The 54,891-nt window shown below is 63.1% G+C and carries 50 protein-coding genes and 1 pseudogene; 24 read left to right on the top strand and 27 right to left on the bottom strand.

Going from position 1 to position 54,891, the window contains the following annotated elements; genetic code table 11:
* Positions 1 to 31: 31 nt before the first annotated feature.
* From LPW39_RS19380 to LPW39_RS19370, 3 genes are all read right to left on the bottom strand, one after another.
* Positions 32 to 769, bottom strand: coding sequence for a S66 peptidase family protein (locus LPW39_RS19380; RefSeq protein ID WP_230778851.1), 738 nt, complete (start codon positions 767 to 769; stop codon positions 32 to 34).
* 231 nt (positions 770 to 1,000) lie between these two features.
* Complete coding sequence (gene dkgB / locus LPW39_RS19375) at positions 1,001 to 1,804, bottom strand: 2,5-didehydrogluconate reductase DkgB (RefSeq protein ID WP_230778848.1); 804 nt, start codon at positions 1,802 to 1,804, stop codon at positions 1,001 to 1,003.
* A gap of 265 nt (positions 1,805 to 2,069) precedes the next feature.
* A complete protein-coding gene (locus tag LPW39_RS19370; protein ID WP_230778845.1) occupies positions 2,070 to 3,251 on the bottom strand; it encodes an MFS transporter in 1,182 nt (393 codons plus the stop codon).
* 75 nt (positions 3,252 to 3,326) lie between these two features.
* Between LPW39_RS19370 and LPW39_RS19365 the strand changes: the two genes are divergently transcribed.
* Positions 3,327 to 4,226 carry a LysR family transcriptional regulator gene (locus tag LPW39_RS19365; protein ID WP_230778843.1) on the top strand — a complete coding sequence of 300 codons (900 nt, stop codon included), beginning with the start codon at positions 3,327 to 3,329 and terminating at the stop codon, positions 4,224 to 4,226.
* Positions 4,227 to 4,304: 78 nt separating this feature from the next.
* Here the strand turns inward: LPW39_RS19365 and LPW39_RS19360 are convergent, their stop codons facing one another.
* Both LPW39_RS19360 and LPW39_RS19355 read right to left on the bottom strand, forming a co-directional pair.
* Positions 4,305 to 6,269, bottom strand: coding sequence for an AI-2E family transporter (locus LPW39_RS19360; RefSeq protein WP_230778841.1), 1,965 nt, complete (start codon positions 6,267 to 6,269; stop codon positions 4,305 to 4,307).
* Positions 6,270 to 6,431: 162 nt separating this feature from the next.
* Positions 6,432 to 8,822, bottom strand: coding sequence for a Tex family protein (locus LPW39_RS19355; protein ID WP_230778838.1), 2,391 nt, complete (start codon positions 8,820 to 8,822; stop codon positions 6,432 to 6,434).
* Between the two features lie 216 nt (positions 8,823 to 9,038).
* Here LPW39_RS19355 and LPW39_RS19350 point away from each other — a divergent pair, with 216 nt between their 5' ends.
* The gene (locus tag LPW39_RS19350) at positions 9,039 to 10,193 is read left to right on the top strand and encodes a DUF72 domain-containing protein (RefSeq protein ID WP_230778836.1); all 1,155 of its coding nucleotides are present in this window, start codon (positions 9,039 to 9,041) and stop codon (positions 10,191 to 10,193) included.
* 159 nt (positions 10,194 to 10,352) lie between these two features.
* Positions 10,353 to 10,832, top strand: coding sequence for a hypothetical protein (locus tag LPW39_RS19345; protein ID WP_230778834.1), 480 nt, complete (start codon positions 10,353 to 10,355; stop codon positions 10,830 to 10,832).
* A 54-nt stretch (positions 10,833 to 10,886) separates the two neighbouring features.
* Here LPW39_RS19345 and LPW39_RS19340 read toward each other — a convergent pair whose 3' ends face one another.
* Complete coding sequence (locus LPW39_RS19340) at positions 10,887 to 11,897, bottom strand: bile acid:sodium symporter family protein (RefSeq protein WP_133858857.1); 1,011 nt, start codon at positions 11,895 to 11,897, stop codon at positions 10,887 to 10,889.
* 87 nt (positions 11,898 to 11,984) lie between these two features.
* On the opposite strand from LPW39_RS19340, the gene LPW39_RS19335 reads away from it, so the two are divergent.
* The 4 genes from LPW39_RS19335 (at position 11,985) to LPW39_RS19320 (ending at position 14,853) form a co-directional block, all read left to right on the top strand.
* The gene (locus tag LPW39_RS19335; protein WP_230778832.1) at positions 11,985 to 12,905 is read left to right on the top strand and encodes a LysR family transcriptional regulator; all 921 of its coding nucleotides are present in this window, start codon (positions 11,985 to 11,987) and stop codon (positions 12,903 to 12,905) included.
* A gap of 108 nt (positions 12,906 to 13,013) precedes the next feature.
* The gene (locus tag LPW39_RS19330) at positions 13,014 to 13,550 is read left to right on the top strand and encodes a superoxide dismutase family protein (RefSeq protein WP_230778830.1); all 537 of its coding nucleotides are present in this window, start codon (positions 13,014 to 13,016) and stop codon (positions 13,548 to 13,550) included.
* Between the two features lie 86 nt (positions 13,551 to 13,636).
* Positions 13,637 to 14,308: a pyridoxamine 5'-phosphate oxidase gene (pdxH, locus tag LPW39_RS19325; RefSeq protein WP_230778828.1), complete on the top strand. Its 672-nt coding sequence runs from the start codon at positions 13,637 to 13,639 to the stop codon at positions 14,306 to 14,308.
* Between the two features lie 5 nt (positions 14,309 to 14,313).
* On the top strand, positions 14,314 to 14,853 hold the full coding sequence (locus LPW39_RS19320) for a GNAT family N-acetyltransferase (RefSeq protein WP_230778825.1): 540 nt from the start codon (positions 14,314 to 14,316) through the stop codon (positions 14,851 to 14,853).
* 34 nt (positions 14,854 to 14,887) lie between these two features.
* Here the strand turns inward: LPW39_RS19320 and LPW39_RS19315 are convergent, their stop codons facing one another.
* The 4 genes from LPW39_RS19315 to LPW39_RS19300 all read right to left on the bottom strand — a co-directional run bounded on the left by LPW39_RS19315 (position 14,888) and on the right by LPW39_RS19300 (position 22,008).
* Complete coding sequence (locus LPW39_RS19315) at positions 14,888 to 16,024, bottom strand: NAD(P)/FAD-dependent oxidoreductase (protein ID WP_269075892.1); 1,137 nt, start codon at positions 16,022 to 16,024, stop codon at positions 14,888 to 14,890.
* A 67-nt stretch (positions 16,025 to 16,091) separates the two neighbouring features.
* Entirely contained in the window at positions 16,092 to 17,612 is a 1,521-nt protein-coding gene (locus tag LPW39_RS19310; RefSeq protein WP_230778865.1) for an efflux transporter outer membrane subunit, read from the bottom strand.
* 20 nt (positions 17,613 to 17,632) lie between these two features.
* Positions 17,633 to 20,803: an efflux RND transporter permease subunit gene (locus LPW39_RS19305; RefSeq protein WP_230778822.1), complete on the bottom strand. Its 3,171-nt coding sequence runs from the start codon at positions 20,801 to 20,803 to the stop codon at positions 17,633 to 17,635.
* Positions 20,804 to 20,829: 26 nt separating this feature from the next.
* Positions 20,830 to 22,008 carry an efflux RND transporter periplasmic adaptor subunit gene (locus tag LPW39_RS19300; protein WP_456236976.1) on the bottom strand — a complete coding sequence of 393 codons (1,179 nt, stop codon included), beginning with the start codon at positions 22,006 to 22,008 and terminating at the stop codon, positions 20,830 to 20,832.
* A gap of 359 nt (positions 22,009 to 22,367) precedes the next feature.
* Between LPW39_RS19300 and LPW39_RS19295 the strand changes: the two genes are divergently transcribed.
* The 3 genes from LPW39_RS19295 to LPW39_RS19285 all read left to right on the top strand — a co-directional run bounded on the left by LPW39_RS19295 (position 22,368) and on the right by LPW39_RS19285 (position 25,143).
* Positions 22,368 to 22,772: a sirohydrochlorin chelatase gene (locus LPW39_RS19295; protein ID WP_230778820.1), complete on the top strand. Its 405-nt coding sequence runs from the start codon at positions 22,368 to 22,370 to the stop codon at positions 22,770 to 22,772.
* A 175-nt stretch (positions 22,773 to 22,947) separates the two neighbouring features.
* Entirely contained in the window at positions 22,948 to 23,889 is a 942-nt protein-coding gene (locus tag LPW39_RS19290) for a CysB family HTH-type transcriptional regulator (protein ID WP_230778817.1), read from the top strand.
* Between the two features lie 90 nt (positions 23,890 to 23,979).
* Complete coding sequence (locus LPW39_RS19285) at positions 23,980 to 25,143, top strand: pyridoxal phosphate-dependent aminotransferase (RefSeq protein ID WP_230778815.1); 1,164 nt, start codon at positions 23,980 to 23,982, stop codon at positions 25,141 to 25,143.
* Positions 25,144 to 25,234: 91 nt separating this feature from the next.
* On the opposite strand, the gene rng is transcribed toward LPW39_RS19285, so the two are convergent.
* From rng to LPW39_RS19250, 7 genes are all read right to left on the bottom strand, one after another.
* Positions 25,235 to 26,722 (bottom strand): ribonuclease G, encoded by a 1,488-nt coding sequence (gene rng, locus LPW39_RS19280; protein WP_230778813.1) that lies wholly within the window; start codon positions 26,720 to 26,722, stop codon positions 25,235 to 25,237.
* A 21-nt stretch (positions 26,723 to 26,743) separates the two neighbouring features.
* A complete protein-coding gene (locus LPW39_RS19275) occupies positions 26,744 to 27,358 on the bottom strand; it encodes a Maf family protein (protein ID WP_230778811.1) in 615 nt (204 codons plus the stop codon).
* Positions 27,359 to 27,511: 153 nt separating this feature from the next.
* Positions 27,512 to 27,979: a 23S rRNA (pseudouridine(1915)-N(3))-methyltransferase RlmH gene (gene rlmH / locus LPW39_RS19270; RefSeq protein ID WP_116925617.1), complete on the bottom strand. Its 468-nt coding sequence runs from the start codon at positions 27,977 to 27,979 to the stop codon at positions 27,512 to 27,514.
* Between the two features lie 72 nt (positions 27,980 to 28,051).
* Positions 28,052 to 28,741, bottom strand: coding sequence for a ribosome silencing factor (rsfS, locus tag LPW39_RS19265; protein WP_230778809.1), 690 nt, complete (start codon positions 28,739 to 28,741; stop codon positions 28,052 to 28,054).
* Positions 28,742 to 29,009: 268 nt separating this feature from the next.
* Positions 29,010 to 29,969: an oxygen-dependent coproporphyrinogen oxidase gene (gene hemF, locus LPW39_RS19260; RefSeq protein WP_230778807.1), complete on the bottom strand. Its 960-nt coding sequence runs from the start codon at positions 29,967 to 29,969 to the stop codon at positions 29,010 to 29,012.
* Positions 29,970 to 29,999: 30 nt separating this feature from the next.
* Positions 30,000 to 31,277 carry a phosphoribosylamine--glycine ligase gene (purD, locus tag LPW39_RS19255; RefSeq protein WP_116925614.1) on the bottom strand — a complete coding sequence of 426 codons (1,278 nt, stop codon included), beginning with the start codon at positions 31,275 to 31,277 and terminating at the stop codon, positions 30,000 to 30,002.
* Positions 31,274 to 31,993 (bottom strand): YebC/PmpR family DNA-binding transcriptional regulator, encoded by a 720-nt coding sequence (locus tag LPW39_RS19250; RefSeq protein ID WP_133858840.1) that lies wholly within the window; start codon positions 31,991 to 31,993, stop codon positions 31,274 to 31,276. Before LPW39_RS19250 ends, purD begins: the two co-directional genes overlap by 4 nt.
* A 78-nt stretch (positions 31,994 to 32,071) precedes the next feature.
* Here LPW39_RS19250 and LPW39_RS19245 point away from each other — a divergent pair, with 78 nt between their 5' ends.
* Positions 32,072 to 33,598, top strand: a complete 1,527-nt coding sequence (locus tag LPW39_RS19245) for a helicase HerA-like C-terminal domain-containing protein (RefSeq protein WP_230778806.1) — start codon at positions 32,072 to 32,074, stop codon at positions 33,596 to 33,598.
* A 68-nt stretch (positions 33,599 to 33,666) separates the two neighbouring features.
* On the opposite strand, the gene LPW39_RS19240 is transcribed toward LPW39_RS19245, so the two are convergent.
* Together LPW39_RS19240 and LPW39_RS19235 are read right to left on the bottom strand one after the other, a co-directional pair.
* Positions 33,667 to 34,443: an amino acid ABC transporter permease gene (locus tag LPW39_RS19240; RefSeq protein WP_230778805.1), complete on the bottom strand. Its 777-nt coding sequence runs from the start codon at positions 34,441 to 34,443 to the stop codon at positions 33,667 to 33,669.
* A 65-nt stretch (positions 34,444 to 34,508) separates the two neighbouring features.
* Entirely contained in the window at positions 34,509 to 35,273 is a 765-nt protein-coding gene (locus LPW39_RS19235; RefSeq protein ID WP_230778804.1) for a basic amino acid ABC transporter substrate-binding protein, read from the bottom strand.
* A 248-nt stretch (positions 35,274 to 35,521) separates the two neighbouring features.
* On the opposite strand from LPW39_RS19235, the gene LPW39_RS19230 reads away from it, so the two are divergent.
* From LPW39_RS19230 to LPW39_RS19220, 3 genes are all read left to right on the top strand, one after another.
* On the top strand, positions 35,522 to 36,505 hold the full coding sequence (locus tag LPW39_RS19230) for a threo-3-hydroxy-L-aspartate ammonia-lyase (protein WP_230778803.1): 984 nt from the start codon (positions 35,522 to 35,524) through the stop codon (positions 36,503 to 36,505).
* Positions 36,506 to 36,618: 113 nt separating this feature from the next.
* The gene (gene upp / locus LPW39_RS19225; protein WP_230778802.1) at positions 36,619 to 37,251 is read left to right on the top strand and encodes a uracil phosphoribosyltransferase; all 633 of its coding nucleotides are present in this window, start codon (positions 36,619 to 36,621) and stop codon (positions 37,249 to 37,251) included.
* A 149-nt stretch (positions 37,252 to 37,400) separates the two neighbouring features.
* Entirely contained in the window at positions 37,401 to 37,832 is a 432-nt protein-coding gene (locus LPW39_RS19220; protein WP_230778801.1) for a hypothetical protein, read from the top strand.
* A gap of 14 nt (positions 37,833 to 37,846) precedes the next feature.
* Here the strand turns inward: LPW39_RS19220 and LPW39_RS19215 are convergent, their stop codons facing one another.
* On the bottom strand, positions 37,847 to 38,473 hold the full coding sequence (locus tag LPW39_RS19215; protein ID WP_230778800.1) for a retropepsin-like aspartic protease family protein: 627 nt from the start codon (positions 38,471 to 38,473) through the stop codon (positions 37,847 to 37,849).
* Between the two features lie 219 nt (positions 38,474 to 38,692).
* On the opposite strand from LPW39_RS19215, the gene LPW39_RS19210 reads away from it, so the two are divergent.
* Positions 38,693 to 39,685: a Bug family tripartite tricarboxylate transporter substrate binding protein gene (locus LPW39_RS19210; RefSeq protein WP_230778799.1), complete on the top strand. Its 993-nt coding sequence runs from the start codon at positions 38,693 to 38,695 to the stop codon at positions 39,683 to 39,685.
* Between the two features lie 61 nt (positions 39,686 to 39,746).
* Here LPW39_RS19210 and LPW39_RS19205 read toward each other — a convergent pair whose 3' ends face one another.
* On the bottom strand, positions 39,747 to 40,754 hold the full coding sequence (locus LPW39_RS19205; RefSeq protein WP_230778798.1) for a D-2-hydroxyacid dehydrogenase family protein: 1,008 nt from the start codon (positions 40,752 to 40,754) through the stop codon (positions 39,747 to 39,749).
* Positions 40,755 to 41,236: 482 nt separating this feature from the next.
* Here LPW39_RS19205 and LPW39_RS19200 point away from each other — a divergent pair, with 482 nt between their 5' ends.
* Complete coding sequence (locus tag LPW39_RS19200; protein WP_230778797.1) at positions 41,237 to 41,854, top strand: gamma-glutamylcyclotransferase; 618 nt, start codon at positions 41,237 to 41,239, stop codon at positions 41,852 to 41,854.
* A 746-nt stretch (positions 41,855 to 42,600) separates the two neighbouring features.
* Here the strand turns inward: LPW39_RS19200 and thiD are convergent.
* Positions 42,601 to 43,455 (bottom strand): bifunctional hydroxymethylpyrimidine kinase/phosphomethylpyrimidine kinase, encoded by an 855-nt coding sequence (gene thiD / locus LPW39_RS19195; RefSeq protein WP_230778796.1) that lies wholly within the window; start codon positions 43,453 to 43,455, stop codon positions 42,601 to 42,603.
* A 289-nt stretch (positions 43,456 to 43,744) separates the two neighbouring features.
* Between thiD and LPW39_RS19190 the strand changes: the two genes are divergently transcribed.
* From LPW39_RS19190 to LPW39_RS19175, 4 genes are all read left to right on the top strand, one after another.
* Entirely contained in the window at positions 43,745 to 44,857 is a 1,113-nt protein-coding gene (locus LPW39_RS19190; protein ID WP_230778794.1) for an FAD-dependent oxidoreductase, read from the top strand.
* 37 nt (positions 44,858 to 44,894) lie between these two features.
* On the top strand, positions 44,895 to 45,092 hold the full coding sequence (thiS, locus tag LPW39_RS19185; RefSeq protein ID WP_133857360.1) for a sulfur carrier protein ThiS: 198 nt from the start codon (positions 44,895 to 44,897) through the stop codon (positions 45,090 to 45,092).
* Between the two features lie 72 nt (positions 45,093 to 45,164).
* Positions 45,165 to 45,974 (top strand): thiazole synthase, encoded by an 810-nt coding sequence (locus LPW39_RS19180; RefSeq protein ID WP_230778793.1) that lies wholly within the window; start codon positions 45,165 to 45,167, stop codon positions 45,972 to 45,974.
* A gap of 11 nt (positions 45,975 to 45,985) precedes the next feature.
* A complete protein-coding gene (locus LPW39_RS19175) occupies positions 45,986 to 46,900 on the top strand; it encodes a thiamine phosphate synthase (RefSeq protein ID WP_230778791.1) in 915 nt (304 codons plus the stop codon).
* A 12-nt stretch (positions 46,901 to 46,912) separates the two neighbouring features.
* On the opposite strand, the gene LPW39_RS19170 is transcribed toward LPW39_RS19175, so the two are convergent.
* The 3 genes from LPW39_RS19170 to dusA form a co-directional block, all read right to left on the bottom strand.
* The gene (locus LPW39_RS19170) at positions 46,913 to 47,350 is read right to left on the bottom strand and encodes a YfbM family protein (RefSeq protein WP_230778789.1); all 438 of its coding nucleotides are present in this window, start codon (positions 47,348 to 47,350) and stop codon (positions 46,913 to 46,915) included.
* A complete protein-coding gene (locus tag LPW39_RS19165; protein WP_230778788.1) occupies positions 47,347 to 48,939 on the bottom strand; it encodes a TM2 domain-containing protein in 1,593 nt (530 codons plus the stop codon). The genes LPW39_RS19170 and LPW39_RS19165 overlap by 4 nt, the downstream gene beginning before the upstream one ends.
* 300 nt (positions 48,940 to 49,239) lie before the next feature.
* Positions 49,240 to 50,259 (bottom strand): tRNA dihydrouridine(20/20a) synthase DusA, encoded by a 1,020-nt coding sequence (gene dusA / locus LPW39_RS19160; RefSeq protein ID WP_230778787.1) that lies wholly within the window; start codon positions 50,257 to 50,259, stop codon positions 49,240 to 49,242.
* 193 nt (positions 50,260 to 50,452) lie between these two features.
* On the opposite strand from dusA, the gene LPW39_RS19155 reads away from it, so the two are divergent.
* On the top strand, positions 50,453 to 51,058 hold the full coding sequence (locus tag LPW39_RS19155) for a DUF1287 domain-containing protein (RefSeq protein ID WP_230778786.1): 606 nt from the start codon (positions 50,453 to 50,455) through the stop codon (positions 51,056 to 51,058).
* 7 nt (positions 51,059 to 51,065) lie between these two features.
* Here LPW39_RS19155 and LPW39_RS19150 read toward each other — a convergent pair whose 3' ends face one another.
* Positions 51,066 to 51,881, bottom strand: a complete 816-nt coding sequence (locus tag LPW39_RS19150; protein ID WP_230778855.1) for an MlaE family ABC transporter permease — start codon at positions 51,879 to 51,881, stop codon at positions 51,066 to 51,068.
* 92 nt (positions 51,882 to 51,973) lie between these two features.
* Positions 51,974 to 52,531: a peroxiredoxin gene (locus LPW39_RS19145; protein ID WP_208301055.1), complete on the bottom strand. Its 558-nt coding sequence runs from the start codon at positions 52,529 to 52,531 to the stop codon at positions 51,974 to 51,976.
* A gap of 241 nt (positions 52,532 to 52,772) precedes the next feature.
* Here LPW39_RS19145 and LPW39_RS19140 point away from each other — a divergent pair, with 241 nt between their 5' ends.
* The 3 genes and pseudogenes from LPW39_RS19140 to LPW39_RS19130 all read left to right on the top strand — a co-directional run.
* Positions 52,773 to 53,759: a Bug family tripartite tricarboxylate transporter substrate binding protein gene (locus tag LPW39_RS19140; protein WP_230778785.1), complete on the top strand. Its 987-nt coding sequence runs from the start codon at positions 52,773 to 52,775 to the stop codon at positions 53,757 to 53,759.
* A gap of 85 nt (positions 53,760 to 53,844) precedes the next feature.
* Positions 53,845 to 54,384 carry a helix-turn-helix domain-containing protein gene (locus tag LPW39_RS19135; protein WP_230778784.1) on the top strand — a complete coding sequence of 180 codons (540 nt, stop codon included), beginning with the start codon at positions 53,845 to 53,847 and terminating at the stop codon, positions 54,382 to 54,384.
* Between the two features lie 8 nt (positions 54,385 to 54,392).
* Positions 54,393 to 54,857: pseudogene (locus LPW39_RS19130) on the top strand (IS3 family transposase); the annotation flags it as partial.
* Positions 54,858 to 54,891 lie beyond the last annotated feature (34 nt).

Below are 54,891 nucleotides of genomic sequence, written 5' to 3'. Positions count from 1 at the left end.
TCGTCCTTGGCATATTCGCCTCCTAAACGCATCATGTCATTCGATGTGTCCGGAAAACCGGGGGAAGCCCACCCCGCGCTGGACAATTTGTGAAATTTCCCAGCACAACGGCCTGAGCGCCATCCAACACGCCACATAGTCGAAGTTGTGCCAAGGATCTCTCTATCCGGTAAAACGGCTCGCCCACATCCTCCAGCAAAACAATGGCTCCAGCCATTGACGGTAACCAGGACGTACCCGCGAGAGAACTCAAGGTTGCCAGATTCCCGCCGAGGGTCGGCCCCGTCACGTTGACGCGCTCTAAGCTCCCGCCAGGTATGAGCCCGGAAAAATGAAGAGCTGCGCTGCCTTTGCTCAGTAATGTGAGTACATCCTCAGCATGCTGGCTTATTGCATCGCCTGCTACTATTTCCTCGAACACCGGACCATGGATGGCACGACCGCCAAGCTTCCACGCCTGCAGCAAAAGCGAGCAATTATCCGAGTACCCAATAATAGGTTTAAGCGCAAGCCAGTCCGCCACATGGGGCAGCAGGTGCATGCATCCGGTACCTCCTCGCGCAAACCAAACTGCATCTACCGCTTTATCGGTCATAGCACTTTTCAGGTCTTCGAGACGAAGTTCATCGCGTCCGGCCAAATAACGGTGCCTTTGAAAGGTATGGGCTCCAAAAGTGATTACATGGCCGGAAGCCTCCAGTACTTCCGCTGCGGCAGTAATTCTTTCTTCTTTGACCGCCGCTCCTGGCGCTACGACCTGAATTCGCATGAGAGCCCCCTCCTTCCTAGCCGAACATAGCAGCAGGTAGCTTACTCAGACCAGAGGTTTCCAACACGTAAAAATTGTCGAACGACATCTGGAGATCCCACCCGCTTAACCTAAGCAAATGCATATCGAAGCGTTGAGGTGTTTTACGCGTGCATGCTATGGCTCACCCTGCTCCACTGCAAAAAAGGCCTGCACAACGGCAGGCCTTCGCTAAATACCCCTGTCAGGGTCTCAATCCCACACAGGCGCCAGTCCCTCGGGATTGACCTCACGGCCGTTTCGCTCCAGCTGGGCAATGCGGGCCATGTCCTCGGCATCCAGCACCAGTTGCTGGGCCAGCAGGTTGCTGGCCAGGTTCTCGCGCTTGGTGGAAGATGGAATGACGGCGTAGCCCAGTTGCAGCGCCCATGCCAGCGCGACCTGGGCGACGGTAGCCTGGTGCTTGCTGGCGATCTCTGCCAATACCGGGTCCTTCAGCACCTTGCCGTAGGCCAGGGTCATGTACGAAGTCACGGCAATGCCCTGCTCCTGGAGAAAGGCCGTCAGCTTGGGGCTTTGCAGGTAGGGGCTGAGTTCGATCTGGTTGGTGGCGATCTCCCCTGCTCCAACGGCGGCGATGGCCTGGCGGGTCAGATCGATGTTGAAGTTGGAAATACCGATCTGGCGGGTGAGGCCCTGGGCCTTGGCATCCGCCAGCGCCGTCATGAATTCTTGCAACGCCACGCCGTTGCCGGGTGCGGGCCAGTGGATCAAGGTCAGGTCCACATAGTCGCTGCGCAGCTTTTTGAGACTGTCCTTGAGGCTGGGAACCAGCTTGGCCTGGCTGTAGTTGTCGGTCCAGATCTTGGTGGTGACAAACAAATCTTCACGTGCTACGCCACTCTCAGCGATGGCCTGGCCCACCTCGGCTTCATTGCCATAGATTTGCGCGGTGTCGACCGCGCGGTAGCCCAGCTCCAGCGCATTGCGCACCGAGTCGACCACGACCTGCCCTTGCAGACGGAAAGTACCAACACCAAAGCGAGGAATAGACATGAATAACTCCTTGAGAAAAATACGGACAGAAATGTGCGGCGGCCCTGCAGTGGTTGGCAGCCCAACCAGGTCCTCATCGCATTGGTAGACAGTTTGCGCTTTTCATCCTTGCAGATAAAGCCCTGGATCAACAATATTCTTTTGAAGAAATATCAACTATCAAGCCCTCCCCTGCTCCGTGCGCGGCTTCACCCAGCCAAAAAGCAAAAAGCTCCTCGCGCAGCTGGTGGTCTGCACGAGGAGCTCTTGGCCCAAATAGCGATGCTTAGATATTGCCCGCCGCCGCTGCAGCACCAGCCTGCCCACGGCGCATGCGGCCCTGGATCAGCACCAGACCGAGCCCGCCTGCAGCCAGCGCCGCGCCTGCCCAGGCCACTGCGCCATAGCCCAGACCCTGGCTGATGACGGCTCCCCCTAATGCGGCGCCCACGGCATTGCCCAGATTAAAAGCGCCCACATTGACGGACGAGGCCAGGCCGGGCGCCTCTGCGGCGGCCTGCATCACCCGCATCTGCACCGGTGGAACCATGCCAAAGGCGGCAGCACCCCAGACCACCATGCCAATGCCGGCGCCCAGATGGGTGCCAAGCGCCCAAGGCAGCACCACCATGATGAGGGCCAGAGCCAGCAGGATGATGCGTGTAGCGCCATCGAGCGACCAGTCCGCCAGCCGGCCACCCAAGCTGTTGCCGATGGTGAAGCCCACGCCGATCAGCACCAGCGCAAAGGCGATGAAGCCGGGGCTGGCATGGGTGATCTCGGTCAGTACCGGCGCCACATAGGTGTAGAGCGTGAACATGGAGCCGGCACCGAGCACCGTGGTGCCCATGGCCAGCAGCACCTCGGGGCGGATCAGCACCTTGAGTTCACGGCGCACATCCGGGCGTGTGCCGGCCTCGCCCTTGGGCAGCACCATCCACAGCGCGGCAATGGTGAGCAGGCCCAGCGCAGCGGTGCCGGCAAAGGCCAGCCGCCAGCCCACTTGCTGGCCAATCCAGGTGGCAGCCGGCACGCCGCCGATATTGGCCACCGTCAGCCCCATGAACATCGCAGCAATGGCGCTGGCCTGCTTGTCCTTGGGCACCACGCTGGCCGCCACCACAGCGCCAATGCCAAAGAAGGCCCCATGGTTGAGGCTGGTCACCAGGCGCGACAGCAGCAAGGTGGTGTAGCCAGGGGCCAGTGCCGAGAGCAGATTGCCGACGGTGAAAATCAGCATCAAGGTGACCAGTGCCGCGCGCCGGCCAAAACGGCTGAACAGCAAGGTCATCACAGGTGCACCCAGCATCACGCCCACGGCATAGGCCGACACCAGCATGCCCGCAGTGGGAATGCTGACGTCGACCCCCTGGGCGATCACAGGCAACAGCCCCATCGGGGCAAACTCGGTGGTGCCAATGGCGAAAGCGCCAATGGCCAATGCGAACAATACAGCGGAAGACTTCATAGCTGCTAGTGTGCCCTGCTAATATTTGCAGATTAAGTACCATCGCCACCAAAATCTTTTGACGCCAGGGCAACAATGAAGACCACGCTCGACGAATTGCAGGCCTTTGTGGCCGTGGTCGATACCGGCTCGATCACCGCCGCCTCCGAGCTGCTGGACCAGACCGTCTCCGCCACCAGCCGCACCTTGGGGCGGCTGGAGGAAAAGCTGCAAACCACGCTGCTGCGCCGCACCACCCGCCGGTTGGAGTTGACCGAGGAAGGCAGCGCCTTCTTGCAGCGGGCACGCGCAATCCTGGTGTCAGTGGATGAGGCCGAAGAGCTGATGGCCGCACGGCGTGTGCGGCCTGCCGGGCGGCTGCGGGTGGATGCCGCCACGCCCTTTATGTTGCATGTGCTGGTGCCCCTGGTCGACAGTTTTCGCGCCACGTATCCCGAGGTGGAGCTGGAACTGCACTCGCACGAAGGCATTGTGGATCTGATCGAAAAGCGCAGCGATGTGGCCTTTCGCATTGGCGCGCTCAAGGATTCAAGCATGCATGCGCGGCCTGTGGGCATCAGCCGCATCCGGGTATTGGCCAGCCCCGCCTACCTCGCACGCCACGGCACCCCGACCGATATCCAGCAGTTGGCGCAGCATGTGTTGCTGGGATTCACCCAACCCGATTCGCTTAACGAATGGCCACTGCGTGACACCGGCGGCGAACTGCTGCGCATTCAGCCGGCGATTGCCTCTTCGAGCGGCGAAACGCTGCGCCATATGGCCTTGGCCGGTCAGGGCATGGTCTGCCTGTCGGATTTCATGACGCGCGCAGACCGCGACAGCGGTAAGCTGGTGCCGTTGTTCGAAGACCAACTGCTTGATGTACGCCAGTCCATCCATGCGGTCTACTACCGCAACACGGCGCTGGCTTCACGTATCACCTGCTTTGTCGACCACGTCGTCACCGCATTGGGCGCCAAGCCCTTTGACTGAACAGCCCCAAGCACCCACCTGCCACCGGCGCCGCCCGGAGCGTTCGCTGCCCAGCCAGAGGCGTCTGCAGATCTTCCGTCAGGTGGCATCCAACCTGGAGGCGCCTTCGCCCAAGACCAGGCGCGTCAGGTCGCTGATCTGCTGGACCGCACCGTGCGCGCGCATGCTGTTCAAGGTGTCGCTGCGCACGCCCCCCCTGCTCTGCGCACCCAGCAGCATCACGGTGATCTGCATTTGCGGGCAGCGTTGGCGCAGGCTCTCGCACATCTGGGCCAGCCTGCCCAATGGGTTCGGATGGAAGCTGCAGATGCAAAGGTGGCGCACACCGTCGTACAGCGACAGATCACCCTGACGGAGCACGGTGTCGATGGACACCGCGCGGGTGCTGCTGTCTACCCCGTGCAGCCGCAGCGCATGGGCTGCCATGGTGGCGGCATGCCGGTCGATGTCCCACTGCATGCCGACACAGACAACCGAGGCCGGGGGCGGCTGACCCTCGACCGCCTCGGGCAATGCGTCAGGCGGGTAATGGCGCTGCAGGCCACTGAGCAGCCTGGCCACCGCCTCCGACAGACGCTGGCGTTGCGGTGGGCTGGCAGCGCTGCGGTACTGCTGGGCCGCAATCTGGAGGGCCGGCACGGCCACCTCGTCGTAGAAATGGGTGACAGCAAATGCCTGGTCCTGCTGGCTGGGCTTGGGTGGCAGCGCTTCGTCAATATTTTCCGAGGCCACATCGATTGCCTGGTCCACATCGCCACGCCACAGGCGCTGCAACAGTTTCTCCGGCGGGTCAAACACCGCCTGGCTGCCCAGCAAAATCTCCAAAAACCCCATCCCCGGGATATAGCGCCCCAGTACCAACAGGCAGACCGTCAGCGGGGTCGACAAGATCAGGCCCACGGGGCCCCACAGCGCCGTCCAGAAGGTCGCCGCCAAAATGATGGACAAGGTCGACAAACCGGTGCTTGCACCATAGAGCCAGGGCTCGATCACGTTGTTGCTGATCAGCTCCAGAACCAGAATCAGGGCCAGGGTCCACAGCAGCAGGCTCCAGCCGGGGTCCACTGCAAACGCCAGCGTGAGCGGAAAAACGGCCGATGCCATCGGCCCGATATAGGGCACGAAGCGCAGCACCGCCGCCAGAATGCCCCAGAGAATGGCGCCGGGCACCCCAATCCACCACAGCCCCAGCGCCATCGGAACCCCGTAGCTGAGGTTGACGAACAGCTGCATGCGCAGGTACTGGCCGATGCGCGTCGCAGCGTCATCGAGCGCGTCGGAAGCCATGTGCGTATTCGGCCCCATCAGCCGCAGCAGCCGGTCCTGCAGGCCACTGCGGTCCAGCAGTATCAGCACGACAAACAGGAACACAATGCCGGTGGTGGCCAGCGGCTCGGCCACCTTGCTCAGCAGCTCCAGAGCCTTTTGGATGGGCTTGACCTCCGGCTCCTGCACCTCCACCTTCTGCACGCGGCGGCGGGCATCGCCCTGCCCGATCTCGGTTTCCACCGTATTGAGCACCTTGACCGCGCCGTCCCAGACCCCCGGGCCATTGAAATACGGTTTGACGTGGCGCAGCTTCTGGCGAATGGTGTTCTGGTAGGTCGGCAGCTCGGCGCTGAGGCTGGTCACCTGGTTGCCCACATAGATGGCGCCTGCGCCCAGCGCTCCCAGGGCCAGCGCCATCACCAGGGCTACCGATAGCACCCGGGGCAGGCCCCAGCGTTTGAGCCGGCTGACGGCCGGATCGAGCAAAAAGCCCAGCAACGCAGCCAAGGCCACCGGCAGCAGCACATCCCTGCCTACATACAGGCCCAGAATCACCACCGCCGCAATGACCATGCCCACCATCAACCGCAGGCCCGGCACGATCGCCAGCAGCGGGGCCAGGGTCTCTTGTGTGGATGCGCCCTTGCGCCGGCGCCCCGCGCCACGCCTGCCACCTGGCCCCGTCTCGGCCAGCGCACGACGCGAGGGCCGCTGGGGCCCAGGAACGGGCTGGGCTACAGGCTCATCGTCGGGCGCGGCGTGGTCGGGGGGCATGGTGTGGGGAGATCAGAAGGTGGGGAGGCGCAAGCCGTTATTACATCCAATTTCCGGGCTGGCGGATGTCATCTTTGGCCGATTCTTGGCGGGATGCAGCACTCAACAAAAAACCGCAAGGCCGTTTGGCACTTGCGGTCAGCGCAGGCAATGGCCCAGCACTTATTTTTTGAGGCCTTGCAACTTGGCAAAGGCCGAGGCCATCGCGTTTTGCTGCGCAGGTTGGTTGGCGCGGGCCGGCTGCGTGTAGCCAACCCTGCCGCCACCGCCCTGGCCTCGGCCGGCCGATTCAAAGCGGTTGTCACGCGGGCCATCGCGGCGCGGGGGCGCGGCGTCCAGCTTCATCGTCAGGCTGATGCGCTTGCGCTCCACATCCACTTCCAGCACCTTGACCTTGACGATCTGGCCGGTCTTGACGGCTTCGCGAGCATCTTCAATGAACTTGTAGCTCATCTGACTGACGTGGACCAGGCCGTCCTGGTGTACACCCAGGTCCACAAAGGCGCCAAACTGGGCGACGTTGCTGACCGTGCCTTCCAGGGTCATGCCCTCGCGCAGGTCCTTGATGTCTTCCACGCCTTCGTTGAAGCGGGCCACGACAAAGTCAGGGCGCGGATCGCGGCCGGGCTTTTCCAGCTCACCCAGAATGTCCGAGATCGTCAGGGCGCCAAACTTCTCGCTGACAAAGCGCTCGGCTTTGAGGCCCTTGAGCACATCGCCACGGCCCATCAGCTGGTCCACCGGCTTGCCGGTGGTGGCAATGATCTGCTCGACGACCGGGTAGGTTTCCGGGTGCACGCCGGTCATGTCCAGCGGGTTGTCGCCACCTCGGATGCGCAGGAATCCGGCGGCCTGCTCAAAGGTCTTGGCACCCAGGCCGGCCACATCCATCAGCTGTTTGCGGTTCTTGAACGAGCCATTGGCATCGCGCCAACGCACCACCGACTTGGCCACCGTGCCCGACAGACCGGAGACGCGGCTGAGCAGTGGCGCAGAGGCGGTATTCAGGTCCACACCCACCGAGTTCACGCAGTCTTCCACCACGGCGTCGAGCTGGCGGGCCAGCTCGCTTTGGTTCACATCGTGCTGGTACTGGCCCACGCCAATGCTCTTGGGGTCGATCTTGACCAGCTCGGCGAGCGGGTCTTGCAGGCGGCGGGCAATCGATGCCGCACCGCGCAGGCTGACATCGACATCGGGCATCTCGAGCGCAGCAAATTCGCTGGCCGAGTAGACCGAGGCGCCCGCCTCGCTCACCACCACCTTATCGATCTTCTTGCCCGCTTTTTCAGCAATGCGGATCAGGTCGGCGGCCAGCTTGTCGGTCTCGCGGCTGGCGGTGCCGTTGCCAATCGCAATCAGGTTGATCTGGTGCTTTTCCACCAAGCGGGCCAGCACGGCCAGTGAGCCATCCCAGTCGCGGCGCGGCTCATGCGGGTAGACCGTGGTGGTATCCACCAGCTTGCCGGTGTGGTCCACCACGGCGACCTTGACGCCGGTACGGATGCCCGGGTCCAGGCCCAGCACGGCACGCTGACCGGCAGGCGCAGCCAGCAACAGGTCGCGCAGATTGTCACCAAACACCTTGATCGCCACCTTTTCAGCGTCTTCGCGCAGGCGCGAGAACAGGTCACGCTCGGTCGACAGGCTCAGCTTGACCCGCCAGGTCCAGGCCACGCATTTGCGGATCAGGTCATCGCTGGCACGCTTGGCATGGCTCCAGCCCAGGTGCAGGGCAATCTTGCCTTCGGCCAGGCTGGGCTGGCCCGGCTCGGGTGCCACGCCAGGCTGCAGCTCGGGCTGCACCAGCTTGGCTTCCAGCACCTCCAGCGCGCGGCCCCGGAACACAGCCAGCGCGCGGTGCGATGGCACGCGGCCAATCGGCTCGTCATAGTCAAAGTAATCGCGGAACTTGGCAACCTCGGGGTCGTTTTCGTTCTTGGCATCCACCTTCTTGGAGCGCAGCAGGCCTTCGGCCCAGAGCCACTCACGCAGCTTTTGCACCAGCACCGGGTCTTCGGCCCAGCGCTCGGACAGGATGTCGCGCACGCCATCGAGCACGGCCAGCGGGGTCGAGAAATCCGGACCGGGCTTGCCATCGTCAAGCACGGTGGCCGGCTTGCAAAAGGCCTGGGCTTCCTGCTGCGGATCCAGGCTCGGGTCGGCAAACAGCTTGTCGGCCAGCGGTTCAATGCCAAATTCCTTGGCGATCTGGCCCTTGGTGCGGCGCTTTTGCTTGAAAGGCAGGTAAATGTCTTCCAGCTCCTGCTTGGTGGGCGCACGGGCAATGGCCAGACGCAGCGCGTCGGTCAGCTTGCCCTGCTCGTCAATAGCCTTGAGCACCGTCTCGCGGCGCTCCTGCAGCTCCCGCAGATAGGTCAGGCGCTCGGCCAAATCCCGCAGTTGGGTGTCATCCAGACCACCGGTGGCTTCCTTGCGGTAGCGGGCAATAAAGGGCACTGTGGCGCCGCTGTCCAGCAACTCCACCGCCGACGTAACCTGCGATTCGGCCACCTTCAGCTCAGCCGCAATCTGCGCAATGATCTTTTGCATGCTCTACGCTCGCTCCAATGCTTCTCTGGCAAAACAGCGAGTGTGCCATAGCTGCTGGCGGCCACTGGGGATTTGAACAGGTGCCGGATTTGAAAAGTGTAATTTTTATAGCAGTCCAGAGGGCGCTGGCCTAGTGGCTGCGCCTGCTGTCAGCCGGGGTGGCCAATCGTCAAACAATGCGAATCGCAGCGCGCAGCAATGGCATACTGGGCCGCGATGTCCCCAGAGCCCGATTCGAATTTGGATTTGTTTGGCGCCGAGCCCGCGCCGCCCGTTGCTGCGCCCGCCCCGGCTGCGCCGACTGCCGACGCGCAAGACACCGAGGTGCCCGCTCCCCCACGCGCTCATGCCGCCAAAGCGCGCAGCCGTGCGCAGGCGGTAGGCGCGGCCTACCCCTTGCTGGGTGAGGACCTGGCCCCCGCCATGCCGGCGCTGCTGCGCATGGGCGGATCCTCCTGGTCCTACCCTGGCTGGCAGGGTCTGGTCTGGGACAAGGCCTACAGCGAGCGCATTCTTGCGCAACGTGGCCTGAACGCTTATGCCGAGCACCCGCTGCTGCGTACCGTCAGCATTGACCGCAGCTTTTACCGGCCACTGGCAGCTTCTGAATACGCGGTCTACGCCGCACAGGTGCCGGCGGATTTCCGTTTTATCGTCAAGGGGCCGGCGCTGGTCTGCGATGCGCAGGTGCGCGGTGAAGAAGGCCGGGGACGCGAACCCAATCCGGCCTTTTTAAATGTGGAGCTGGCGCTCAGCAGCTATGTGCGCCCGGCCTGTGAAGGCCTGCTGGACAAGCTCGGCGTGCTGCTGTTCCAGCTCAGCCCGCTGCCGCTGGGCCGGCTGCTGAACCTGCAGCCCACCCTGGCAGCGCTGGAGCAACTGGCGCTGGCCGTGCAAGCGGAGCTCGCAAACCTGCCGGCAGAGCGCCGGCCGATAGTGGCTTTTGAAGTGCGTGATGCCGACTGGCTGCGCCCCGAGATCGCACCGCAACTGGCCCAGATCCTGCGCCAGGCCGGTGCCACCTATTGCCTGGGCCTGCATGCCAAGATGCCGCGCATGCCCGAGCAACTGCCGCTGCTGCGCGCGCTCTGGCCCGGCCCGCTGGTCTGCCGCTGGAATGTGAACCCCGTCTTTGGCCCCTATGGCTATGCCGATGCCGAAAAGCAGCTGGCCCCGTTTGACCGCATCCAGCAGCCCGACCCAGCCACCCTGGCCTTGCTGGCCAGCACCTTGGCTGGCGTCTGCGGCAAGGGCCAGCCCGCCTATGTCACCGTCAGCAATGAGGCCGAGGGCTGCGGCCCGCTCAGCATTGTGCGGTTGGCCGAGGCGATGGCCGCGCTGAAAAAACCTGAAACCCCAAGCACCGCCTGATTGCAATCGCTTGCGATGTTTTGCGCAAATTTGCCGCTGTAGCGCCGGCATCTGCCCAGCAGCGCCATGGCACAGGCCTATGATGTTTGGCCTGGCTGCGCCGCGCGGTGCCATTCTGGCCCGCCGCCGCAGCCCTCCACCCTTTGAGCGATTGAATCCATGCGTTACCGCACTTTGTGCCAACTTGCCAGCCTGGCGGCCGTTTGCGCCGGCCTGGCCTCCTCCTTCAGCGCCCGGGCGGCGGAGACCCGTGCCAACCGCTTCACCATGAGCGACAGCGTCACCAGCGTGCAGCTGTGCGGCAACCGCAACCAGGGCAGCAAAAAGGCTGTGCAGCCCTACCGCCTGGTACAGGGCGAGCAAAACGGCCAGACCTATCTGTTTGTGCAGTGGATGAACCAGCCCGAGGAAACGCCGCACTGGCGCGGGGTCGCCGCCCATACCCAGGGCTTTGCCGAGATCAATGACGACAACGACCTGGGCTTGCAGGACCTGCGCTGCCGCGCCCATGGCAAGGGCATTGTGATTACGGCCCAGGTGACCGGCGGCAAGCCCGCCGTCAAGCGCCGCACCATGCAGCTCGAAGTGGGCCCGGCGCTGGAGAAATACAGCATCAGCTTCAGCCCGGCGCTGAAGTGAAACGGGCCGGTGCTTGATGCGCCCGGCCCGTTTTCTGAGGGTTGTTGCTGCGGCTTACTTGCCCGCAGCCGCTGCGCCCAGCGCCTTCTCCGCCTCCAGCTGCTGTGCGCGCTTGGCGTACTTGGCAGCCAATACGCCGCAAACCATCAGCTGCATCTGGTGGAACAGCATCAGCGGCAGCACCATCATGCCCACGGTGCTGCTGGCAAACAGCACCTTGGCCATGGGCACGCCACTGACCAGGCTCTTCTTGCTGCCGCAGAACACGGCGGTGATTTCGTCCTCTTTGCTGAAGCCCAGGCGGCGCGACAGGAAGGTGGTCAGGAACAGCGCCAGGGCCAGGATGATGGCGCTGATCACCAGCAGACCCACCAAGGTACTGACCGACACCTGGCGCCAGATGCCTTGCACCACGGCGGCGCTGAAGGCGGTGTAGACCACCAGCAGGATGGAGCCCTGGTCCACGACCTTGGTGAGCTTGCCATGCTTCTTGATGAAGGGCCCCACCCAGCGCTGCATCAGATGGCCGACCGCAAAAGGCAGCATCAGCTGCAGCAGAATCTTGACCACCGCATCGACAAAGGAGCCGCTGGCACCATGGGCGGTGACAAACACACTCACCAGCAGCGGGGTGATGAAGACGCCCAGCAGGGTCGAGGCCGATGCGCTGCAGATCGCCGCCGGGATATTGCCCCGCGCCATAGACACAAAGGCGATCGAGGACTGCACGGTGGACGGCAGCACGCAGAGGAACATCACGCCGACATACAGCTCGGGCGAGACCAGGGGCGTCAGCAGCGGCTTGAGCGCCCAGCCCAGAAACGGAAACAGCACAAAGGTGCTGCCGACAATGAACAGGTGCAGGCGCCAGTGCATGATGCCCGCCAGAATCGCCTGGCGCGAGAGCTTGGCGCCGTGCAGGAAGAACAGCAGCGCCACGGCCGCCGTCGTCAAGGTCTCAAAGGCGCCTGCGACCTGGCCGGTGGCAGGCAAAAAACTGGCCAGCAGCACGGTGGCGACCAGCATCAGGGTGAAGTTGTCGGGACGGAATTTCATGAGCGCCATTGGACGCCGTTTGCGAGCGAAAGTAAAATTAATTTATAAGATTGATTAATGATTTAAAGTCATATATCTGATTTTTTACCTCCTGCCATGCACGTCAGCCTCCGCCAGCTCCAGGTGTTTCTCTGTGTCGCCCAGTGCCGCAGCTTCAGCCAGACAGGCCAGACCCTGGGGCTCACCCAGTCGGCCGTCAGCCGCGCGATGGTGGAGCTGGAGGGCCAGCTCCATGTACGGCTGCTGGACCGCACCACGCGCGAAGTGCTGCTGACCGATGCCGGCCAGCTGCTGGCCCAAAAGGCCGCGCCCCTGCTGCAGGAGCTGGCCGATACCTTGGCCGAGGTGGCCGATGTGGGCCATGCCGCACGTGGTTTGGTGCGCATTGCCAGCAGCCCCACGCTGTCTGCGGCGCTGATGCCGGCCTGCATTGCGGCCTGCAACCGCGAGCTGCCACAGATCCAGCTGCAGCTGGTGGACCGCCTGCAGCAAGAGGTGCTGGCCCAGGTGCGCAGCGGCGATGTGCATTTTGGGGTGGTGGTGGAGCCGCCCGAGCTGGGCGATCTCGACTACATCAGCCTGCAGCTGGACCCCTTTGTAGCCGTGTTGCCGCCCGGGCATCCGTTGGTGCAGCAGGCGCAGGATGCCAGCGGCCTGCGCTGGGACCAGCTGCGCGGTGAGCCCTTGGTGCTGCTGGACCACGCATCGGGCAGCCGCCGTTTGATGGATGCCGCCTTGCTGGCCAGCGGATGCGGGCCGGAGCACAGCCCGGTGGTGCAAGAGGTGGGCCATGTGACCACGGCCTTTCGCATGGTCGAGGCCGGTATCGGCATCAGCATCATGCCGGGCCTGGCGATACCAGCCCAGGGTTTGAGCAGCCTGCAGGTGTGTGATCTGCGGCCCCAGGTGCAACGCGCCATCATGCTGGTGCGGCGCCGCCAGCGCAGCCTGCCCGCTGCCGCGCAAGCGGTTTGGGATCTGGTGGCCGAGCGCCTGACAACAACGCCCACGCAGTAAGCGCGCCGCCGCGATTGCTGGCAATCAGACTACAAGAGCGGTGCCTTGCACATGCTAAAAACGGTGGCTTGTGACAACCCCTTATTCCAAGGCACCAGGAGAGTTCGCATGATTCAACGCATCCCATCCATCGCCAAGCTCGCGGCTGCCGCAGCCGTGGCCGCCGTGCTCAGCGCCTGCGCCCACACCGACCGCGCCACCCCGATCGCCGAAGCAACCATCAACCCGACTGAAGGCAACAACATCAGCGGCTATTTCCGTGTCTATGAGGTCAACCGCGACACGGTGCGCGTGATGGCGCAGGTCAAGGGTCTGCAGCCGGGCAGCGAGCACGGCTTCCATGTGCATGAGAACGGCAATTGCTCGTCGCCCGATGCCATGAGCGCTGGCGGCCACTACAACCCGACCGGCCACCAGCACGGCAAGTCCGGCCCCGAATCCCATGTCGGTGATCTGCCCAGCCTGATGGCCGATGCCGCCGGCACCGCCTTCCTGGTCTGGGAGACCAAGGACCTGTCGATCGGCACCGGCAAGCCCAGCGACATCAAGGGCCGCGCTGTGGTGGTCCACAAGGACAAGGACGACTACACCACCCAGCCCACCGGCAATTCCGGTGCACGTCTGGGCTGCGGTGTGATCCAGTAAGCCGTCCTGCTTTAGGAGCCTGTTCAAACCAGCCTGTGGCGCCCGGTGGCCCACAGGCTTTTTTGTCACTGCACTGCGCCAAAGCGATGCACAATCGGGCCATGAGCGAACTCTCCCACTCCATTGCCGACCTGCGCAAAAGCTATGAACGCGCCGAGCTGAACGAATCGGCGTCCTGCGCTGCGCCGATTGACCAGTTCGACCGCTGGATGAACGAAGCCGTTGCGTCACAGCTGCCAGAACCCAATGCGATGACGGTCGCCACCGTCGGCCCCGATGCCCGGCCCAGCACCCGTATCGTGCTGATCAAGGGCTACGACGCACGCGGCATCGTCTGGTACACCAATTACGACAGCCGCAAGGGCCGCGAAATTGCCGGCAATCCCTTTGCTGCGCTGATGTTCCATTGGGTGGAGCTGGAGCGCGTGGTGCGCATTGAGGGGCGCGTGGAGAAAGTCTCGGATGAGGAAAGCGACGCTTACTTCAACAGCCGCCCGCTCGACTCGCGCATTGGCGCCTGGGCCAGCCCGCAAAGCCAGGTCATCGACAGCCGCACCGTGCTGGTGACCAATGCCGCCAAATATGGCGCGCAATTCCTGCTCAAGCCGCCCCGCCCGCCGCACTGGGGTGGCTTTCGCCTGGTGCCCGATACCTGGGAGTTCTGGCAGGGCCGCAAGAGCCGGCTGCATGACCGCTTGCGCTACCGCCAAGCAGCGCCAAACAGCACCGACTGGATCCGCGAACGCCTCGCGCCCTGAGCCGAATGCCCGCCGCTGCCTTTGAGACCCGTTGGCTGACTCCGGCCGATGCCACTGCCTTCCAGCGCTTGCGCCTGGCCGGTTTGCGCGCATCGCCAAGCGCCTTTGGCTCCAGCTACGAGGAAGAAAAAGACCGCACTTTGGCGCTGATTGAGGCGCGCCTGGCGCCCAGTGCTGAACAGGGCGTGCTGGGGGCCTTTGCCGGCGCCCATCTGGTGGGCATGCTGGGCATTCGCCGCCAGGACGGCCTCAAGACCCGGCACCGCATGGCCTTGTGGGGCGTGTATGTGGAGCCAGCCTTTCGCGGCCAGGGCATCGCGCAGGCCATGTTGGCACAGGCTGTCGCCTTTGCCCGCCAGGTTCCCGGTGCGGTGCAGATCCACCTGAGCGTCAACGCCGCCAATGCCACTGCAATCCGCTTGTATGAACAGGCAGGGTTCAAGGCCTATGGCACCGAGCCGGCAGCCCTGCTGGTCGATGGCGAGCTGCACGATGAGCTGCTGATGCAGCACCGGCTTCAGCCCCCATCTACGCCAGCGGCCTAAGCCCGCTACAGCAGCTGCGCGAAGCCCAGCAAGATCAGTCCGGGTGCGAGACACCCAGGCGCGCATGCAGGCGCTTGCTGGTGGTCGTGTATTCCAGCAGCAGCTTCTCGCCGCGTAGGTATTCAACAGCCGCCATGGCCGCCATCGTCGCTTCGTAGAAGCCGGTCAGTATCAGCTTGCGCTTGCCCGGGTAGCTGACGATATCGCCTGCGGCGTAGATGCCCACGGCGCTGGTCTGAAAACTGTCGGTCGCCACCTGCAACTGTTTTTTCTCCAGCGCCAGATTCCAGTCCAGCAAGGGCCCGAGCTTGGGCGACAGGCCCTGGAACACCCAGAGCTGGTCACAGGCCAGGCGCTGGTCAGCACCGTCAGCATCAACGTAGCCAATGCCCTGCAGGCGCTCGGCGGCCTCAATGGCCTGCGGCATGCCAATGACCACCTCGACCCTGCCGCTGGCACGCAGCTGCGCCAGGCGCTGCAGCAGTGCATCTGGGGCATTGAACTGGTCGCGCCGGTGCATCAGCACCAGTTGCGCGGCTTGCAAACTGGCATGGTCTGCGGCAGCCAGCACGGCCTCCACGGCCGCGTCATCACCGCCATTGATCACAATGCGGGGCGCAGCTTGCCGCGCCAGGATGGGTTCCAGCCAGGCATCATCGAACGCGGGATGGTAGAACACCTGGCTGCCCAACCAGGCCTCCAGCCCGGGCAGGCGCAGCTGCTTGGGCACAAAGGCCCCCACGCCGGCGGTCACCACCACGGTACGGGCCAGCAACCAGCGGGCCTGCGGCCCATCGATGGACTGCAGCTGCACACGCCAACGGCCATCGCCATGGGGCAGCAGTTGTGCGACCTGGGTGTGGCCATGAAAAACGGGATGAAAGGGCTGGATCTGTTGCTGCAGCCGCGCAGCCAGCTCGCGGCCGGTGCACAGCGCAATGCCGGGGATATCGTAGATGGGCTTGTCGGCATAGAGTGCAATGCACTGGCCGCCCATCTGCGGCAGGCTGTCGCACAGCTGGGCCTGCACGCCCTGCAAACCCAGCTGGAAGGCGGCAAACATGCCCACAGGACCGGCGCCCACAATGAGCGCATCAACCGCCTGCGCCCGGGATTCATCAAACTCGGCAGAAGGATTGCGGTCAGCAGGCGTAGGCAAGGTATCAGTCATGCCCGCCATGGTAGTGCAGCGCGCATCGCCCTGGCGGCCATGCGCGATTGCAGCAGCGCCTGCAGCATCAGGGCTGCTTGTCGATGCCCCCACCCAGCGCCTTGTACAGGCTGATGCGGTTGACCTGCTCGGCCTGCATCAAGGTAATCTGGGTTTGCTGGGCAGCGTAGAGGCTGCGCTGTGCATCGAGCACGGTCAGAAAATCGTCGGCCCCGGCCTTGAAGCGCGCCTGCGACAGCTGCAGCACCCGGCTGGCCGCCTGCACCAGGGCTGCTTGCGAGTTCAGGCGCCGCTGCATCGTGGCGCGGTCGGCCAGTGCATCACTCACCTCGCGGAACGCCACCTGGATAGCCTTGTCGTACTGGGCCAGTGCGGCATCGCGGTTGGCTTGCGCGATATCGAGATTGGCCTGGTTGCGGCCGCCGTCGAAAATCGGCAAACGGATCTGGGGCACAAAGCTCCAGGCGCGGTTGCCACCATCGAACAGGCCCGACAGCGCATCGCTGGCGGTGCCGGCATTGGCCGTCAGGCTGATGGTGGGGAAGAAGGCAGCACGCGCCGCACCAATGCTGGCGTACTGGGCCTGCAGGCTGTGCTCGGCGGCAACCACATCGGGCCTGGCCAGCAGCACCTGCGACGACAGGCCGGTCGGCACCACGGTCATCGCGGTGGCTACGCCTGGCGTTTTGACATGAGGCGTTGCGCCGTCAAGCAACTGGCCCGAGCCCGCGCTCTTGACCTCGTTGCTGCTCAGCGATGCCGTGGGTGCCGGCGGCAGCATATCGCCTGATATGGGCCCGCCCACCAGCAGCTGCAGCGCATTGCGATCACGGGCCACCTGCGACTCGTAGGCGGCAACATCGTTGCGGGCGGTCTCGACTGCGGTCTCGTTCTGGGCCAGCACCAAACCATTGGTGGCGCCCAGCTGGTGCATGCGTTGCACCAGGCCGTAGCCCTGCTCGCGCGTGGCCAGCGTGTCGCGTGCCAGTTGCAGGCGCTGCTGGTCGCTGGCCAGGGCCACCCAGGCATTGGCGATATCGGTGATCAAGCCCAGTTGCACACTGCGGCGGTTTTCTTCCACCAGCAGGTACTGCTGCAAGGCTGCCTCGCTCAAATTGCGCACACGGCCCCAGAAATCGAGCTCGTAGCTGGCCAGGCCCAATTGCACGCTAACCTGGTTGGCGACGGTGGATGGCGCAGTGGAAGAGCGCAGATCGTCGGCAGTGCGGGTGCGGCTGCCTTGGGCACTGGCGTTCAGGCTGGGCAACTGATCGGCGCGCTGCACGCCATATTGCGCACGTGCCCTTTCGATATTGGCGATGGCAACGCGCAGGTCGCGGTTGTTCTGCAGGCCTTGCTCGATCAACTGGCGCAGGCCCGCGCTCTCCACCCACTGCTGCCAGGGCAGCAACTGCAAGCTATCGGCGGCAGCGGGCTCGACGACAAAGTCGGCGGGCAAGGTCTGGGCCACCCCATCGAGCGTGGCAGGTACAGCAGGCTCTGGACGCTGGTACTGCGGCGCCAGGTTGCAGGCGGACAGCAGGCCCGCTGCTAATAGGGACAGCGGCAAACGGTAGGCACGGGTCATGGAAAAAGTATCAAAACGGCTCATGGCGCAGTCTCCGGCGCGGCGCTGGCTTGCGCAGGCGCCTCGTCATGGCGGCTGCGCGAGCGGAACCAACTGCGGATGAGCAGGAAGAAGACCGGCACCATGAAAATACCGAGCACGGTCGAGGCCACCATACCGCCCAGCACGGCCGTGCCGATGGCGTTACGCCCGCCGGCACCGGCGCCGGTGCCAATGGCCAGCGGAATCACGCCAAAGCCAAAGGCCAGCGAGGTCATCAGGATCGGGCGCAAGCGCAGGCGCACCGCCTCCACCGTGGCATCAAACAGGCGCTTGCCCTGCTCTTGCAGCTGCACCGCAAATTCGACAATCAAGATGGCATTCTTGGCCGCCAAACCCACGGTGGTGAGCAAGCCCACCTGGAAGTACACGTCATTGGTCAGGCCCCGGGTATAGGTGGCGGCCAGCGCACCAATCACCCCCAGCGGCACGGCCAGCATCACTGACAGCGGCACGGTCCAGCTTTCATACAGCGCGGCCAGGCACAGGAACACGAACAGGATCGAGATGGCGTACAGCATGGGCGCCTGGGCACCGGACTGGCGCTCTTGCAGCGACGCGCCGGTCCATTCATAGCCCAGGCCGGCTGGCAGCTTGGCCAGGATGGCTTCGACCTCCTGCATTGCTGCCCCGGAGCTGATGCCGGGTGCTGCGCGGCCTTCGAACTCGTAGGCCGGGCTGCCGTTGTAGCGCAGCAGCTGGGGCGAGCCGTAGGCCCAGTGCGTGTCGGAGAACGCACCAAAGGGCACCATTTCGCCATTCTTGTTGCGCACCGTCCATTTGGCGATGTCCTGCGGCAGCATGCGGTGCGGCGCATCGCCCATGATGTAGACGCGCTTGACGCGGCCATTGTTCAGGAAGTCATTGACATAGGTGCCGCCCATGGCGCTGGACAGCACGCTGTTGATGTCGGCATACGACAGGCCCAGCGCAGCGGCCTTGCGGTCATCCACATCCACACGCAATTCGGCCGCGTCGTCCAGATTGGTGGTGCGTACCGCTGTCAGATTGGGGTTGGCGCGCATGGCAGCCAGTACCTGGTTGCTGGCGGCCAGCAGGCCATCATGGCCGATGCTGTTCATGTCCTTGACCATGAAGTTGAAGCCCGAGCTGGCACCCAGGCCACGCACGGCCGGCGGCAAAATCACCAGCACGCGCGCATCACGGATGCGCGACAGGTCCTTGGTAGCCTTGTTGGCAATGGCTGCGGCCGACTGCGATGCCAGTTTGCGCTCATCCCAGGGCTTGAGGCGGATAAAGCCGCGCGCCGAGCTCTGGTCGCCATTGAGGCCCGAGACCTGGTTGAAGCTGATGATGTCAGGCTGCTGGAGCAGGTACTCGCGTACCTCGTCGAGCACGTCCTGCAGACGCGCATCGGCTGCGCCTGATGGCAGATTGACGTTCACAAACAGAAAGCCCTGGTCCTCGTCAGGCAGAAAGGAGGTTGGCAGCTTGTGCATCAGCAGCCACACGCCCAGCAGCACCGCGATGAAGATCAGCATCATGCGCTTGGCGCGGCGCAGGCTGCGGGCGACGATGCCCTGGTAGCGGGTGGCGGTGCGGTCGAAATTACGGTTGAACCAGCGGAAGAACCGGTCACTAATGCCAAACAGGCCCTTGCGGATGGCGCGCTCATGGCCGCCAGCATGCTCGGGCGCCTTCAGGAGGGTGGCGCAGAGTGCGGGGGTCAAGGTCAGCGCGACAAACACCGACAGCGCCATCGCCGCGACGATGGTGATCGAGAACTGGCGGTAGATCACCCCGGTGGAGCCGCCAAAAAAGGCCATGGGCACAAACACCGCCGACAAGGTCACGCCAATACCGACCAGCGCCGGTGTGATCTCGCGCATCGAGACCTTGGTCGCCTCCTTGGCGGACATGCCCGTCTCATGCATCACCCGCTCGACGTTCTCCACCACGACGATCGCATCGTCTACCAATAAGCCGATGGCCAGCACCATTGCGAACATCGTCAAGGTATTGATGGAATAACCGGCAATCGACAACACACCAAAGGTGCCCAGCAGCACCACCGGCACGGCAATGGCCGGGATCAACGTGGCGCGCAGGTTCTGCAAAAACACGAACATGACGATTACCACCAGCACCATGGCCTCGCCCAGCGCAGCCACCACCTCATGGATGGAGGCGCGCACAAAGGGCGTGGAGTCCGAGCTGACGAAGTAGTCGATTTGGTTGGGGAAGTACGGCTTCATCTCGGCCAGCTTGGCCGCAACGGCATCGGACACCGCCATCGCATTGGCGCCATCGGCCAGGATGATGCCCATGCCCGCGCCGCGCATGCCGTTGAGCTTGGCCTGCACGTTCAGGTTTTCTGCGCCCAGCTCCACGCGGGCGACATCCTTCATGGTGACCACCGAGCCATCGGTGGCGGCCTTGAGCACGATGTCCTCGAACTGGTCCACGGTCTTGAGCTTGGTGCGCGCGGTGATCGTCGCATTGAGCTGCTGGTTGTTCACCGCTGGCAGCGCGCCCAGCTGGCCGGCCGACACCTGGGCGTTTTGCGCATTCAGTGCATTGCTCAGGTCCGACGGCATCAGGCCGAATTTCTCCATCTTGGCCGGGTCCATCCAGATGCGCATCGCATACGAGGTGCCGAACACATTGATGTCACCCACGCCTTCCAGGCGCCCGATCACATCGACCAGGCTGGCATTGATGTAGTCACCAATGTCGACCTCGGTCATCGTCGGGTCTTGGGAGTAAAAGCTGTAGGTGACCAGAAAATCCTGGCCGCCCTTGTTGATGAACACGCCCCGGCTCTTGACCGATTCGGGCAGGCGGTTGAGCGCGCCCTGGATCTTGTTTTGCACCTGAACCTGGGCTACATCGACATTGGTGCCGGGCGCAAAGGTCAAGGTGATGCGGGCCTGGCCAGAGGCATTGCTGGTCGCGCTCATGTAGAGCATGTTGTCAATGCCCTTGAGCTGCTGCTCAATGATCTGGGTGACGGAGTTCTCCACCGTCTCGGCCGATGCGCCGGTGTACTGGGTACCAATGGTGACGCGCGGTGGCGCAATCTCGGGATATTGCTCCAGCGGCAGCTTGGAGATGGACAGAGCCCCGCCCAACATGATGATGATGGCGATCACCCACGCAAAGATGGGGCGCTGGATAAAAAACTGTGCCATGGATGCAGCCTCGGGTTCTGGGTGTCTTACTGGGCTGCAGCAGGCGCTGCGGCCTGGCCAGGCGCGCGCCCTGGGCTGCGGACGCGCTCGGCCTGCGCCTTCAGATCCACCTCGGCGACCCGCACCTTGTCTCCGTCCTTCACGCGCTGGAAGCCATCGACCACTACGCGCTCACCCGATTTGAGGCCACTGCCCACCAGCCACTGGCTGCCAACGGCGCGGTCGAGCTGCAGCGCACGGCGTTGCACCTTGTCCTCGGCAGTGACGACGAAGACGGTTGGTTTGCCCGTCAAATCGCGCACCACCGATTGCTGGGGAACCAACAAGGCATCAGGCGCCACAGCCGTGGGCAGCAGCGCCTGCACATACATATTGGGCATCAGCACGCCTTCGGGATTGGGCACCTGCGCCCGCAAGGTGACGGTGCCTGTGGTGGGGCTGACGATCACGCCAGAGAACTTGAGCTTGGCCTCATGGCTGTATTCGGTGCCGTCGTCGAGACGGATGCGCACGGGAATCTGATCCCCTTCAAGGCGCTGAAAGCGGCCCGCCTTCAGGTCGCGCTGCAGCTGCAGCATCTCGGTGCTCGATTGGGTGAAGTCCACATACATCGGATCGAGCTGCACCACGGTGGTGAGCGCCGTCGCCTGGTTGGCGGTGACCAGCGCACCGGGCGTCACCGCCGAGGTGCTGACCTTGCCGCTGATTGGCGAGCTGATGCGGGTGTACTGCAGGTTGATCCGGGCATTGTCCAGCGCTGCCTGGGCGACGGCCACGTCGGAGGCAGTCTGCGCAACCAGGGCCTGGCTGTCATCGAAGACCTGGCGGCTGATGGCGTCGATCTTGACCAGTTCGCTATTGCGCGCGGCATTGCTGCGGGCGGTCTGCGCCGTGGCCTTGGCCTTGGCCAAGGCAGCCTCGGCGCTGTTGACGGTCGCCCTTGCCGGCCGGTCATCCAATTGGTAGAGCGCCTGGCCGGCCTTGACCGATGCGCCTTCGGTGAACAGGCGCTTTTCCACAATACCATTGGCCTGCGGGCGAATCTCGGCAATCATGAAGGCATTGGTGCGGCCTGGCAGTTCCGCCGTCAGCTGCTGCGATGCAGCCTGCACGGTGATGACGCCGACCTCTGGAGCCTGGGGCGCGGCGGCCGCGGCCGGTGCTGCCTTATCGGAGCATGCAGCCAGCAAACCGATGGCGGCCACCACCGCCACTATACGGACAGCGTGGCCAAGCGTGTGGGGGGAGGAAAGCTTTCCGACAATTGCCAAAGATTGAAACGTTGCCAGGGACTGGCGCGAAAAATTGGAAACATCCGGCATCATCGGTTTTTGGCTTCAAGGTAGAGCAAACTACTATTTTTACAGCTAAATATGTAGGCAGTGTAAAGCGTTGCACGGGTTCAGCCAGTTTTCTGCTGCGCTCCGCGCACGCTGTACATTTTGCAACATGCGTATCCGTTCGGGCACCGTTTCCGGCACGGATATGGGAAAGCGATAATGCCCAAAGGTTCCTACCTTTACCCAAGGCAGCGCTTGTTTCTACCGCTAACGCCTCACCCACCATGCCGTCCTCCACACCCTCCATCGGTTTGATTCTGCTGTCTCATGGCTCTAGGGACCCTGTCTGGCGCCGCAATGCCGAGCACTTGCTCGCCCAGGTGCAGCAAGCCCAGCCATCAGCCGCCGTTGCCTGCGCCTACCTCGACTGGTGCGACCCACCACTCGGCCCCGCTGTCGCTCAGTTGCTCCAATCGCATCCCCAATTGGCCCACATCACGATCTGGCCGTTGCTGTTTGGCGTTGGCAAGCATGCCAGCGAAGACATACCAGCGCTGGTCGAGGAACTCGCCCCGCTCTACCCGCAGTTGCAACTGCGCATTGCCCCGGCGATGGGTGAGGATGCACGCGTCATACAGCTGCTGGCAGACATGGCTGGCGGTTATCTGGAAGGCAAATTGCAGGGGTAGTGCTTCATCGGTTATTGACCCAGGCCCGAGCGCAGTAGCTGCTGCTCGATGGGCGGCGCACTGTGCCAGCGCTGCAATTGAGAAATTCCGCCCCCCAGCCTGGGTTTCTGCATATCGGATGCTTTTTATATTCCAATCAAGCATAATGATGCAAATTCATATTCCGCATCATTGTATGAACCTGCATCAGTTCCGCTTTGTGCAAGAGGCCGCGCGCCGCAACCTCAACCTGACCGAGGCGGCCAAGGCACTGCACACCTCGCAACCCGGCGTCTCCAAGGCCATCATCGAGCTGGAAGAGGAGCTGGGCATCGACATTTTTGCGCGCCATGGCAAGCGCCTCAAGCGCATCACCGAGCCAGGCCAGCAGGTGCTGCGCAGCATCGAGATCATCATGCGCGAGGTCGGCAACCTCAAGCGCATCGGTGACCAGTACAGCGCGCAGGACAGCGGCACCCTCTCCATCGCCACCACCCACACGCAGGCCCGCTATGTGCTGCCCACGCCGGTGGCACGCTTGCGCGAGCACTACCCCAAGGTGACGGTCAGCCTGCACCAGGCCACGCCCGCTGAAGTGGCCCGCATGGTGATTGACGAGCAAGCCGACCTGGGCATGGCCACCGAATCGCTGGCCGACTACCCCGAGTTGGTGACCCTGCCCTGCTACGAATGGCAGCACGTGCTGGTCATGCCCCACCAGCACCCACTGGCCCAAAAGGAGCGCATCAATCTGGAAGACATCGCTGGTGAGCCCCTGATCACCTACCACCCCTCGTTCACCGGCCGGGGCAAGATCGACTCGGCGATGGCTGCCCGCCAGCTCACGCCCAAGATCGTGCTGGAAGCCATCGACTCCGACGTGATCAAGACCTATGTGCGCCTGGGTCTGGGCATTGGCATCGTGGCCGAGATGGCCATGCGCGATGACCCGCTCAAGGACCTCGCCGTGCGGCCTGTCGGCCATTTGTTTGGCGAGAGCGTGGCGCGCGTGGCCTTCAAGCGCGGTGCATACATGCGCAATTTTGTCTACAAATTTGCCGAGCTGCTCAGCGACCGCCTCAGCCGTGATCTGATCGCCCGTGCCATGGTCGGCCATGTGGCTGACTACGAGCTCTGATCCGCTCCCCATTCAAAACCCAAACCGCTTATTGATCGATGGATCGCAGACCGGCCCGCCGGCTGCGGTCTTTTTCCAGCCCTGATCACCATGTCCGCTTCCGCCCTCACCCCGTCGTTCCCCAGCCGTCTGCCCAACGTGGGCACCACCATCTTCACCGTCATGTCGGCGCTCGCCGCCGAGCACAAGGCCGTCAACCTGGGCCAGGGCTTTCCGGACTTTGGCTGCGACCCGGCGCTGATCGACAGTGTCAGCCGCGCCATGCAGGCCGGCCACAACCAGTACCCGCCGATGACCGGTGTGCCGGCCCTGCGCGAGGTGGTGGCCCAGAAAATCGAAGCGCTCTATGGCAAGCGCTATGACGCCAACAGCGAGATCACCGTCGCCGCCGGTGCCACCCAAGCGATCCTGACCGTCATCCTCAGCTGCGTAAGCCCTGGTGACGAGGTCATCGTGCTGGACCCCTGCTACGACAGCTATGTGCCCAATATCGAGCTGGCTGGTGGCGTGCCGGTGCGCGTGCCGCTGACGCCCAAGACCTTCCGCCCTGACTTTGGCAAGATCGCCGCAGCGATCACCCCCAAGACGCGGCTGCTGCTGATCAACACCCCACACAACCCCAGCGGCACCACCTGGACCGCGCAGGAAATGCAGCAGCTGCAAGACCTGCTGGCCCCCACGAATATCCTGCTGCTCGCCGATGAGGTCTATGAGCACATGGTGTTCGACGGCGAGCGCCATGAAAGCGCATCGCGCTACCCAGGCCTGGCCGCGCGTTCGTATGTCATCAGCAGCTTCGGCAAGACCTTCCATGTGACGGGCTGGAAGGTGGCCACTGTGGCCGCACCGGCGCCGTTGACGGCGGAATTCCGCAAGGTGCACCAGTTCAATGTCTTCACCGTCAACACTCCCATGCAGGTGGGCCTGGCCGAGTACCTCAAAGACCCTGCGCCCTACCTGAACCTGCCCGCCTTCTACCAAAAGAAGCGCGACCTGTTCCGCGCCGGCCTCGAAGGCACGCGCCTCAAGCTGCTCCCCAGCTCCGGCACCTACTTCCAGTGCGTGGACATCTCCGCAGTCACCGATGCTAGCGAAGCCGAGTTCTGCCAGCAGCTGGTCAAGGACCTGGGCGTAGCGGCCATTCCACTGTCTGCCTTTTATGGCAACGGCTTTGACCAACAGGTGGTGCGCTTTTGCTATGCCAAAAAGGACGAAACCTTGCTGGCGGCGCTGGAACGTCTGCGCAGGCTGTAAAGCGCCCTCTTCCCAGGCAAAAAGCCCGGCGAGAATCCCTCTCGCCGGGCTTTTTGTTGGCTGTCTGCTGTCAGCCGTCAGTGGTCCACTGCTACAGCAGCACGATATCGTACTGGTCCGATCCATCCCGCCCTTCGGCCTGCAGCGAGATAGGCTTGCCGATGAAATCGGACAGCCCAGCCAAATGCTGGCTTTCCTCGTCCAGCAGCATCTCGATCACCGGCGGGGCGGCGAGCACGCGGAACTCCTTGGGGTTGAACTGGCGCGCCTCGCGCAGGATCTCGCGCAGGATGTCATAGCAGACGGTGCGGACAGTCTTGACCTCGCCCACGCCGCTGCAGACGGGGCAGGAGGTGCAGAGCATATGGGCCAGCGATTCGCGGGTGCGCTTGCGCGTCATCTCCACCAGGCCCAGTTGGGAGAACTCTCCGCACATGGTCTTGACCCGGTCGCGCTGCAGCTGTTTGCGCAGCTCATGCAGCACCTGCGCCTGGTGGTCCTCATGCACCATGTCGATAAAGTCCACGATGATGATGCCGCCCAGGTTGCGCAGCCGCAGCTGGCGGGCAATGGCATGGGCCGCTTCCAGATTGGTCTTGAAGATGGTGTCGTCAAAATTGCGCGCACCCACATAGCCGCCAGTGTTCACATCGACGGTGGTCAAGGCCTCGGTCTGGTCCACAATCAGGTAGCCGCCGGATTTGAGATCGACGCGCCGGCCCAGCGCACGCGCAATTTCCTCATCGACCGAGTACAGATCGAAAATCGGGCGCTCACCTTTGTAGAGCTGCAGCTTGGGCAGCGCGGCGGGCATGAACTCCTGGCCAAACTGCTGCAGCAGCACGAACTGCTCACGCGAATCGATACGGATCGACTGGGTATTCTCTGTGACCATATCGCGCAGCACGCGCTGCATCAGGCTCAGGTCCTGGTGCAGCAGGGTCTTGACGGCCTGCTTGGCGGCGCTTTCCTTGATGCGCTTCCAGACCTTGCGCAGGTAGCTGATGTCCTCGGCCAGCTCTTCATCGCTGGAGTCCTCGCCATTGGTGCGCAGGATAAAGCCGCCGCCGCCACCCGTTTGCGCCGTGCCCACCAGCGCCTGCAGGCGGGCGCGCAAGGCATCGCGCTCGTTCTGGGGAATCTTTTGCGACACGCCGATGTGGTCGTCCTGCGGCAGGTACACCAGCAGGCGCCCGGCAATGCTGATCTGCGTGGACAGCCGCGCGCCCTTGGTGCCGATCGGGTCCTTGATGACCTGCACCATGATCGACTGGCCTTCGAAGATCTGCTTTTCAATCGGCACCTGGGGCTCGCCCTTGCGTGCGAACATCGGCGCCAGGCCGCCTTCCTGGCGCTGCCAGACATCGGCCACATGCAGGAATGCGGCGCGCTCCAGGCCAATGTCGATAAAGGCGGACTGCATGCCGGGCAGCACCCGCGATATCTTGCCCAGGTAGACATTGCCGACCAGGCCGCGCTCCAGGGTGCGCTCATGGTGCAGCTCCTGCACCGCGCCGCCCTCGATGATCGCCACCCGCGTCTCCTGCGGCGCCCAATTGATCAAAATATCATTTTGCATAGAAGTCATTCTTTGAGGGCCTTAGATGGCAAACCCAGCAGCCCGCAGTACATTGGCCGTCTCGAACACCGGCAGGCCCATGATGCCTGAATAGCTGCCGCTGATCTTGGCAATATACGCTGCCGCCCGCCCCTGCACGCCATAGGCGCCCGCCTTGCCCATGGGCTCACCGCTGGCGACATAGGCGTCGATCTGCGCGCTGTCCATGACGGCGAACTCCACGCTGGAGACCGACAGGCTGGTCAGGCGCTTGCGACCGCTTTGCAGGGCCACGGCCGTCAATACACGGTGCGTCTTGCCACTGAGCGCTTGCAGCATCTCGCGGGCCTGTTCCTGCGACTCGGGCTTGCCCAGAATATGCCGGCCCAGCGACACCGTGGTGTCGGAGCACAGAATCGGCGCCTGCTCCAGCCCGCGCCGCTGCAGGCGGGCGATGGCAGCATCCAGCTTCAGCCCGGTCACGCGCTGCACGTAGTCGGTGGCGGATTCGCGCGGCAGCACCAGCTCCAGCGCTTCGGGGTCCTGGGGTTCGGGGTCGTCGTCCTGGGCAACCAGCAAGCGGTGGGAGATACCGATCTGTTCAAGCAGTTGACTGCGGCGTGGAGACTGCGATGCCAGGTAGACAAAGGGGTGCATGGTGGGAAGCGAGGCCTAGATTTGAAAAAAGCGCCTGCGCCCATCAATTCAGCGCAAGCAGCTATTATTTTTGCAGCATAACGCATCCGGCAGCCCGCTGGCAAGCGGGGATATTGCTCTGCCCTCGCCCACCCGAGAGCAAGCGCGCTGGCCTTATTCGCGGTGGTAAGGATGGCCGGCATTGACCGACCAGGCGCGGTAGAGCTGCTCGATCAGCAGCACACGCACCATCGCATGGGGCAAGGTCATATCCGAAAGCCGAATGCGCTCATGCGCCGCAGCCTTGAACTCGGGGTCCAGCCCATCAGGACCACCGATGATCAACGCGACATCATCGCCTTCAAGCTGCCAGCCCTTGACCCGCTGGGCGAGCGCCTTGGTGGTCAGGTTGGTGCCGCGCTCATCGAGCACGACAATGCGCGTGCCGCGCGGGATGGCTGCCTCGATGCGCTTGCGCTCGGCGGCATACAGGGTCTCGACGGTCTTGGAGCCGCGCGGCTCGGTCTTGACGGCCTTGAGCTCCACCTTCAGCTCGGGCGGGAAACGCTTGGCATAGTCGTCATAGGCGGTCTGCGCCCAATCGGGTACATGCTGGCCCACCGCAACGATGAAAATCTTCATGCGAACTCTCCAATGAAAAAGAGCTGTCCTGCCTGGCAGTACAGCTCTTTGCAACCCGCAGGTTGAGGGGATTTACTTGGCCTTGGTGGTTGCGCGCTTGGCCGCTGGCTTCTTGGCTGCAGGCTTGGTGGCCTTGGGCTTGTTGACCACGACGGTCTTGACGGTGGCAGCAGCGCTGGTCTTCTTGGCCGCAGGCTTCTTAGCCACGGTGCCCGAGATCTTCTTGACGGCGGGCTTCTTGGCAGCGGTCTTCTTCACCGGTGCATCAGCGGCCTTGTCAGCAGCTGCTGGCTTGCGTGCAGCGGGCTTTTTCTTGCTGTCAGCGGTGTCGGCAGCGGCTTCTGCCTTGGCCTTGGCAGGCTTGGCGGCCTTAGGCTTGGCAGCGCCCAGCTTGACGCGCACGGGCGTGTCGCCCCACATCTCTTCCAAACGGTAGTACTGGCGAATCATCGGCTGCATGATGTGGGCCACAACAGGGCCGCAGTCGACGATGATCCACTCGCCGTTGTCTTCGCCTTCGGTACGTGGCTTGGGAAAGCCCGCTTCCTTGACGGCATCCTTGACGCTGGCAGCCAAGGCCTTGGTCTGGCGGTTCGAGGTACCTGCGGCCACGATCACGCGCTCAAACAGCGGCGACAGGTGCTCGGTATTGAAAACCTGGATATCTTGTGCTTTCACATCTTCCAGCCCATCAACGATGGCACGCTGCAGCAATTGCACAGATTTCTTGGCAGTGGATTCGGATTTTTTGGCGGTGGTCATCAGTAGGTGATGGATGAAAGTGTTTCTACTATAGCGCGTGTTGCAGTTATTGTTGATCGCGTCAACACGCAGTGGCAAAAGGGCAAAGCCTTCAAGAGAAGCTGCCGCGCAGCCTGCGATGGGGCATGCATACGGTCAGCGGAAAGCGAATTATACGCAGGCTGCGCCAAATGGCGCTCTGGTATGGCCTTGCGGCATGGGCGCCGGGCCAGCAAAAGGCGTTCGGGCTACCCCTCCCGCACGGAACCGGCAGCCCTGGCTGGCAGGTTCACAGCCAATCACGCGGCTGCAAAAACTCCGCCAGCAAGCGCGCTTCGGGCGAGCCCTCAGGGTCCTGGCGCTGGTAGCTCCAGCTGGCCAAGGGCGGCATCGACAGGAGGATCGATTCCGTGCGCCCGCCGGATTGCAGACCAAAGTGGGTGCCCCGGTCCCAGACCAGGTTGAACTCCACATAGCGGCCGCGCCGGTAGAGCTGAAAGTCCCGCTCGCGCTCGCCATAGGCCTGGTCCTTGCGGCGCTGCACGATGGGCAGGTAGGCCTTCAAAAAGGCATCGCCCACCGACTGCAGCATCGCAAAGCCACCCTCAAAACCCAGCTCGGAGAAATCATCAAAAAAGATGCCGCCGATGCCACGCGCTTCGTTGCGGTGCTTGAGGAAGAAATAGCTGTCACACCACTGCTTGAAGCGCGGGTACAGATCGGCACCGAAAGGCGCCACCGCATCGTGGCAGACCTGGTGAAAATGCTGCGCGTCTTCGGCAAAGGGGTAGAACGGCGTCAGGTCCATGCCGCCGCCAAACCAGCAGGTGGCGGGCTGGCCGGGGTGGCCTGCGGCGATCATGCGCACATTCATGTGCACGGTTGGCACATAGGGGTTGCGTGGATGGAAGACCAGCGACACGCCCATGGCGGTGAAAGGCGCACCCGCCAGCTCGGGACGGTGCTGGGTGGCCGAGGGTGGCAGCTGCGGGCCCCGCACCTGCGAAAAGCCCACGCCTGCACGCTCGAACACCGAGCCGCCTTCCAGGATCTTGGTCAGACCCTGGCCTTGCAGCTTCTCACCTGGCGCCTTTTGCCAGGCATCGGCCAGAAAGCGGACGTTGCTGCCTGCCTCCTGCTCCAGCGCTTCGACCGCATCGGTGATCGAGGCCTGCAGCGACTGCAGATAGGCGGCCACCGCCAGGGCCTCGGCCCCGGCGTTCAGTTGGTCAACGGAAGAGGACAGCACGGGCCTGGCTCACTGTGGGCTTGCGAACGGTCACTTGACCGCGCGGTAGCCGATGTCGTGGCGGTATTGCGCGCCATCGAAATGCACCTGCGCGGCAGCGGCATACACACGCTGCTGCGCCTGCTTGACGTTGTCGGCCAAGGCGGTCACACACAGCACGCGACCACCGCTGGTAACGGGCTTGCCATCCTGCACCGTGGTGCCGGCGTGGAAAACCATCACTTCTTCTTCGTCCTCAGGCAGGCCGGTGATCACATCGCCCTTGCGGGGTGCGTCCGGGTAGCCATGGGCAGCCATCACCACGCCCAGCGCAGTGCGGCGGTCCCATTGCAGCTCGATCTGGTCGAGCTTGCCGTCGGTGGCAGCCTGCATCACATCGACCAGATCGCTCTTGAGGCGCATCATGATCGGCTGGGTTTCCGGGTCACCCATGCGGCAGTTGAACTCCAGGGTCTTGGGGTGACCCGCCTTGTCGATCATCAGGCCTGCGTACAAAAAGCCGGTGTAGGGAATGCCGTCTTTTTCCATGCCACGGATGGTGGGCAGGATGATCTCGCGCATCGCGCGGGCATGCACATCGGCCGTCACTACGGGAGCGGGCGAGTAGGCACCCATGCCGCCGGTGTTGGGGCCCTGGTCGCCGTCCTTGAGGCGCTTGTGGTCCTGGCTGGTCGCCATGGCCGCCACGCTCTTGCCGTCGCACAGCACGATGAAGCTGGCTTCCTCGCCGTCGAGGAACTCCTCGATCACCACGCGGGCGCCGCCGTCGTTATGGGCGACGCCGTATTTGTTGTCCACCAACATGAAGTCGACCGCATCGTGTGCTTCCTGGGCGGTGGTAGCGACCACCACGCCCTTGCCGGCAGCCAGGCCGTCCGCCTTGACGACGATGGGCGCGCCCAGCTTGTCGATGTAGGCATGGGCCGCCACCGGGTCGCTGAAGGTCTCGTACTGCGCCGTCGGGATGCCATGGCGTGCCATGAAATCCTTGGAGAAGGCCTTGGAGCTTTCCAGTTGCGCTGCGGCCTTGGTCGGGCCGAAGATCTTCATGCCGTGGGCGCGGAACTCGTCCACCACGCCGGCGGCCAAGGGTGCCTCGGGGCCGACGACAGACAGCTGCACGCCGTTGTCCTGTGCCCATTCGCGCAGCTGGACCACATCGGTGATCGGCAGGTTTTCCAGACGCTTGTCGCGTGCCGTGCCTGCGTTGCCCGGGGCTACATAGACCTTGGAGACCTTGGGCGATTGCGCCAACTTCCAGGCCATTGCGTGTTCACGGCCGCCGCCACCAATCACAAGTACCTTCATAGCGCCGCGTTATGGTAAACATCTTGAACATCATCCAGATCTTCCAGTGCGTCCAGCAATTTTTGCATCTTGGCCGCACCTTCCTCATCCAGATCTACGGTATTTTCGGGGCGCATCGTCACCTCGGCCACTTCGGGCTTGAAGCCCGCTGCCTCCAGCGCATTGCGCACCGCTTCAAATTCTGACGGGGGCGTCAGCACTTCGACGGCGCCCTCCTCATCGGTGATCACATCATCGGCGCCGGCTTCCAGCGCCACTTCCATGATCTTTTCCTCATCGGCACCCGGTGCAAACACCAGCTGCCCCAGGTTGCGGAACTGGAAGGACACCGAGCCTTCGGTGCCCATGTTGCCGCCGTGCTTGCTGAACGCATGGCGCACATCGGCCACGGTGCGCACGCGGTTGTCCGTCATCGTGTCGACAATGATGGCCGCGCCACCGATGCCATAGCCTTCGTAGCGAATTTCCTCATAGGTCACGCCTTCAAGGTTGCCGGTGGCCTTGTCGATGTTGCGCTTGATGTTGTCGGCCGGCATGTTGGCGGCCTTGGCCTTGTCGATCGCCAGACGCAAACGCGGGTTTGCGCTCAAATCTGCGCCGCCCTGGCGCGCAGCGACCATAATTTCACGAATGATACGGGTCCAAACCTTGCCGCGTTTTTCGTCCTGACGACCCTTGCGGTGTTGAATATTGGCCCATTTGCTGTGTCCTGCCACAGAATTTCCTTTGCTATTGTTTTATCTAGCTAGACTGCGATTTTACTTTTGACTTTGATGCTGGAGAGGAAACCTACGATGGCTGAACCCCTACTGGTTGCCAAAAATGGCACAACGGAGTGTTTTTTGCTTCCTGGCCTGGCCAATCGACACGGACTGATCACCGGCGCGACCGGCACGGGCAAGACTGTAACCCTTCAGACATTGGCCGAGGGATTCTCGGGCATTGGCGTGCCGGTGTTCATGGCCGATATCAAGGGGGATTTGACCGGCATCAGCCAGGTGGGCCAGATTGGCGGCAAGCTGGCCGCCACCTTGCAAGACCGTGGTATTGGCCTGCCCACGCCCAAGGCCTGCCCCACCACCTTATGGGATGTGTTTGGCGAGCAAGGCCACCCGGTGCGCGCCACCATATCGGACATGGGCCCGCTGCTGCTGGGCCGCATGCTGGACCTGAACGACACGCAGATGGGCGTGCTCAACCTGGTGTTCAAGATCGCCGATGACAACGGCATGCTGCTGCTTGACCTCAAGGACCTGCGCGCGATGCTGTCGTACGTGGGTGAGAACGCCAAGCAGTTCACCACCGACTACGGCAACATCAGCTCGGCCAGCGTGGGCGCCATCCAGCGCGGTCTGCTGCAGATCGAGCAGCAAGGCGGCAACAGCTTCTTTGGCGAGCCCATGCTCAACATCGACGACATGATGCAGACCGTGGGCACGCAAGGGGTGATCAACATCCTGGCGGCCGACAAGCTGATGAATTCGCCGCGCCTGTACTCCACCTTCCTGCTGTGGATGCTATCCGATCTGTACGAGAAGCTCCCGGAAATTGGCGACCCGGACAAGCCCAAACTGGTGTTCTTCTTTGACGAGGCCCACTTGCTGTTCAATGACGCACCCAAGGTGCTGCAAGAGCGTATCGAACTGGTCGTGCGCCTGGTGCGCTCCAAGGGCGTGGGCGTGTATTTCGTCACGCAGAACCCGCTGGACATTCCCGACAGCGTGCTCGCCCAGCTGGGCAACCGCGTGCAGCATGCGCTGCGTGCCTTCACGCCACGCGACCAGAAGGCCGTCAAGGCCACGGCGACCACGATGCGCGCCAACCCGGGCCTGAACATCGAGACCGCGATCACCGAGCTGGCCGTGGGCGAGGCGCTCGTCAGCTTTCTGGACGAAAAAGGCCGCCCCAGCGTGACCGAGCGCGTCTATGTGCTGCCACCCGGCAGCCAGATTGGCCCCATCACTACCGAGCAACGCCAGGCCTTGCTGAAGAACTCTCTGGTCGCAGGCGTCTACGACACGCCGGTGGACCGCGAGTCGGCCTACGAGATCCTGAAGGCTCGCGCCGGTCAGGCCAGCGCAGCGCAAGGCGGCAAGCCGGGCGCAGGCGCGGCTGCTGGCACTGCCGGTGCAGGTGCCGAGGATGGTGGCCTGATGGGCAGCATCAACGACATCCTGTTTGGCACCACCGGCCCGCGCGGCGGCAAAAAGGACGGCATTGTGCAGTCGATGGCCAAGTCCACCGCCCGCTCCTTTGGCACCAAGCTGGGCAACCAGATTCTGCGCGGCGTGCTGGGCAGCATCATGGGCGGCAAAAAGTAGGCTGGGACGCACCGCAAAGAAAAAGCCGGCAGTTCAATTGCCGGCTTTTTCGCTTATGCGCTGCGCAATCAACTGCGATCGGTGCGTGCCAGATGGTTTTCCAGCGCCCGCAGGCCCAGGGTCAGCATGAAGGTCATCAGCCAGTAGGCCAGCGCAACGGCCAGGTAAGGCTCCCAGTAGCGGCCATAGGCACCGGCCACGGTACGCGCGGCATAGGCCATCTCGGCCAGCCCAATGGCGGAGACCAGCGAGGTGTCCTTGAGCAGCGAGATCATGTTGTTGCCCAGCGGAGGCAGCATGCGGCGGAAGGCCTGCGGAATCACCACATAGCGCATCATCTGGCCATGCGTCATGCCCAGCGACATGCCCGCCTGTTTCTGGCCAATCGCGATCGACTGGATGCCGGCGCGGAACACCTCGGAGATATAGGCTGCCGAGTTGAGCGTCAACGCCACCACACCGGACATCAGCGCGCCATGGTCCTGCTTGAGCGTGCGCGCCAGGTCACCGCTGATGATCAGCCCATTGACCGGGTGAACGAACAACGGCATCACCGCAAAGTGCATCAGCAGGATCTGCACGAACAGCGGCGTGCCCCGGAAGAAGCTGACATAGGCGGTCGATGGCCAGCGCAGCAGGTATTTGCACACGCCCTTCCAGGGCTGGTGGCGGGTGTCGGCCAGGCGTGCCAGGGCCAGCATCAGGCCCAGCGCGCAGCCCATGATCACGCAGGCCACCGTCATGCCGATGGTGACCATCGCACCCTGCCAAAACATCTGCTTGTATTCCACCAGGATGTCGGGGCGGAACCAGCCGAACCACTCTACAGGGGTGTTGTTGTCCATCAATCAATTCTTTCAAACAAAATGACGGCCAACGGGCCGTCATTGCAGCGGAAGTCGCAGCCGCCTTATTGGGGCTTGTAGTCCTGGTTGAACCACTTCTTGTAGATCACGTTGTAGCTGCCATCGGCGCGGATGGCAGCCAGGCCGGCGTTGATCTTCTCTTGCAAGGCCTTGTCGCCCTTGCGCACGACGATGCCGAAATGCTCCTTGGGGAAGCTGGCGTCATCCACAGTCTTCAGCGCGGGGTACTGCGAGACGCGGTAGGCGATGACACCATTGTCGCCAATGGCGGCATCCACGCCGCCTGCGGCCAGCTCGGAGATGATCAGCGGCGTGCTCTCGAAGCGACGGATATTGGGGCTGGTCTTGCCGACTTCGCGGCTCATCACATCGTCACCGGTCGAGCCGCTGACCACCGACACCTTCTTGTCCTTGAGGTCCTTGAGCGATGCGACCGTGCTGTCCTTGGGCACGGCGATCAGCTGGCGGGCGTCAAAATAAGGCTGGGAGAAATCAAAGCTCTGCTTGCGCTTGTCGTTGATGGTCACGCCGGAGATGACAAAGTCCACATCGCCATTGTTGAGCGACGCAAAGATGCTGCTGAACGGCGTGTTGACGATGCGCAGCTTCATGCCCTGCTGCTTGGCGATGGCATTGACGATATCGATGTCAAAGCCGACGATCTGCTTGTCTTTGTTCTCGAACGCAAAAGGTGCATAGGTCGCGCTGGAGGCCACCACCAGATCACGGCCCTGCGCTTGCGCGGCGCCTGCTGCCAACACCGAGACCGCTGCGGCACCGATGGCCAGCGCAATTTTTTTGTTCCACATACCCCAACCTTTAGCTACATAAGCCCATACAAGCGGCCGATTATACGTAAACACCTACAGACTGCGACTGGCAACGCATGGTCCCCGGCGCTGACTTGCGTTTGCGCACAAGCTTGTTCGTCAGGCTGTTCAACGCTTTGGCTAGCCAATGCCCAGCGCCATCTGCAGGACGGACCACCAGAGCGACACCAAATCGCCAAAATGCCACTACCATGAATCCCCTCGACGCCTCTGCCATCTGACCGACCATGAACGCCTCCGTCCACGCCACCCCCCTCCCCACTTTTGACGATGTGCAAGCAGCTGCGCAGCGCCTGCAAGGCGTTGCCCACCGCACGCCGGTGATGCGCTCATCCACCCTCGACAAATTGACGGGGGCAGAGTTCTTCTTCAAATGCGAAAACTACCAGCGCATGGGCGCATTCAAGTTCCGGGGAGGCTACAACGCGCTGGCCCGCTTCTCGCCAGAGCAGGCCAAGCGCGGCGCGCTGGCTTTCTCCTCGGGCAACCATGCGCAGGCCATCGCCCTTTCTGCCCGCATTCTGGGCATGCCCGCAGCCATCGTGATGCCCGAGGACGCCCCGGCCGCCAAGCTGGATGCGACACGCGGCTACGGTGCCGAAGTTATCACCTATGACCGTTTTACCGAGGACCGTGAAGCGATCAGCCATCGCATTGCCCAGGAGCGCGGCATGACGCTGGTGCCACCCTACAACCATGCCGAGGTGATCGCCGGCCAGGGAACCAGCGCGATGGAACTGTTCCAGGACGTGCCCCAGCTCGACTACCTGTTTGTCTGCCTGGGCGGCGGCGGCCTGCTGTCGGGCTGCCTGCTGTCGGCCAAGGCCATGGCGCCCCAGTGCAAGGTCTACGGTGTGGAGCCAGAGGCCGGCAACGATGCCCAGCAATCGCTGCGCAAGGGCGAGATCGTGAAGATCGCCACACCCCGCACCATTGCCGATGGCGCACAGACGCAGGCACTGGGCGATCTGACCTATGCCATCATCCGCCGCGATGTGACCGACATCGTCACCGCCAGCGACCCGCAGTTGGTGGACAGCATGCGTTTTTATGCCGAGCGCATGAAGATGGTGGTCGAGCCCACCGGCGCGCTGAGCCTGGCAGGCGCACGCTTTGGTGGTGTCGATCTGCAAGGTGCCCGCGTGGGCGTGCTGATCAGCGGCGGCAATGTGGACCTGGGCCGCTACGCGCAATTGCTCGGGGCTGCATGAGGGGCAATGCACAACGCAAAAGCCTCACCATTCGGTAAATATATTCACAGGCCGCGCACGCCTTCTGGCCTGCGCTGCTACCATTGCGGCCAAAAATGACATTGGCAACTACCATGAGCACCGTTCACCTCATCGACCACCCGCTGGTCCAGCACAAACTCACGCTGATGCGCCGCAAGGAAGCATCCACCAACAGCTTCCGCCGCATGCTCGGCGAGCTGTCCACCCTGATGGCCTACGAGATCACGCGCGACTTCCCACTGCAGGATCTTGAGATCGAGACCCCGATGGAAAAGATGGTCGGCAAGGTCATCGACGGCAAGAAACTGGCCCTGGTCTCCATCCTGCGCGCCGGCAATGGCTTCCTCGACGGCATGCTCAACGTGGTGCCCGGCGCCCGTATTGGCCACATCGGTCTCTACCGGGACCCTGAAACGCTGCAGCCGGTCGAGTACTACTTCAAGATGCCCGACAACATGGGTGAGCGCGATGTGATCGTGGTGGACCCGATGCTGGCCACCGGCAACTCGGCCGCCGCCGCCGTGCAGCAGCTCAAGAACAAGTGCCAGCCCAAGTCCATCAAGTTCATGTGCCTGCTGGCCGCCCCTGAAGGCATCAAGACCATGCAGGCCGCCCACCCCGATGTGGACATCTACACGGCCGCCGTGGACCGCCAGCTCAATGACCACGGCTACATCCTGCCGGGCCTGGGTGACGCGGGCGACCGCATCTTCGGCACCAAGTAAGCCCTGCCCACGGCATGCCCACCACGCGCTGGGCATGCCAAGCGCCGCAGCCTGCCCGCCAGTGTCTGCGCGTAAGACAAATCTCACATACAGCACCGCGCCACTTTGGTTAAATGGCGTCCAGAGCATCTCCGTCTGGAGGCCACACCATGAGCTACCACTTGCTGGTTTTTGCGCCCGCCGCTGCACCCAGGGAACCTGCGGCCTTTGGTCTCTGGTTCCAGGCACAGACCGAATGGCCAGAGCACCATGACTACGAGGACCCAGCGGTCGCCACGTTGTCGCTCAAGGCCTGGTGCCTGGAGATGATGCAGCGCTTTCCCCCGCGCAGCGGCCCCTACCGTGAAGAACTTCCCCCCGAAGACAAGAGTCTGCTGGCCGATTACAGCATTGGCCGCAATATTGTTTTTGTCGCGGTGCAGCCAGCGCAAGCAGGTGCCGCGCTGGAGGCGGCCCGGGAGCTGGCCGCACAGCACTGCGTCGGTCTGTACGAGGCCAGTGCATCACCGGCGGCTGTGCGCCTGCCCGATGGCAACAATGGCCTGCAGGCGGCGTTCAACTGCAAGCCGGACATGGGTTGAGCAGCGCCCTGGATTTAGCGCATGGCCTCGCTGTCGCGGGCCTTGAGCACCATGCTGTTGCCCGAGATGCTCACATCAAAATAGCGCAAGAAGTTCTGGCCCAGCAGCGCATCGCGCGCGCTCTCGCCGGTATAGCCCGTGCCGACGCGCAAGCCATTGACCGCCAGCGGGCCGACCTCAACCCGCTCGGCCCGGCTCATCATGCCCTGGCGCACGCCATTGGCGGTTTGAAAGCTGATGGGCACGCCCTCGCCCAGGTTGGCACGTACGGCGACGGCGTCGGTGATGCTGATCAGGCTGGCACCGGTATCCACCATGAACTGCACCGGCACCCCGTTGACCGAGCCCGCCACGCGGAAATGGCCATCGCGGTCGCGCGGAATCTCCAGCACACCATGGGCCATGACCTTGCCTTCGCTGGGCTTGCGGTAGACCTCGGTCACCAGGTAGATCGCAAACATCACGCCGATCCAGATGGCCAGCAGCACCCAGGTGGTACGGCGGTTGGCATCGGGCGGCGTGCGCACAGGCCCGGGGCCGCCAGCGGGCTGCGGCTGACCCGGCCATGGCGATGGCTGCGCCAGGCCTGCAGGCTGTGCCGAGGGGGAGGAATCGGGGCGTCGGGTACGTAATCGGCTCATGGATCAGGATTTTTTGCCTACGCAAGCAAACTGTGCGACGGCCGGTGACAAAGCATAAATCATACTGGCATGGCCCGAGCCACGCCGCTGCACTGTGTGCCGGGGCTTGCAGCGCTTTATTCATGGTTGGCCACTGCCACCCGGCGGACAGGGCCAGCGCCTCCAGCGGGTGCCGTCTGGGTTAGGATGGCCGCCAGTTATCACCCTGCCCTGTTTTTCATGACCATCGACCGTCGCCACCTGCTGCAATCCCTGGCGGGATTTGCCGCTGCTGCCGCCCTGCCTGCGGGCTGGACCAGCGCCCATGCTGCCCCAGCCCATTGGCCCAGCAAACCCCTGCGCTTTATCGTCGGCTACCCGGCGGGCTCCTCGCCCGACATGCAGGCACGCATGATTGCCCAGCCGCTGGCGCAGATCCTGGGCCAGCCCGTGGTGGTGGACAACCGGCCCGGTGCCAGCGGCAATATTGGCGCGGACCAGGTGGCGCGCGCGACGGACGACCACAGCTTTGGCATTATCGGCAATGGCCCGCTGACCTCGTCGCAGGCGTTGTATGCCAAGCTGCCCTATGACCCTGTGAAGGACTTTGCGCCGCTGGCGCTGGTGGGCGTATCGCCCCTGGCCTGGGTGGTGCCGGCCAGTGCAGGTGCGCAGACCGACAAGGCGCTCGCCAACCTGCGCCAAAAAGGCAATGCCGCCAGCTATGGCTCCACCGGCCTGGGCTCCGGCGGCCACCTGGGCATGGAACTGCTGAAGGACGCGCTGCATTTTGATGCCGTGCACATCCCCTTCACCGGCGCGCCCGGTGTGGTCTCCGGGCTGATGGGTGGCCAGCTCGATTGCGCGCTGCTGCCGATCTCGTCGGTGCTGCCGCTGGTGCAAAGCGGCAAGCTGGCGGCCCTGGCCGTCACCTCGGCCCAGCGCACGCAGCTGATGCCGCAGACGCCATCAATGCGCGAGATTGGTGCCCAGGATGTGAATATCGAAGTCTGGAATGCGCTGATGGCCCCGGCCAGCATGTCTGCCGCCATCCGCAGCCAGCTCAGCGATGCGCTACTGAAGGTGCTCAACACCGCTGATATCCGCGATCAGCTGCTGCGCCAGGCCTGGACCCTGGACGACGCATCGCCCGCCGCACTGCAAACCCGCATCAGCAGCGACCGCAAGATGTACAACGCCTTGATCGCGAAAAAGAAGCTGCAGCTGGAGTGATGTCCGCGCTGCAGTAACACCAAGGGCCCTCGCAGGGCCCTTTTCTGTGCATCCAACGGTTTTAGCGGCGAACCTGCAAGGCACCCGGGTTGACGATGTTCGACGGCCGCCCTTTGATGAAGTTGATGACGTTGTCAAACGCCGCCCCAAAGTACTGCTCGTAGTTGTCCTGCTCGACATAGCCGATATGGGGCGTGCAAATGCAGTTCTCCAAGCGCAGCAAGGCATGGCCTTGCAAGATGGGTTCGCTCTCGAACACATCCACCGCAGCAATACCTGGGCGCCCCCGGTTGAGCGCGGCAATCAGCGCATCGGGCTGCACCAGCTCAGCCCGCGAGGTGTTGACAAAGGTGGCCGAGGGCTTCATCTGCGCCAGGTCATCAAAGCTGATGCAGCCCTTGGTCTGCTCGTTCAGGCGCAGATGCACGGTCAGCACATCGCTGTTGGCAAAGAAGAACTGCTTGCTCGACGCCACCTTGTGCCCGTCAGAGAGCGCCTTGGCGCGCGAAGCATCGCTACCCCAGACCAGCACCTCCATGCCAAAAGCCTTGCCATAGCCGGCCACCAGCTGGCCGATGCGGCCATAGCCCCAGATGCCCAGGGTGCGGCCGCGCAGCACCGTGCCCAGGCCAAAATTGGGCGGCATATTGGCGGCCTTGAAGCCCGACTGCTGCCAGGCCCCGTGTTTGAGGTTGGAGATGTACTGCGGCAGGCGGCGCGCAGCGGCCATGATCAGCGCCCAGGTCAGCTCGGCAGGCGCGATGGGTGATCCAACGCCCTCGGCCACGGCCACGCCGCGCTCGGTGCAGGCCGTCAAATCCACATGGGAGCCTATGCGCCCGGTCTGGGCGATCAGCTTGAGGCGCGGGAGCTTGTCGAGCAGCAGGCGGCTGATGTGCGTGCGCTCGCGAATCAGCACAATGATGTCGGCATCCTTGAGGCGCACTGACAGCTGCCCCAAACCCTTGACAGTATTGGTATAGACCTTGGCTGAATAAGCGTCGAGAACGGATGCGCATGGCAGCTTGCGCACCGCATCCTGATAATCGTCCAAGATCACAATATTCATAGGAAGACCATTCTCGTCGAACGCCAACCAGGCGGCTTTGCCCCACGCAAGCCACCTGTACACGCCGCCCTCTGCCGTCAAAAAACCCGGGAAGTCCGAGCTTCAACCACAGCGGAGCACCGCATCAGCTATGAACATCATAGCATTGAATAATCCTGCGTCCTGGTCAGGCAATAGGGCTGCCGACACTGCGCCACAGCGCAGATGGGTGCATGCAGGCATCAGGAACTCGTTGACACCTCCAAGCAGGCCTCGGCTTGCCTGGTTTTCCTGTCATCGCCCAGGCCCGCTTCGGCGTTAGGTAGGCTATGTCCCACAGCGCCATACTGTTGCTTTCCACGCAAAAGATGACCGCTCAGGCCTAGCAGTCCTAGCGTTGATGCGCATCAAGCGCTATAACAATTGCTTATCTCTTTGTTTTGTTGGTCGATACCACTATGACGAATTTGGTCGCCTCCCCCCGCAGCCGTTGCCCGCAACAAATGTTCGCGCAAACCATGCAGGAGTGGGGAGGAACGGACGACCTCTGGGTTTTTGCCTACGGCTCGCTAATCTGGCGCCCGGAGTTTGAGTTTCTGGAATGCCGCCACGCGCGGGTCTTTGGCTGGCACCGCGCGCTCAAGATGTGGAGCCACATCAACCGGGGTACGCCGGAATGCCCGGGACTCGTGTTTGGCATGTTCTCGGGTGGCAGCTGCCGTGGCATGGCCTTTCGCATTGCCCGCCACCATGTGCCAGAGATGATGCCCCGGCTGTGGCAGCGCGAAATGGCTACCGACTCCTACGACCCCAAGTGGCTCGACTGCCAAACCGAAGATGGCCCCGTCAAGGCGCTGGCCTTTACGCTGTCCAAGTCCAGCCCACGCTGCACGGGCACCTTGAGCGAAGACGACTACCGCCGCATCTTTGCCCAGTCCTGCGGCATCTATGGCACGACCTTGGACTATGCCGAGTCCACCTACACCGCCCTCAAGAGCCGAGGCATTCAGGACCGGGCACTGGAGCGTCTGCTGCGCCTGTCCGTCTCACGGGCCCAGGCGGGCCAGGAAGCTCGCAAGCTGCTGGGCCAGCCAAGCCTTAGCGCGAACTCTGCCGCTTAAATCCGATTGCAACTGCGGGCCCAGCGCGCCAGACGTGCTGGCCTGAGAGCTGTATCCCACCACCACGGCACAAAAACAAGCACCCCGCCTTCCTACAGCCTGAGAGCCACGGAAGCGAGGTGCATGTTGAGAGGGATAGACTGCCTTTGGGCCATCCGGGGCGGGAATGTGCAGCTGCCACGCCCTATTCGCAAGTAACGGCTCCATCGAGGAGCCGTCTACTGGGGTTAGTTTGCCGACTTCAGCGTATCGGCAAGCAAGAAAAAGAGTTACTGGCGCCAGTGCTTAGCGCTTGCGATCACGTTCGTCTTCTGGCCAGATGCTGAAAACATTTGCGGTGGTCATGTGAACAATCTCCTAAAGATGGGTGTTCAACGCCGAGGCCTACGAGGCGGTTGACAGCAGGCCCCATAAATTTAAAAGTTTACACACTGTTTACCTAAAAATATTTAACCCATGAAAAATAACGATGGAAAATGTATCAAGAACTTGATTGAAGCTACATTTTCAGCATGTTATTGATATTTATCATGGACTTAAATCGTAAACATGGAAAGTAACTTAAATTAACAGCAGCGCTTTTTAATGCCTGTTAAATACCGCATTTCGTCGTAAAAACGACAAATTTATGGTCATTTCGATTTTATATTACCAATTACTCCGATATTTCGACGCAAATACTGACGAAAAATCGACTTGCAACGCCATCCTCACCGCTGCTTACAGAAGCCGCCGAGCGCAGGCATTCAGCGCACAATCACCTGCTTTTGCGGGTTCCAACCATGGGCCAGCGGGCCATGCCCCTGCCCGGTATGCACATCGGCACCCGATTCAATGGCGCCCAGAATGTACTGCCGCGCCAGGCTGACAGCGGACGGCAGCGGCTGCCCCAGGGCCAGCTGGCAGGCAATGGCCGATGACAAGGTGCAGCCCGTGCCATGCCCGTTGTGAGTGTGGATGCGGGTGGAAGCCAGACGCAGACGCTGGCCGTCGGCAGTAGCCAGCAGGTCCACCACCTCATCGCCAGGCAAATGGCCGCCCTTGATCAGCACCGCCTGGGCGCCCATGGCCAGCAAATCCCGCGCGGCCTGCTCCAATTGATCGGCGTGTACCAGACTGCGGCCCAGCAGCAAACCTGCTTCGTCCAGGTTAGGGGTAACGAGCGCTGCGCGGGGAAACAGCTGCCTCACCAGCTCACCCACGGTGGCCTCGGCAATCAGCCGGTCACCGCTGGTGGCGACCATCACCGGGTCCAGCACCACATGGGGCAAGGCATAGCGATCGATCGCGGCGGCCACCACGGCCACAATCTCAGGCGCGTGCAGCATGCCGATCTTGACGGCATCGCAGCCAATGTCCTCGAGCACCGCATCCAGTTGCTCCTGCAGGAAAGCCGGCGGCACGCCATGGATGGAGCGCACGCCCTGCGTGTTTTGCGCCGTCAGCGCCGTGATCGCTGTCATGCCAAAGCAGCCCAGCGCCGACATGGTCTTCAGATCCGCCTGGATACCGGCCCCACCGCCGCTGTCGGAACCCGCAATCGACAGCACCCGTGCATAACGCGGCAAGGAGACGGGAGAAGAAGGATTCAGTGAGGCCATGGCTGCAGTCCAAAAACAATGCCGGGCAACACTGGCCCGGCCTGGGCAAAATTATCCACGATTGTGACGACGGCTTGACGCAGCCCCATGCCCCCGGCGCAACGCTGTGTTGTAATGCAGCCTGAGACGAAACAGGGGTGTCCCTGCAGCAGTTTGGCTGCAGCGCGACTGAGATCAGACCCTGGAGTGAGCCACCACGGCAGCGCTCCGCAACCCGATCCAGGTCATGCTGGCGTGGGGAGTTTTCGGCAGTTGCGCGCACTGTTTTGTCTATTGCCAAGCACAAAACATGTCCTCTCACCCATTCATTTCTCCCCAAGCCCGCATCGCCATCCTGGGCGGTGGCCTGTTGGGCCGGCTGATGGCGCTGGAGCTGTCGGGCCGGGGATTCTCCATCGACCTGTACGACCGGGGCGGGCCAGAAGCCGAGCACGCCGCAGCGCGCGTGGCCGCCGCCATGTTGGCGCCGCTGGCCGAATCGGCCGTGACCGAGCATGGCGTGGTGCGCATGGGCCAGTATGGGCTGCAGCGCTGGCCGGAGCTGCTTGCGCAATTCGATGCACCGGTGTTCTTGCAGCAGGCCGGCACCATGGTGGTCTGGCACCGCCAGGATGCTCCTGAAGCACAGCGCTTTCGCGGCATCTTGCAGCGCACCCAGGCGGCCATCCCCGAGTTGCCGCCTTTGCAAACCCTGGGCGGCGCCCAAATTGCTGAACTGGAGCCCGCGCTGGCGGGGCATTTTCAGTCCGCCTACTACCTGCCAGGCGAGGGCCAGCTGGACAACCGCCAGCTGCTGGCCGCACTGGTGCCTGCGCTGCAGGCGCGGGGCGTGCGCCTGCACTGGCACCAGGCGCACGAGCTCGATCACTTTGCGCCCGGCGCGCAGGGCCAGCCTGATCTGCTGATCGACACACGCGGCCTGGGTGCAAAACCGCAGTGGAGCCAGTTGCGCGGCGTGCGTGGCGAAGTGCTGCGCGTGCATGCGCCGGAGGTGCAGTTGCGCCGCCCCACGCGCCTGATGCATCCGCGCTACCCGATCTATATCGCGCCCAAGCAGGACCACCACTTTGTCATCGGTGCCACCGAGATCGAGTCCGACGACATGTCGCCGGCCAGCGTGCGCTCGGCGATGGAGCTGCTCAGCGCGGCCTACACCGTGCACAGCGGCTTTGCCGAGGCGCGCATCCTGGAGATCAACACCCAGTGCCGCCCGACTTTGCCCGATAATCTGCCAGCCATCCGCCAGGTGCGGCCCCGGGTGCTGGAGATCAATGGCCTGTACCGGCACGGCTTCATGATCTCGCCCGCCGTGCTGGACTGCGCAATCGAGCTGCTGCTGACCGGCGAAGCCCCCCTTGCCGCGCGCTTTGACATGGATGTGCGCCTGCTCGCGGCCGCCTGATGGCCCGCAGCCCTATGATGAGCCTTGAATGATGACGATACAGATCCTCTTGAACAACCAGGCCACCGCCCTGCCCGAAGGCGCCACCATTGCCGTGGCGCTGGCCCAGCTGCAGCCGCGCCCGCCTTTTGCCGTGGCCGTCAATACCGAATTCGTGCCCAAGGGCCAGTACGACAGCCGCCAGCTGCACGCAGGCGACAAGCTCGAAGTCATCTCGCCCGTTACCGGCGGTTAATCTGCTCCGGCGCCACCTGCCCCGGCCACTACCGCCAGGGCCCCTGACCCGCATTTACCCAAGGCCTTTGCCATGAACGCCACTCCCTCTTCCGACGACGCCCTGGTGCTGTATGGCCAACGTTTTCAAAGCCGCTTGCTGCTCGGAACCTCGCGCTATCCATCGCCCGCCGTGCTGGAAGCAGCCGTCGCCCGCGCCCAGCCGGCCATGGTGACCGCATCGCTGCGCCGCCAGGGCAGCAATGCTGCCGAGACCGGCAGTGACTTCTGGGCGCTGCTCAAGCGTCTGAATGTGCCGGTGTTGCCCAATACCGCCGGATGCATGCGCCTGCAAGAGGCCATCACCACGGCCCAGATGGCGCGCGAGGTGTTCGAGACGCCCTGGATCAAGCTGGAACTGATTGGCGACGACTACACCCTGCAACCCGACACCCTGAACCTGGTGGAGGCTGCCTCCATCCTGATCAAGGACGGTTTTCAGGTGCTGCCCTACTGCACCGAGGACCTGGTGCTCTGCCAACGCCTGGTCGATGTGGGCTGCCAGGCCGTCATGCCTTGGGCCGCGCCGATTGGCACGGGCCGTGGCCCCGTTAACCCCTATGCGATGCAGACCTTGCGCGAGCGCCTGGATGTGCCGCTGATCTGCGATGCCGGCCTGGGCTTGCCCAGCCACGCCTGCCAGGTCATGGAATGGGGCTTTGACGGCGTGCTGCTGAACACGGCTGTCGCCTTGTCGCAAGACCCAATCGCGATGGCCGGCGCCTTTGCCGATGCCACCGCCGCAGGCCATGCCGCCTACCGCGCCGGCGCGATGCAGGCGCAGGACATGGCCCAACCCAGCACGCCGGTGCTGGGCACGCCGTTCTGGCACCAAAGCCACTGAGAGACCCGCCGATGCTCGCCACCCCCACCGCCGCCCAGATCGCGCAGGCCATTACCGCCGCCCACCAGGCCGCCTTTGCCAGCTTTCCGCCCCAAACAGCGCCTGCGCTGCCCGCAGACCGCGCGCAGGATGCCGTCTACGCCGGCGCCTTGGCCGCTTGCAGCACGCTGGGCTTTATCGCCATCGACGCCGACTGCCTGGCCAGCGCCTGGAGCGCGCAAAGCGCCCGCACAGGCCAGTTCGATGCCCAGGCCTGGCCCACGCAAGCTGCTGATTTTGGCTTGCTGACCAGCGGCGGGCCCCAGGCCTTTGCGCCCTGCCCGCAGCAGCTGGGCCTGTATGCGGTGCTTCCAACGGCCGAATGGGTCGGCCGAATGGCCCGTGCCGGCGTGCCCACCGTGCAGCTGCGCTTCAAATCCGACGATGCCCAGGCCATTGCTGCGGAGATCGCCGCAGCCGTTGCCGCAGTGGCGGGGACTGGCGCCCTGCTCTTTATCAACGACCACTGGCGCCAGGCCATCGCCGCTGGCAGCTATGGCGTGCACCTGGGCCAGGAAGACCTGGATGCGCTGAGCGCTGCAGAACTCGCCGAGCTGCGTGCCAGCGGCGTGCGCCTGGGTGTCAGCACCCATGGCTATGCCGAGATGGTTCGCGCCAGCCAGGCGCAGCCCAGCTATATCGCGATGGGAGCGGTGTTCCCAACCACCTTGAAGAAAATGGCCACCGTCCCGCAGGGCTTGGCGCGCCTGGAGCGCTATGCCGCCCTGACGCGCAGCTACCCCCAGGTCGCCATTGGCGGCATTTCGGCAGCGGAGTTTTCGCAGGTGCGCGAGAGCGGCGTGGGATCGATCGCCGTGGTGCGCGCCATCGTCAACGCGGACAATCCAGAGGCGGCTGCCGCCGACTTGATGGCGCTGATGCGCTAAGCCCGCCCGGCGCTACACCACGTAGAGCAGCACAGCATCGCGCCGCTGCGCTGCTGCCTGCCAAAAACTGCGCAGCGCGGCCTGTCGGCGCACCCAGTGGCGCAGCGCCTCAATATCAGGCGGCCTGCCATCCTGTGCCTTTTGCCAGGCATGCATGCGCTGCACCAGCTGGGTAGCGCTGATACCGCTCAGCCGTTGCGCGCTGTCCGTCACCAGATCGGCCGGCCAGGCCCAGCAATGCTGGGCCAAGGTACCGTCTACTGCCACACCGTGCTCGATCTCAGGCAGGCGCTGGATGTCTTGCTGCCACAGGCTGCCCTGATCCAGCACGGCCAGCGGCCCGCCTTGCTCAGCACTATGCTGCAGGTAGTCATCCATGGCCGAAGGCTCGACCAGCAACGCCCGCAAACCATGGCGCGGCAGCGCATAAAAAAGCCCTTGCACGCTCATGCGCCCTCCCTGATCGCGGTTTTTAGCTGTTGCAAATGCGCGCTGTTGTCCGGGTCACAGATCTGCACCAGCAACAGCGCTTTTCTCAGATAGCTGCGGCGTGCATCGGCCTGGCCATGCGCCTCCAAAAATGCCGCAAATACCTCATAGGCCCGCGCTGCCGCGAGCGAATAGCCCCGGCAACTGCGCTGCTGTATGCGCAAGGCCTGCTGCACCAGCGGCTTGACCCTTGCGGGCTGGTGGCGGATGGCAAAGGCCGCGTAGTCGGCCAGCATGCCCGACACTGCCTCGGGATCGGGCATGCGCTGGCCTTGCTGGTCCAGGCGCTCAAAGCTGTCCAGGTACAGCGCCAGCCGCTGCCAGCATTGCAGCGCCTGCGCCGTCTCGCCCAAGGCTGCATGGCTGCTGGCCATGCGCTGCAACAGCGCGCACAGCGCCAAGGCCTGCGCGGCCGCGTTGCCGCCGCTGCCGCGCACATTCACCAGCGCCAGCGCTTGCGCATAGTGCGCCGTGGCAGCTTGGTGGTCCTCATCCGATTGGCAGAGATCACCCAGACGCTCCAAGGCCTGGCGCCGCATCGCCACCGGCACTGCTGCGCCCTCAGGCGCGGCCAACGCCAGCAAGGCCTGGCCATGCACGCGTTGGCGGTGCTTATTACCCAAATGCTGCGCAATCTCCATCGCATGCAGGTGGTGCTGGGCCAGATCAGGCACATCCGCTTCCTGGCCCGCTTGGCGCAAGGCAATGGTCTGCTCGCACAAGGCCAGCGCCTGGGCCCAGTCCTGCGATTGCATCAGCAGCGGATACTGACCCGGCTGCAGCAGGGGCGTAGCAGCGGCTGCGGATGCCATTTGGGGCGAACGCAGGCGCTGCAAAAACGACTGTGCCTGATGCACGGGCTGCGTCAGCTCGGCAAAGGCAGCTCCCAAATGCACACCCATTTGCAGTTTTTTGCGCGCTGCATCCAGTTGCCCGGTTTGGTAGAAGGTCATCCCCTGCAGCAGATAGGCCATCGCCAAGTGCGGGTCACTTTGGGGCTTCCGGCTGCGCTGTGCGAGGTATCTGACCAGGGTGTCCGCCTCCGCGTGCGCCGTCTGCACATCTCGGCGTGCGAGCGCATCACCAATATGCTTTTGCGCCATCTGGATGGCCAGGGACTTCTTGTCGGTCTGCGGATCGGTCGCGGGTTTGGGTGGCAGATCAGCCGGTAGCGCGGCGGCTACAGCAGGCTGGGCCACAGAGGCGGGTACCGGCGCAGCGGCCACCTCTGCCTTGGCTGCAGGCATCGATGCCTGCTCATCCAGTTGCGACTGGGCAAACGCCGACAAGCGCGAATCCATGTCCTCTTCGACCCGAAAGTAGTCGAACAGCCAAAAGCCATCGCGGATCAACCAAAAAACAATCGGGCCCAGCAGATAAGGCGCGTAGGCTGCAGCCCGTCCGCCCCATAGCCACAGCGCCGCGCACAGCAAGGCCAAGGCCAGCTGCGCCACGGCGCTTGCATAGCGTCCCAGATAAAAGCGGTGCGCGCCCAGCCAGCCCACCGCCAACAACAGGCCCAGGGCCCATCGCGGATTCTTTTCCCCCATCCCTCTTCCCTTGTGCTTTGTTTGTTCTGCACTTTCCGGCCCGGACATGCACCATATCGGCGCTGCCGGGGGCGGCATATATCGCGGGAAGTATAGCAACCGCTATCGGCTGCGCCAGGGCTGTCGGCGCGCGTGAGCCTGCAGTGTGCAGCCCCTATATGTGGGGTGCAGTGGCGGCTGAGAGAAAGTTGTTGAGCCTAGAAATCAGGCAAATGCAGAGGTAGAACACAGAGGCCCACTGCGAAAATGCCTCCGCGTAAGGCCGACGGACACCGCCCAGGTGCCAGCAGCCTTTTCGTATCAAATACTTACCAAAACGGGACTATCGGCGTGGCGCTCCGGCTTGGTGCGGGCGGCCTGCATCACCTCGTGCGGTGGCAGCTGCTTCATGCGGTGATCGCTCCAGACCTGGCGCCAGCGGCGGGCACCGGGCATGCCCTGGCGCAGGCCCAGCATGTGGCGTGCGATGGAGTACCAGTGCGTGCCATGTTCGGCAGCCTCACGCTCCATATAGCGCACCATCTCTTCTTCGACCGATTCGCGGCTGATGTCGCTGTTCAGCTCGGCGCCATAGAACTGCGCATCCCAAGTCGCCAGCCACCAAGGGTTGTGGTAGGCCTCACGCCCCACCATCACGCCATCGACATGCTCGAGCTGCGCCAGCACCGTGGCGTCATCGGCAATGCCGCCGTTGATGGCGATGGTCAAATGCGGAAAGTCCTTTTTCAGCTGCGCCACCACGTCATAACGCAGCGGTGGAATCTCGCGGTTCTCCTTGGGCGAGAGGCCCTTGAGCCAAGCATTGCGGGCATGCACCACAAATACTTCGCAACCCGCATCGGCGACCGTGCCGATGAAGTCACGCACAAAGTCATAGCTCTCATTCTTGTCGATGCCAATGCGGTGCTTTACCGTCACGGGGATGTCCACCACATCGCGCATGGCCTTGACACCATCGGCCACCAGCGCTTTCTCGTTCATCAGGCAGGCGCCAAAGGCACCGCGCTGTACGCGCTCGCTGGGGCAGCCGCAGTTCAGGTTGACCTCGTCATAACCCCAGTCCTGCGCCAGCTTGGCGCACTGGGCCAAATCCGCCGGCTCGCTACCGCCCAATTGCAGGGCCACCGGGTGCTCCTCGGCATGAAAACGCAAATGCCGCGCCACATCCCCATGGATCAGCGCGCCGGTGGTCACCATCTCGGTATAGAGCAAGGTCTGCCGCGTCAGCAGACGGTGAAAAAAGCGGCAATGGCGGTCGGTCCAGTCCATCATCGGCGCGACGGACATGCGCCAAGGGCTGTGGGTTAGAGATTCGGTCATGGTGGTGGTTGGCCAAAGCCTGGCCCAAGAATGCGCTGGCCTGCAGCGGCCGTGGTCCTGCCTGCAGGCAATCGCCTATTTTAAGGGCTGCCGGCTTGGGGTGCCTGCGCGGCACACAATGGCCTGAGAGAGCTGCCTTGCCCGTTGCGGACGACCAGCGCCAGCACCACTCACCAGCCGCTAGACTTGTCCCATGCCTCAGAAACTCTCCCGACGCCCGCTGCTCCTTCTGCTGACCTTGGGCACCACCAGCCTACCCAGCCTGGCTGCACCATCTCGGCGCGATGCGAGCGCGTTGATACGTGAAGCGCGCAGGCAGTTGGGCGTTACCCGTACCTATGATGGCCGCTACGCCACCATCGCCTATCCTGGCGGTGATGTGCCGCGCCACACAGGCGTTTGCACCGATGTGCTGATCCGCGCCTACAGAGATGCCTTGGCGGTGGATCTGCAAAAGCTGATACACACCGATATGGCAGCGCACTTTTCGGCCTATCCAAAGACTTGGGGTCTCAAACGGCCAGATCCCCATATCGACCACCGCCGCGTGCCCAATCTGCAGACCTTCTGGTCGCGCAAGCAAGCCAAGCTTCCGCTACCCGCTGATGAGCGGGATTGGCGGCCCGGCGATATCTTCACCAGTATGATCGATGGCAAGCTGCCGCATACCGGCCTTGTCAGCGACAGGCGCAGCGCCAGCGGACGCTGGGCGGTCATCCACAACATCGGCCAAGGCGCGCGCGAGGAAGATGCACTGACCGCGCATCCGCTCACCGGCCGCTACCGCTTCCTGGTTTAGCAGGCGGCTAGTAATAATTTCCGAGCAGCGACGCCACCTCAATCAGCAACAGCACCGCAAACATGCGCGCCAAGCCGCCCAGGTCGGATGCGGGCCCAAGGGCCTCGTTGCGGTCCATGCCGTAAGGCCGGTTCATCGCCGAAGCGGTGGGGATCAGTGCTACCGCCAAGCCAAACATCAAGGTCTTGAGGCCGAACAGCCAAGTCACCATAGGGGTGAACACGCTGGCGAACATGCGGGTGTAAAGCTCAAAACCGACCCAGCTCAGCCCATAAACACTCAGGTAGACCATGACCAGCGAGACCACGCAGGACAGCGCTGCCAAGGTGATGGAGGCATACATGCTGGCAACGACCAAGGGCAGCATCTCCGTGCGCACAGGGTCATAGCCGTGGTGGCGCAGGCGCTCAAAGTGCCCATCCTCGCGCATCTTGGCCAAGGAGGCACCTGCAGGAATGGAGCAGCGCATGGCCACAAACAGCGCGGCCGTCAGCGGGATCAACTCCAGCACCAGCACGCGGATGACCATCTCGACCGCTACGCGCGAGAGGCCATAGCTGGTGGCAGTGACAAACACGATGCGCGCCACCACCAGGCACAGCAAGGCGGCGAGCGCAGTAAAGCCCAGCAGGATGGGCGCCGTGTCAACATACATGCGGCGCATCAGCCGTGACCGGGTTTGCGGGCCATAGCTGCTGGGCGACATCAGCATCACCAGCACAACGGCGCCCAGATAGAAAATGCGCCACCAGGCCACCGCCCAGCGGCGCGCGGTGCGCCAGGTCCGGTGGGGCCATTGGGGTTGGAGCAGACTTGCCAGCATCAGGCGATCATAGGCCATAGAGGCCGGCATGGGCGGTGTTCAGTAGGATGGCGGGCAGGACGAGCGCTGCTGCAACCCGCTGCCAGGCCGACTCAAGACTTCTGGCGCGCCTTCCAGTCCTGCACGGCCTTCAGGGTCTGCTGCACGTGTTCGAGCGGATCGCTGCCCTCATGCGCATAGATCACCTTGCCGTCTGGAGCGATCACATAAGAAATGCGTGATGCCGTGCCGGGCCGTGCGGCCGAGCTCGCGTCATAGGCCTTGATGGCCTTGGCATCGGGGTCGGAAGCTACGCTGAACTGGTCGCGGCAGGCCTCGCTGGAGAAGCGCTGCATCGTGGCGATGTCGTCATGCGAGATGCCAACGACCTGGGCACCGGAGGCCGCAAAGGTAGGCGTGGCTTCGGCAAAGGCATGGGCCTCGATAGTGCAGCCCTGGCTGAAGGCCTTGGGGAAGAAGTACAAGACTACGGGGCCGCGCTTCAAGGCCTCGGCCATGTCAAAACGCTGCACCTTGCCCGCCAATGCCGACTGGGTGCTGAAGAGCGGTGCCTGGGCGCCAACGGCCAGCGCCGCCTGGCTGGGCAGGCTCACCAAGGCCGCACAGCCCATGACCACCGAGGCCAAAGCCCCCACGAGTTTTGCTTTCATAGTCGATCCTTCTGTTGTCACTGTTGTCATCTGCATACGCCCCACGCCGGGGCTGTCAGCGGCTTGTCATGTTTTGCATGCTGCAACAGGTCTGCGCAACATCGCCCAACACCACAGCCCCTAGAATATGCCACCTGGCGTGATGGCATGCATCATCACCCCTTTGACCGTTTATGCAACTACCTCCTTGGCCGACTCTGCAAAAGCCATGCGAAGGTGTCACTCTCAAGGAGACAACAAAATGATGAAACAGATTCTGCAGTGCGCCGCAGTGGCGCTCACGGTGGGGGCAGCTTCGGGTGCCATGGCACAGGGTGCGGGGGCAGACTACCCCGGCAGCAAGCCAGTCCGCATGGTCGTACCCTTCCCTCCAGGGGGTGGCACCGACATTCTGGCGCGCATCATTGCACAAAAGCTCAGCGAGCAAAACCACTGGACCGTGGTCGCTGACAACCGTGCCGGCGCGGGTGGCACCATCGGTATCAGTGAAGTGGCCAAGGCCCAGCCAACGGGCTACGACATCGTCATGGGCCAGAAGGACAACGTGGTGTTGGGCTACTACCTGTACAAGGGCCTGCCCTGGAACCCCGCCAAGGACCTGACCCCGATCGCCCATGTGGCCTACTCGCCAGTCATCATCGCCACCTCGGAAAACAGCAAGTTCAAGACCTTGAACGATGTCATCGCCGCCGCCAAGGCCGATCCCGGCAAGATCACCTACGGCTCGCCCGGCAATGGCACCAGCATCCACATCGCCGGCGTGCTGTTTGAGAAGGCTGCAGGCGTCAAGCTGACCCATGTGCCTTACAAGGGCTCCAACCCCGCGCTGCTCGATACCCTGTCCGGCAATGTCGACCTGCTGGTCTCTTCAGTCCCCTCGGCGATTGGCCAGATCAAGGCCGGCAAGCTGCGTCCGCTGGCCGTCACCTCGGCCAAGCGCAGCAGCTCGCTGCCCGATGTGCCCACCGTTGCCGAGCTTGGCATGAAGGGCTTTGATGTGAGTACCTGGTATGGGCTGTTTGGCCCCAAGAACCTGCCCGCGCCCATCGTCAGCAAGCTCAACACCGAGGTCAACAAGCTGCTGGCCCAGAAGGAAATTCAGGACTCCATCCTGGCCCAAGGCGCCGAACCCCAAGCCATGTCCGTGTCTGACTTTGACAAATTCTTCCACAAGGACTTCCAGGACGCCAAGGCCATTGTCGAAGCCTCCGGCGCAACCATCCAGTAATCCGCACGGCTGGGATATGACAAGGGCACCTCGCTGAACTGCACCCCAAAAGTTGGACACCAGTCCAACCAATGGGGTGTTTTTCATGGAGAAATACGATGAGAGCTTCAAGCTCAAGATGGTCCAGAAGTATCTGGGCGGGCAGATCGGCCACAAGGCACTGGCCAAGCAAGCAGGGTTAGGTGCGACGCAGCTGAGCCGGTGGATACATGGCTATCAAATGCATGGCATCAAGGCGCTGCGCAAGAAGCGCAGCCACTACAGTGTGCAATTCAAGCTGAACGTGCTTGCGCAGGCCAAAGAGCAAGGGCTCTCGGACAGCCAGGCGGCTGTCATCTTTGATCTTCGAGGCGGCAGCGACGTTGTAGCTCGGTGGCGGCGGCTGTACGATCAGGGCGGTGCGCAAGCACTTCAACCCAAGCCCAGAGGCCGCCCTCCAAAGATGCCAACATCCAAACCAACCCCCATCGCACCAGGTCAAACGAAAGACTCGCAAACCGTTGAGTCTTTGCGCAAAGAAAACGAAGCGCTGCGTGCGGAGGTGGCCTATCTAAAAAAACTCGAGGCCTTAGTTCAAGCCAGCCGGCAAGCTGCGCCCAAAGGGCGCAAGCCGTCCTCGAGCTAAGGCCTTATCACTCATTGAGCACCCTGCTGTTGGCAGCTGGCCTGTCGCGCAGCACCTTTTACTACCAAGCCAAGGCGCTGCAGGCGGGCGATAAATATGCCCAGCTCAAAGCCAGCATCCAAGCCGTGTATGAGCGCCACAAGGGCCGCTACGGCTATCGGCGCATTACGGCGGAGTTGGTGCGCAGTGGGCAGCAGGTCAACCACAAAACCGTGCAGCGCCTCATGAACGATATGGCGCTGAAGTCGCTCATACGCCTAAAAAGATACCGCTCCTATCGGGGCGAGCTGAGCGCAACGCCCAACCTGCTCAACCGCCAGTTCGATGCCAAACGACCCAATGAGAAATGGGTGACCGATGTGACCGAGTTCAACGTAAAAGGCGAGAAGCTTTACCTCTCGCCCATCATGGACCTGTTCAATGGAGAGATTGGGCTTCCCCCAGTTTCCCGGACACTTTGCCTAGCCCTTTAAACGTTGCCGCTCCTCGAATTGAACCGGGCTAAGG

The organism is Comamonas koreensis (genome assembly GCF_021026195.1).
GTDB classification, from domain to species: Bacteria; Pseudomonadota; Gammaproteobacteria; order Burkholderiales; family Burkholderiaceae_C; genus Comamonas; species Comamonas koreensis.
This window is presented reverse-complemented; position numbering and strand designations above follow the sequence as displayed.

What these genes read in the sequence shown, in the direction of transcription:
- LPW39_RS19200 (WP_230778797.1), top strand. Translation starts at nt 41,237, where the DNA reads ATGTTCGCGCAAACCATGCAGGAGTGGGGAGGAACGGACGACCTCTGG.
- LPW39_RS19240 (WP_230778805.1), bottom strand. Translation starts at nt 34,443, where the DNA reads ATGGACAACAACACCCCTGTAGAGTGGTTCGGCTGGTTCCGCCCCGAC.
- LPW39_RS19205 (WP_230778798.1), bottom strand. Translation starts at nt 40,754, where the DNA reads ATGAATATTGTGATCTTGGACGATTATCAGGATGCGGTGCGCAAGCTG.
- LPW39_RS19235 (WP_230778804.1), bottom strand. Translation starts at nt 35,273, where the DNA reads ATGTGGAACAAAAAAATTGCGCTGGCCATCGGTGCCGCAGCGGTCTCG.
- LPW39_RS19210 (WP_230778799.1), top strand. Translation starts at nt 38,693, where the DNA reads ATGACCATCGACCGTCGCCACCTGCTGCAATCCCTGGCGGGATTTGCC.
- LPW39_RS19230 (WP_230778803.1), top strand. Translation starts at nt 35,522, where the DNA reads ATGAACGCCTCCGTCCACGCCACCCCCCTCCCCACTTTTGACGATGTG.
- purD (WP_116925614.1), bottom strand. Translation starts at nt 31,277, where the DNA reads ATGAAGGTACTTGTGATTGGTGGCGGCGGCCGTGAACACGCAATGGCC.
- LPW39_RS19380 (WP_230778851.1), bottom strand. Translation starts at nt 769, where the DNA reads ATGCGAATTCAGGTCGTAGCGCCAGGAGCGGCGGTCAAAGAAGAAAGA.
- LPW39_RS19290 (WP_230778817.1), top strand. Translation starts at nt 22,948, where the DNA reads ATGAACCTGCATCAGTTCCGCTTTGTGCAAGAGGCCGCGCGCCGCAAC.
- LPW39_RS19245 (WP_230778806.1), top strand. Translation starts at nt 32,072, where the DNA reads ATGGCTGAACCCCTACTGGTTGCCAAAAATGGCACAACGGAGTGTTTT.
- LPW39_RS19150 (WP_230778855.1), bottom strand. Translation starts at nt 51,881, where the DNA reads ATGCTGGCAAGTCTGCTCCAACCCCAATGGCCCCACCGGACCTGGCGC.
- LPW39_RS19315 (WP_269075892.1), bottom strand. Translation starts at nt 16,024, where the DNA reads ATGACTGATACCTTGCCTACGCCTGCTGACCGCAATCCTTCTGCCGAG.
- LPW39_RS19285 (WP_230778815.1), top strand. Translation starts at nt 23,980, where the DNA reads ATGTCCGCTTCCGCCCTCACCCCGTCGTTCCCCAGCCGTCTGCCCAAC.
- thiD (WP_230778796.1), bottom strand. Translation starts at nt 43,455, where the DNA reads ATGGCCTCACTGAATCCTTCTTCTCCCGTCTCCTTGCCGCGTTATGCA.
- LPW39_RS19370 (WP_230778845.1), bottom strand. Translation starts at nt 3,251, where the DNA reads ATGAAGTCTTCCGCTGTATTGTTCGCATTGGCCATTGGCGCTTTCGCC.
- rng (WP_230778813.1), bottom strand. Translation starts at nt 26,722, where the DNA reads ATGCAAAATGATATTTTGATCAATTGGGCGCCGCAGGAGACGCGGGTG.
- LPW39_RS19305 (WP_230778822.1), bottom strand. Translation starts at nt 20,803, where the DNA reads ATGGCACAGTTTTTTATCCAGCGCCCCATCTTTGCGTGGGTGATCGCC.
- LPW39_RS19220 (WP_230778801.1), top strand. Translation starts at nt 37,401, where the DNA reads ATGAGCTACCACTTGCTGGTTTTTGCGCCCGCCGCTGCACCCAGGGAA.
- LPW39_RS19170 (WP_230778789.1), bottom strand. Translation starts at nt 47,350, where the DNA reads ATGAGCGTGCAAGGGCTTTTTTATGCGCTGCCGCGCCATGGTTTGCGG.
- upp (WP_230778802.1), top strand. Translation starts at nt 36,619, where the DNA reads ATGAGCACCGTTCACCTCATCGACCACCCGCTGGTCCAGCACAAACTC.
- LPW39_RS19140 (WP_230778785.1), top strand. Translation starts at nt 52,773, where the DNA reads ATGATGAAACAGATTCTGCAGTGCGCCGCAGTGGCGCTCACGGTGGGG.
- LPW39_RS19360 (WP_230778841.1), bottom strand. Translation starts at nt 6,269, where the DNA reads ATGCCCCCCGACCACGCCGCGCCCGACGATGAGCCTGTAGCCCAGCCC.
- dusA (WP_230778787.1), bottom strand. Translation starts at nt 50,259, where the DNA reads ATGACCGAATCTCTAACCCACAGCCCTTGGCGCATGTCCGTCGCGCCG.
- LPW39_RS19275 (WP_230778811.1), bottom strand. Translation starts at nt 27,358, where the DNA reads ATGCACCCCTTTGTCTACCTGGCATCGCAGTCTCCACGCCGCAGTCAA.
- LPW39_RS19165 (WP_230778788.1), bottom strand. Translation starts at nt 48,939, where the DNA reads ATGGGGGAAAAGAATCCGCGATGGGCCCTGGGCCTGTTGTTGGCGGTG.
- LPW39_RS19215 (WP_230778800.1), bottom strand. Translation starts at nt 38,473, where the DNA reads ATGAGCCGATTACGTACCCGACGCCCCGATTCCTCCCCCTCGGCACAG.
- LPW39_RS19320 (WP_230778825.1), top strand. Translation starts at nt 14,314, where the DNA reads ATGCCCGCCGCTGCCTTTGAGACCCGTTGGCTGACTCCGGCCGATGCC.
- LPW39_RS19345 (WP_230778834.1), top strand. Translation starts at nt 10,353, where the DNA reads ATGCGTTACCGCACTTTGTGCCAACTTGCCAGCCTGGCGGCCGTTTGC.
- LPW39_RS19145 (WP_208301055.1), bottom strand. Translation starts at nt 52,531, where the DNA reads ATGAAAGCAAAACTCGTGGGGGCTTTGGCCTCGGTGGTCATGGGCTGT.
- LPW39_RS19190 (WP_230778794.1), top strand. Translation starts at nt 43,745, where the DNA reads ATGTCCTCTCACCCATTCATTTCTCCCCAAGCCCGCATCGCCATCCTG.
- LPW39_RS19310 (WP_230778865.1), bottom strand. Translation starts at nt 17,612, where the DNA reads ATGACCCGTGCCTACCGTTTGCCGCTGTCCCTATTAGCAGCGGGCCTG.
- pdxH (WP_230778828.1), top strand. Translation starts at nt 13,637, where the DNA reads ATGCACAATCGGGCCATGAGCGAACTCTCCCACTCCATTGCCGACCTG.
- LPW39_RS19365 (WP_230778843.1), top strand. Translation starts at nt 3,327, where the DNA reads ATGAAGACCACGCTCGACGAATTGCAGGCCTTTGTGGCCGTGGTCGAT.
- rlmH (WP_116925617.1), bottom strand. Translation starts at nt 27,979, where the DNA reads ATGAAGATTTTCATCGTTGCGGTGGGCCAGCATGTACCCGATTGGGCG.
- LPW39_RS19180 (WP_230778793.1), top strand. Translation starts at nt 45,165, where the DNA reads ATGAACGCCACTCCCTCTTCCGACGACGCCCTGGTGCTGTATGGCCAA.
- LPW39_RS19175 (WP_230778791.1), top strand. Translation starts at nt 45,986, where the DNA reads ATGCTCGCCACCCCCACCGCCGCCCAGATCGCGCAGGCCATTACCGCC.
- LPW39_RS19350 (WP_230778836.1), top strand. Translation starts at nt 9,039, where the DNA reads ATGTCCCCAGAGCCCGATTCGAATTTGGATTTGTTTGGCGCCGAGCCC.
- LPW39_RS19330 (WP_230778830.1), top strand. Translation starts at nt 13,014, where the DNA reads ATGATTCAACGCATCCCATCCATCGCCAAGCTCGCGGCTGCCGCAGCC.
- LPW39_RS19135 (WP_230778784.1), top strand. Translation starts at nt 53,845, where the DNA reads ATGGAGAAATACGATGAGAGCTTCAAGCTCAAGATGGTCCAGAAGTAT.
- rsfS (WP_230778809.1), bottom strand. Translation starts at nt 28,741, where the DNA reads ATGACCACCGCCAAAAAATCCGAATCCACTGCCAAGAAATCTGTGCAA.
- LPW39_RS19355 (WP_230778838.1), bottom strand. Translation starts at nt 8,822, where the DNA reads ATGCAAAAGATCATTGCGCAGATTGCGGCTGAGCTGAAGGTGGCCGAA.
- LPW39_RS19340 (WP_133858857.1), bottom strand. Translation starts at nt 11,897, where the DNA reads ATGGCGCTCATGAAATTCCGTCCCGACAACTTCACCCTGATGCTGGTC.
- dkgB (WP_230778848.1), bottom strand. Translation starts at nt 1,804, where the DNA reads ATGTCTATTCCTCGCTTTGGTGTTGGTACTTTCCGTCTGCAAGGGCAG.
- LPW39_RS19155 (WP_230778786.1), top strand. Translation starts at nt 50,453, where the DNA reads ATGCCTCAGAAACTCTCCCGACGCCCGCTGCTCCTTCTGCTGACCTTG.
- LPW39_RS19335 (WP_230778832.1), top strand. Translation starts at nt 11,985, where the DNA reads ATGCACGTCAGCCTCCGCCAGCTCCAGGTGTTTCTCTGTGTCGCCCAG.
- LPW39_RS19295 (WP_230778820.1), top strand. Translation starts at nt 22,368, where the DNA reads ATGCCGTCCTCCACACCCTCCATCGGTTTGATTCTGCTGTCTCATGGC.